The following is a 57,260-nucleotide window of genomic DNA, read 5'->3' on the forward strand; positions in this document are numbered from 1 at the left end:
ATCGCCGAGCCGTTCATGTCCAGGTTCAGCGCTTCGAGGTTCCAGCCTTGAGTGTTCGGCTTGCGACCAACCGCCACCAGCACCTGATCGGTTTCCAGATTCAGGGTGTCGCCGTTCGGCTCACGCACCTGCAAGGTGCCGTCGAAACCCAGCACGCTGTGCTTGAGATAGAGCTTCACGCCCAGTTGCTTCAGTGCTTCGTGTACTGGCTGGGTCAGTTCGGCGTCGTAGGCCGGCAGGATACGATCCTGCGCCTCGACCACACTGACCTCGGCGCCGAGCTTGCGGTAAGCAATGCCCAGCTCCAGACCGATATAACCGCCGCCCACCACCACCAGGCGTTTCGGCACGGACTTCGGCGCCAGTGCTTCGGTGGAGGAGATGATCGGCCCGCCGATCGGCAGGATCGGCAGGTTGACGCTGGTCGAACCGGTGGCCAGCACCAGATGCTCGCACTGGATGCGCGTGTCGCCGACCTCGACGGTTTTGCCGTCAACCACCTTGGCCCAGCCATGGATCACCTGAACCTTGTTCTTTTTCAGCAACGCGGCGACGCCGGTGGTCAGGCGATCAACGATGCCGTCCTTCCACTCGACGCTCTTGCTGATGTCGAGGGTTGGTGCCGAGACGCTGATGCCCAGCGCCGAATGCTCGCTGTGATGGCGGGTCTGGTGGAACTGCTCGGCCACGTGAATCAACGCTTTCGATGGAATGCAGCCGATGTTCAGGCAAGTGCCGCCCAGCGATTGGCCTTCGACCAGAATCGTCGAAATGCCCAGTTGTCCGGCGCGGATCGCCGTGACGTAACCGCCGGGGCCGCCGCCGATGATCAGCAGCGTGATGTTCAAGGTTTGCATGGCATCACTCCACAAACAGGGTCGCGGGTTGTTCGAGCAGACCACGGATGGCCTGGATGAAGAGCGCCGCGTCCATGCCGTCGACCACGCGGTGATCGAAGGAACTGGAGAGGTTCATCATCTTGCGGATCACCACCTGGCCTTTGACGACCATCGGGCGTTCAACGATTTTGTTCACGCCGACAATGGCCACTTCCGGCAGGTTCAGCACCGGGGTGCTGACGATGCCGCCCAGCGCACCGAGGCTGGTCAGGGTTATGGTCGAGCCGGACAGTTCGTCGCGGCTGGCCTTGCCATTGCGTGCGGCGTTAGCCAGACGCGAGATCTCGGCGGCGCTGTCCCACAGGCTGCGCGCCTCGGCGTGACGTACCACCGGTACCATCAGGCCCACATCGCTTTGTGTGGCGACGCCGACATGCACTGCGCCGAGACGGGTGATGACCTGGGCTTCGTCGTCATAGCGGGCGTTCATCTGCGGGAAGTCGCGCAGGGCCACGACCAGTGCGCGGACAAGGAACGGCAGCAGGGTCAACTTGCCACGGCTGGCGCCGTGTTTTTCATTGAGGTGCGCGCGCAGTTCTTCAATCGCGGTGACGTCGATTTCCTCGACGTAGCTGAAATGCGCGGCACGCTGCGTGGCGTCCTGCATGCGCTGGGCGATCTTGCGGCGCATGCCGATTACCGGAATCTGCTCCTCATCGTGACGCTGGGCGTACGCGGCAGTTGCCGGCGCCGAAGCGTTCGTTTGACCCTGGGCCAGATAAGCGTCGAGGTCTTCGTGCAGCACGCGACCGGCCGGGCCGGTGCCGCGTACCAGACGCAATTGAATGCCCAGATCCAGCGCATGTTTGCGCACGGCCGGCGAGGCCAGCGGACGTTCATCGGCTTCACGGGCAACCATCGGGCCCTGGCAAACCGGTGCGGAACGCGGTGCAGCAGCGGCAGCAGGTTTGCTCTCGACTACCGCTTCAACTTTCGCTGCAACAGGGGGCTCTTTCGCGGCAACAGGTGCTGGCGCGGCGGACTCTTTCAAGTTGCCGGCACCTTCTACTTCGATGCTGATCAGCACACTGCCGACCGCCATCACTTCACCCGGCTGACCGCCGAGCGCAATCACCTTGCCGTGTACCGGCGATGGAATATCGACCATCGCCTTGTCGGTCATCACATCCGCCAGCACCTGATCTTCAACCACCAGGTCGCCGACCTTGACGTGCCACTGCGACAGTTCAACTTCTGCGATGCCTTCGCCGATGTCCGGCATCTTGATAACGTGCGTGCCCATTCAGACCTCCATGACCCGTTTCAACGCCGCGCCCACTCGGGACGGCCCTGGGAAATACGCCCACTCTTGCGCGTGCGGGTAGGGGGTGTCCCAACCGGTGACGCGTTCGATTGGCGCTTCCAGGTGATGGAAGCAATGCTCTTGCACCAGCGAAACCAGTTCGGCGCCGAAACCGCAGGTGCGGGTGGCTTCATGGACCACCACGCAGCGACCGGTTTTCTTCACCGACTTGACGATGGTTTCCAGGTCCAGTGGCCACAGGCTGCGCAGGTCGATGACTTCGGCATCCACCCCGGATTCTTCGGCCGCGACTTGCGAGACGTATACGGTGGTGCCATAGGTCAGCACGGTCACGTCCTTGCCCGGACGGGTGATCGCGGCAACGTCCAGCGGCACGGTGTAGTAACCGTCCGGCACCTGGGCTTGCGGGTGTTTCGACCACGGGGTTACCGGGCGGTCGTGGTGGCCGTCGAACGGGCCGTTGTACAGGCGTTTCGGCTCGAGGAAGATCACCGGGTCATCGTTTTCGATGGAGGCGATCAGCAGGCCCTTGGCGTCGTACGGGTTGGAAGGCATCACGGTGCGCAGGCCACAGACCTGAGTGAACATCGCCTCGATGCTCTGGCTGTGGGTCTGGCCGCCGTAGATCCCGCCGCCGCAGGGCATGCGCAGGGTCATCGGCGCGGTGAACTCGCCGGCCGAGCGATAACGCAGACGCGCCGCTTCGGAAATGATCTGGTCGGAAGCCGGGTAGACGTAGTCGGCGAACTGAATCTCGGCCACCGGACGCAGGCCGTAAGCGCCCATGCCCACGGCCACGCCGACGATGCCGCTTTCGGAGATTGGCGCGTCGAACACCCGCGAGGTGCCGTACTTGGTCTGCAGGCCTTCGGTGCAACGGAACACGCCGCCGAAGTAGCCGACGTCCTGACCGAACACCACCACATTGTCGTCACGCTCAAGCATCACATCCATGGCCGAGCGCAGGGCCTGGATCATGGTCATGGTGGTCGTGGTCATGGCGGTTTCCAACTGAATATTGTTGTTGTGATCGTTCATGTCAGATCCCCAACTGCTGACGCTGGCGCTTCAAGTGCTCCGGCATCTCTTTGTAGACGTCTTCGAACATGGTCGCGGCGCTTGGAATCTGCCCGCCGGCGAGGGTGCCGTACTGTTCGGCCTGTTTCTGCGCGGCAATCACTTCGGCTTCGAGTTCGGCGCTGACGGCGGCGTGCTCTTCTTCCGACCAGTGGCCGACCTTGATCAGGTGCTGCTTCAGGCGGGCAATCGGGTCGCCCAGCGGGAAGTGGCTCCAGTCATCGGCAGGACGGTATTTCGACGGATCGTCGGAGGTCGAGTGCGGGCCGGCGCGGTAGGTGACCCATTCGATCATGGTCGGGCCGAGGTTGCGCCGGGCGCGTTCGGCAGCCCAGGCGGAAGCGGCGTAGACCGCGTAGAAGTCGTTGCCATCGACCCGCAGCGAGGCGATGCCGCAACCGACGCCGCGTCCGGCGAAAGTGGTGGCTTCACCCCCGGCGATGGCCTGGAAGGTCGAGATCGCCCACTGGTTGTTGACCACGTTGAGGATCACCGGCGCGCGGTAAACGTGGGCGAAGGTGAGGGCAGTGTGGAAGTCCGATTCGGCGGTGGCGCCGTCACCGATCCACGCCGAGGCGATTTTGGTGTCGCCTTTGATCGCCGAGGCCATGCCCCAGCCGACGGCCTGAATGAATTGGGTCGCGAGGTTGCCGGAGATGGTGAAGAAACCGGCGTCCTTGACCGAATACATGATCGGCAACTGCCGGCCCTTGAGCGGATCACGCTCGTTGGACAGCAGTTGGCAGATCAGGTCGACCAGCGGCACTTCGCGGGCCATCAGAATGCTTTGCTGACGGTAGGTCGGGAAGCACATGTCGTCGATGTTCAAGGCCAGGGCCTGGGCGCTGCCGATGGCTTCTTCGCCAAGGCTCTGCATGTAGAACGACATTTTTTTCTGCCGCTGGGCGACCACCATGCGGTTGTCGTAAATCCGCGTCTTGAGCATGGCGCGCATGCCCTTGCGCAGGATCTCGACCGGCACGTTTTCAGCCCAGGGGCCGAGGGCGTTGCCCTGATCGTCGAGCACACGAATAAGCCCACGCGCCAGGTCGGCGGTGTCGGCGGGTTCGACGTCAATGGAAGGTTTGCGCACCGTGCCGGCATCGGTCAGATGCAGGTAGGAGAAGTCGGTTTTGCAGCCTGGGCGGCCCGAGGGTTCAGGGACGTGCAGACGCAGCGGTTCATACGCTTGGGTCATGGCTTCTACGCTCGATCTTGTGAATTTCTTGTAGTGAGCTGGCAATCATTCTTGGGTGAAAGAAATCTTGTCCTACAACAATCATAGGCCCGGCCAAGAAGAATATTTCTCTCTGTTTCGTTGCGCTGGAGACGATTTGCAGATAGAAAATCTGCATAAACATAAAAAACAGGTGGTTTTGTCTCATGCGCAAACTGGACCGTACCGACATCGGCATTCTCAACAGCCTTCAGGAGAACGCGCGCATCACCAACGCCGACCTCGCGCGCTCGGTGAACCTGTCGCCGACACCGTGTTTCAACCGGGTCAAGGCGATGGAAGAATTAGGCCTGATTCGTGAGCAGGTGACGCTGCTGGATGCCGATCTGCTGGGCCTGCACGTGAACGTGTTCATTCATGTGAGCCTGGAGAAACAGGTCGAGGAAGCGTTGCAACATTTCGAAGAGGCGATCTCCGACCGCCCCGAGGTCATGGAGTGTTACCTGATGGCCGGCGACCCGGACTATCTGATCCGGGTGCTGGTGCCGACCATTCAGTCGCTGGAGCGGTTCATGATGGACTTTCTGACCAAGGTGCCGGGGGTGGCGAACATCCGCTCAAGCTTTGCGCTCAAGCAGGTGCGCTACAAGACGGCACTGCCGTTGCCGGCGAATGGGTTGACCTTGGGGTCTTGAAGATCAAAAGATCGCAGCCTGCGGCAGCTCCTACAGGTGAACCCATTCCAGTTTTGACGGGAAACGCGTTCTCCCTGTAGGAGCTGCCGAAGGCTGCGATCTTTTGCTTTAAAGCTTGTTGATCGGCACCTTCAGATAAACCACACCGTTATCCTCGGCCGCCGGAAAATTCCCCGCCCGCACATTCACCTGAATCGCCGGCAGCAACAGTGTCGGCATGCCTAGCCCAGCATCGCGCTTGGTACGCATCTCGACAAACGCCGCCTCATCGATTCCGTCATGCACATGAATATTGCTCCTGCGCTGCTCACCGACGGTGGTCTGGCATTGCGCGGCGCGGCCTTCGGGCGGGTAGTCGTGGCAGACGTAGAGTTTGACGCTGGCGGGGAAGGCCAGCAGTTTGTGGATCGAGTTGAACAGTTGATGCGCGTTGCCGCCGGGGAAGTCGCAGCGGGCGGTGCCGACGTCAGGCATGAACAGCGTGTCGCCGACCAGAATCTGTTCGCCATCGATCAGGTAGGCCATGTCCGCCGGGGTGTGGCCGGGGACGTGCAGGGCGGTGGCCTTGAGGTTGCCGATCATGAACGACTCGTTCGGCGCGAACAGGTGATCGAACTGCGAGCCGTCGACGCAGAATTCCGGTTCCAGATTGAATAGCGCCTTGAACACGTTCTGCACTTTGCTGATCGACTGGCCGATCGCGATCCTGCCGCCGAGTTCGCGGCGCAGGTACGGCGCGGCGGACAGGTGATCGGCGTGGGCGTGGGTTTCCAGTAGCCATTGCACCTGCAAGCGGTGTTCACGGACGAAAGCGATGATTTTGTCGGCCTGCACCGTGCAGGTGCGCCCGGCGGCGCCGTCGTAATCGAGTACCGGATCGACGATTGCACACTGCCCGCCATCGGCTTCATAGACCACATAGCTGTAGGTCGAGGAGGCGGGGTCGAGGAAAGCTTCAATCTGCGCGGGCATGGACACGAACCTGAACAAGGGAAATGGGTTGCAACACTTTATCTAAAAACATAATGTTCGCAGCTTAAGTGACGTTGAAGGCATCGTGCAAATGCAATCCAGTCTGACCGAATGTGAAGTCGCCCAATTGCGGGCGTCCGCCTCCAAGGCCTGTACGCTGCTCAAGGCGCTGGCCAATGAGGATCGCCTGTTGATCCTCTGCCAGTTGACTCAGGGCGAGCGCAACGTCGGCGAGCTGGAAAAAATGACCGGCGTGCGCCAGCCGACGCTGTCCCAGCAACTGGGCATCCTGCGCGATGAAGGCCTGGTGGCGACTCGTCGCGAAGGCAAGTACATCTTTTACGGTCTGGCCAGTCCTGAAGTGATTCAGGTGATGAAGACCCTCTCCGGGCTGTATTGCGGGGCGGTGCTCAAGAGCTGGGGTCATCCATAAATGTCAGCTAACACCTCCATCCCCTGTGGGAGCGGGCTTGCTCGCGAAGGCGTCGTATCAGTCGACATTAATGTTGAATGATCTACCGTTTTCGCGAGCAAGCCCGCTCCCACATTGGTTTTATGTGAAGGCCAAGAAATCCTTGCGTGCAGCAATAAGGAACAAGCAATGAACGATCAACACTGGGGCCCATCCATCAGTGCAGATATCGTGGTCATCGGCGGCGGCACCGCCGGCATCGGCTTCGTCGCCAGTCTGCTCAAGCGTGATCCCACTCTGAAAATCACTGTGATCGAGCCAAGCGCCCAGCATTACTATCAACCGGCGTGGACGCTGGTCGGCGGTGGCGCCTATGACGTCAAGGACACCGCACGACCGATGAGCCAGGTGATGCCGCGTCAGGCTACCTGGATTCAAGCGGCGGTGACTGCGGTTGATCCCGACACACGTCAACTCACCCTCAACGATCAACGCCGCGTCAGCTACCAGAACCTGATCGTCTGTCCCGGCTTGCGTCTGGCCTGGGAGAAGATCGAAGGCTTGCAGGAAAGCCTCGGCCAGCACGGCGTGACGTCCAACTACAGCTATCAGCACTCGCAGTACACCTGGGATCAGGTGCAGAAACTCCGCGGCGGTAAAGCACTGTTCACCCAGCCGGCGATGCCGATCAAATGCGCCGGGGCACCGCAGAAGGCGTTGTACCTGTCGTGCGATCACTGGCGCAAAACCGGCGTGCTGAACAACATTGACGTCGAATTCAACCTGGCCGGCGCGGCGCTGTTCGGTGTCGCGACCTTCGTGCCGCCACTGATGAAGTACATCGAAAAGTACAACGCGCAACTGGCCTTCAACGCCAACCTGGTCAAGGTCGACGGCCCGGCGAAAACCGCGTGGTTCGAGATCAAGGACGCTGACGGCAACGTCACCACACAGGCGAAAAGCTTCGATCTGCTGCATGTCGTGCCGCCGCAGGTCTCGCCGGATTTCATCGCTCAGAGCTTGTTGGCCGACGCTGGCGGCTGGTGCGAAGTGAACCCGCACAGCCTGCAGCATCTGCGCTACCCGGAAGTGTTCGCCATTGGCGACATCTGCGGCACCAGCAACGCGAAAACCGCGGCGGCCGTGCGCAAGCAGGTTGTGGTGGTCGCGGAAAACCTTTTGGCGCTGCGCAAGCAAAAGCCTATGCCGCTGAAGTACGACGGCTACGGTTCCTGCCCGCTGACGGTGGAGAAGGGCAAGGTGATCCTCGCCGAGTTCGGCTACGGCGGGAAGTTGCTGCCGACCTTCGCGCTCGATGCGACCGTACCGCGCCGCTCGGCGTGGTTTCTCAAGGCGACGCTGCTGCCGTGGTTCTACTGGAACGGCATGCTCAAGGGCCGCGAGTGGCTGACCGGTCTGTCCAAGGTTGACTGAGTAAATCCTATGTTGCTGGCAAGTCTGTTTGGCGTGTTGATGGGGTTGATTCTCGGGCTCACCGGGGCGGGCGGCGGGATTCTCGCGGTGCCGGCGCTGGTGCTGGGCCTTGGCTGGACGATGACGCAAGCGGCGCCGGTCGCGTTGTTCGCGGTCGGCAGTGCGGCGGCGGTCGGGGCGATTGATGGCTTGCGCCATGGGCTGGTGCGCTATCGCGCAGCGCTGCTGATTGCGGCGCTCGGTGCGGTTTTTTCGCCGGTGGGGATTTATTTCGCGCACCAGTTGCCTGAGAAGATTCTGATGATCCTCTTCAGCCTGCTGATGGTCATGGTCGCTTGGCGCATGCTGCGCCGTGAGCGTCAGCACGAAGGGCTGAGCGATCACGGCCACGCGAGCTGGGGCCAGAAAAACTGCATGCTGAATGAAGAGACCGGGCGTTTCGACTGGACCGCCAAATGCACCGCGACACTGGCGGCATTGGGCGCGGTCACGGGCGTGGTGTCGGGACTGCTCGGCGTTGGCGGTGGCTTCCTGATCGTCCCGGCGTTCAAGCAACTGACCGACGTGCAGATGCGCGGCATCGTTGCGACGTCGTTGATGGTGATCAGCCTGATTTCCGCGATTGGCGTGATCGGCTCCTTCCATGCCGGAGTGCGCATCGACAGCCTTGGCGTGGCGTTCATCATCGCCAGCATTGTCGGCATGATCATCGGCCGCAAACTCTGCGCCCGGGTTCCGGCGCGGACGTTGCAGGTGGGCTTTGCCAGTGTGTGCCTGGTGGTCGCGGCTTACATGATGCTGCGCGCCTGATACAAAACTCCCGGCCCGACATTTGACCCTGTGGGAGCGAGCCTGCTCGCGATAGCGGTTTAGTATTCAACATTGATGCTGACTGACGCTGCGCTATCGCGAGCAGGCTCACTCCTACAGGGGATGTGTGTTTTGTCGTTGATTGCGGCAAACTCAGACATCCCCAAACAAGGCCTTTCAATGGATCGATACGCCCCGCGCAACTGGCAGCCACACGAGAAGCCCAGTCTGCCCGGTTCCCCCTCGACGCCGCTGCACTCCAACCCCAAGCGCCTGGCCTATGCGCTGGTCGGGTTGCTGGTGGCGGTGACCGGTGGTCTGGGCAACTCGCTGGTGGTCGCCAACCTGCCTTACCTGCAAGGCGCGCTGGGCGCGACTACGGCGGAGATGGCCTGGCTGCCGGCCGCCTACGTGATGACCAACGTGTCGATGAACCTGCTGCTGGTGAAGTTTCGTCAGCAGTTCGGCCTGCGTGCATTCACCGAAGTGTTTCTGGTGCTGTATGCGCTGGTGACCTTCGGCCACCTGTTCGTCAACGACCTGAGCTCGGCCATCGCGGTGCGTGCGGCGCACGGCATGGTCGGTGCGGCACTGAGTTCGCTGGGTCTGTATTACATGGTCCAGGCGTTTCCGGCCAAGTGGCGGCTGAAGGCGTTGGTGCTCGGGCTCGGCGCCTCGCAACTGGCTTTGCCGCTGGCGCGCTTGTTCTCCGAGGACTTGCTGCAGATTGCCGAATGGCGCGGCTTGTATCTGTTCGAATTGGGCATGGCCTTGCTGTCGCTGGGCTGCGTGCTGTTGCTCAAGTTGCCGCCCGGTGACCGCTTCAAGACCTTCGAACCGCTGGATTTTCTCACCTTCGCGATTCTCGCCAGCGGCGTGGCACTGCTTTGCGCGGTGTTGTCGCTGGGGCGGATCGATTGGTGGCTGGAGGCCAACTGGATCGGTTATGCGCTGGCGGCCTCGATTGCCCTGATCCTCGCGGGCCTGGCGATCGAGCACAATCGCAGCAACCCGATGCTGATGACCCGTTGGCTCGGCAGTGGCACGATGATCCGCCTGGCGCTGGCGGTGACCCTGATTCGCATGGTGACCTCGGAGCAGTCCACCGGCGCCGTCGGTTTCATGCAGAACCTCAACATGGGTTATGAGCAGTTGCACAGCCTGTACGTGGTGATGCTGATCGGCAGCGTTGCCGGGCTGGCGACCAGCGCGCTGACCATCGATCCCAAGCATCTGCTGATGCCGCTGATCATCTCGCTGGCGCTGATGGCGACCGGTTCGGTGATGGACAGTTTTTCCAATAACCTGACCCGCCCGGCGAACCTGTATTTCAGTCAGTTCCTGCTGGCCTTCGGCAGCACGTTTTTCCTCGGCCCGACCATGGTTTTCGGCACGCGCAACGTGCTGACCAACCCGCGCAACCTGGTGAGTTTTTCGGTGTTGTTCGGGATCTGCAACAACCTCGGCGGCTTGCTCGGCGCGGCGTTGTTGGGCACGTTCCAGATCGTGCGCGAGAAATTCCACTCCAATCATCTGGTCGAGCACCTGACGCTGTCCGATCCGCTGGTGGCTGCCCGCGTGCAGAGCGGCGGTTCGGCCTATGGCTCCTTGCTGGCCGACCCGAGCCTGCGCAATCTGGCCGGGATTCGCAGTCTGTCCAACGCGGCGACCCGCGAAGCCAACGTACTGGCCTATAACGATGTGTTCATGCTGATCGCCGTGATTGCGGTGCTGACCATGATCTGGCTGTCCATTCGTGCGCTGTGGCTGATGAGCACCACCAAAGCCGTCGACCCAGCGCCTTCCGTACCTCCTAGCGGTGCCTCCAATTCATGACCGAACCGACCACCACAACCACCAATGCCATCGCCGCCACCCCGGAAGGCGTGGCGCCGCCGTCCTCGCCGAACACCGAGCCACGCTCGTTGCGGGTGCGGGTCATCTCGTCGCTGGGCTTTGCCGCGATTGCCATCGTCGGCGTACTGATCGTGCTGTACGCCTGGCAGTTGCCGCCGTTCAGCAGCGCGGTCGAGACTACTGAAAACGCGTTGGTGCGCGGCCAGGTGACGATCATCGGCCCGCAACTCAGCGGTTACGTGTTTGAAGTGCCGGTGCAGGACTTCCAGTACGTGAAGGCCGGCGATTTGCTGGTGCGCCTGGACGACCGGATTTATCAGCAGCACCTCGACCAGGCACTGGCGCAACTGGCAGTGCAGAAGGCCTCGCTGGCCAATGTGGTGCAGCAACGCAACAGCGCCGAAGCGACGATCAAGCTGCGTCAGGCGGTGGTGGCCGACAGTGAAGCGCAGTTGCGCAAAAGCGAGGCGGATCTGCGCCGTAACAAGGAGCTGGTGAGCGACGGTTCGGTGTCCAAGCGCGAAATGGACGTGGCCCTGGCGGCCAACGCGCAGGGCATTGCGGCGGTGGCGCAGGCCAAGGCCAACCTGGAAATCGCCCGTCAGGACCTGCAAACGGTGATCGTCAATCGCGGCTCGCTGGAAGCGGCAGTTGCCAGCGCTGAAGCGGCGGTGCAACTGGCGCGAATCGATTTGTCGAACACCCGCATCGTCGCCCCGCGTGACGGCCAACTCGGGCAGATCGGTGTGCGCCTGGGCGCTTACGTCAACTCCGGGGCGCAGTTGATGGCGCTGGTGCCGAACCAGAAATGGGTGATCGCCAACATGAAGGAAACCCAGATGGACAACGTACGGGTCGGGCAGCCGGTGCGCTTCACCGTCGATGCACTGAACCACCGCAGATTCACTGGTCATGTGCAGCACATCTCACCGGCCACAGGTTCGGAATTCGCCCTGTTGCAGGCAGACAATGCCACCGGCAACTTCGTGAAAATCGCCCAGCGAGTGCCGGTGCGGATCACCATTGATGAGGGCCAGCAGGAAGAGGAACGCCTGCGACCGGGGATGTCGGTGGTGGTCAGCATCGATACTGCAGCGGGCGACACACAACCGCATTGACCTCCATAGATCAAAATGTGGGAGCGGGCTTGCTCGCGAAGGCGGTGTGTCAGTTGATATTTCCGTATCTGACACGCCGCCTTCGCGAGCAAGCCCGCTCCCACAAGAGGATCAGGTTTATCCAGCAATCATCGGCGGCAGGGTACCGAGTAGCGACACGGCTGCAACCGCACCGATCCCCAACAACCACTCCAGCACCACACTGCGCTTGAGCGCGCCCATCCGCTGTTCGCAATCATCAATCCGCAAGCGGTTGAACAGCGCCAGGGCGAGCATGCCTGCCACCAGCAACGCCTTGATCAGCAGAATCAAGGCAAACCCGGCGAACAAGGGCGTCGGCCACCATTGGCCGGTCAGCACGCGCACGTTGATCAGCCCGGTGATCAGCAGCCCCCCAACGATCGCGTAACCGACACCGCTGAAGCGTTGCAGGATCCGGCTCATCGCTTCGCCAGGCTGACGCAGGATCAACACCAGCAACAACAATCCGCCGAGCCATGCGGCCACGCACGTCAGATGAACGATCTGGTTGAGGATCAGCAGTTGCCCGCTCAGACCATCGAGCATCGCACCGTGACCGACCGGTGCCAGCGTCGCCAGCAACAATCCGCTCAAGCCCAGGCGCAACGGCACGTTCGATCGCCAAGGCGTAAATAACAACGCCAGCAACAGCGCGTTGATCAGCAGATGCCAGCGCCATACCTGCCCGAAAAAGGTATTGCCGAGCACCACTTCAATGGTGTCCGGGTCGAACGCGGCCGCCGCCGAGCCGGCCATGCTTGCGGTGATCAACAGCGCCCAGGTGACACCGCTGAACAGCGCAACCGCCGTCAGCCAGCGCGCCAGTTGCGCCAGATGCCGATCCAGTGTCGGCACGGGCGCCTTGAGCAGCAGCGGCCGGAACAGCCAGGCGCCGAACACCATCAATACCGCGCTGAAATGCACAAAGCGACACAGCACCAGCGCTTCACTCATGAATTACTGGCCGACCTTGAACTGATAGGCGCCTTCGCTCTTGTGTGTATCGACCGACACCGCGTGCCATTCGACTTTGTATTCACCGGCGTCGAGTGGTGCGGCGGGAGTGACGATCAGGGTTTTCTTGTCGTTCTCGGTGGTCAGCGCTTTGATCGCGACCGGGGTGCCATCGTGGGTCAGGTTGACCTTGGTGAAACTGGCTTCGACACCTTCGGAGAAAGTCAGGCGCAGATCGGCCGGTGCGGCGACGGTGCTGTCGGCGGCCGGCGTTGCACTTTTCAGGTGGGCGTGGGCGAAAACCGAAGATGCGGCGAACAGCGAAGCGAGCAGGGCAGTGGTGGTCAGGACATTCTTGAACAGCATCGCGGATACCTCTGAGGCAGGACAAAGAAGCCTCAGTTTAGCCATCCGCAGACTTGCGCACGAAGTTTTATTTACAGCGGTCGCCCCCAGACCAGAGCGGATGCTAGTCTTCAACAACGTCGTTGTCAGGGAGCCCTCATGGGCAATCACAAGATCGAGATTCGTCGCAGTAACGTCGAGAAAATCCTGCTCGCGGCGGAAAAAGTCTTCGCCGAAAAAGGCTTCGGCGGCACCGCCATGGCCGACATCGCCGCCGAAGTGCAGCTGCCGCGTTCCAACCTGCATTACTACTTCTCGACCAAAAGCGAACTGTACAGCGCGGTGCTGTTCGACCTGCTGGAGGTGTGGAAACAGGACGCGCTGTGCTTCGAGATGTTCGATGACCCGCGGGTGGTGCTCAGCAGCTACATCCGCGCGAAGATGAACCACTCGCGCAGCCGGCCCTATGGTTCGAAAGTCTGGGCCAACGAGATCATCCACGGCGCCCCGACCCTCGGTGAGGCGCTGGATCTGAGCCTGTATGAGTGGGCGAAAATGAAGGAAGCGAAGATCCGCCAGTGGGTCGAGGACAAGCGGATTCTGCCGGTGGAACCGTCGAGCCTGCTGTACATGATCTGGGCCTCGACCCAGCATTACGCCGACTTCGATCATCAGGTGAATATTCTCAACGAACATCAGCCGCTGTCGGACATGCAGTTCGAGCGGGCGGTGCAGACGGTGACCAGTGTGATTTTGCGCGGGATCGGGTTGGAACCCTGAAGCAAGAGCTGACCCTCACCCCAACCCTCTCCCGGAGGGAGAGGGGGCCGACCGAGGTGTCTTGCGAGTTACATCGACCTGAAAAATCCAGTCGAATATGGACTCAAAAAGCCGTCCGTGCCTGTGCATGTATCGATTTTGGATTCAAAGTAAATCGCTCAAGTCGGTGGATTTCTGAAATATCCCCCAATCAGTCCCCTCTCCCTTTGGGAGAGGGTTAGGGTGAGGGGGCTGTTGGATCAGCCGGCGATCTAGACGGCAACGTGGTAAGGATTCCTCGGATCATGATTCCAGTCCAGAAACGGCTTCCCGGTTTCCATCGGCACCATCTCGATGCAGTCCGCCACCGGGCAGGTGATCTGGCACAGATTGCAGCCCACGCACTCATCATCGATCACTTCATATTTATGCGTGCCGTCAGCCTGTTTCAGGCTGCTGATCGCCTGGTGTGAAGTGTCTTCGCAAGCAATGTGGCAGCGCCCGCAACCGATGCACGCGTCCTGGTCGATCTTCGCGATCACCTGGTAGTTGATGTCGAGGTACTTCCAGTCCGTGGTATTGCCCACCGCGCGCCCGGAGAACTCGGCGATGTTGGCGTAGCCTTGGCTGTCCATCCAGCGCGACAGCCCGTCCTTCATCTCCTCGACAATGCGGAAACCATGCAGCATCGCCGCCGTGCACACCTGCACCGCGCCGCTGCCCAGCGCCATGAATTCCGCCGCGTCACGCCAACTGCCGATGCCGCCAATGCCGCAGATCGGCAGGCCTTGGGTCTGCGGATCACGAGCGATCTCGGCGACCATGTTCAGTGCAATCGGCTTGACCGCCGAACCGCAATAACCGCCGTGGGTGCTTTTGCTGCCGACGGTGGGCAGGGCGACCATGTGTTCCAGATCGACGCTGGTGATCGAGTTGATGGTGTTGATCAGCGACACCGCATCGGCGCCACCGCGATGCGCAGCGCGGGCGGCGACGCGGATGTCGGTGATGTTCGGCGTCAGCTTGACGATCACCGGCAGCGAGCAATAGGTCTTGCACCAGCGGGTGACCTGCTCGACGTATTCCGGCACCTGACCGACCGCCGCGCCCATGCCGCGCTCGGGCATGCCGTGCGGGCAACCGAAATTCAGCTCGATACCGTCGGCGCCCGTGGCTTCCACCAGCGGCAGGATGTGTTTCCACGATTCCTCGACACACGGCACCATCAGCGAGACGATCAGCGCGCGATCCGGCCAGTCTTTCTTGACCTGAGTTATCTCGCGCAGGTTGATTTCCAGCGAGCGGTCGGTGATCAGTTCGATGTTGTTGATCCCCAGCACTTCGCGGTTGTTGCCGTAGTGTGCCGAGTAGCGCGACGAGACATTGACCGCTGCCGGGTCCTCGCCGAGGGTTTTCCAGACCACGCCACCCCAACCGGCCTCGAAGGCGCGCACCACGTTGTAGGCCTTGTCGGTCGGCGGCGCGGAAGCCAGCCAGAACGGGTTGGGGGCTTTGATGCCGGCGAAGACTATCGAGAGATCGGCCATTTACGCAGCCTCCACGTTGAGCATCAGTTGCGCGTTGATCGCCTCGGCGGCGAGTTTGCCATGCTGTACGGCTTGCACGGTGAGGTCCTGATCGAGGCTGGTGCAGTCGCCGCCGGCATACACGCCGGGAATGCTGGTGCGCAGGTGGTCATCGACCTGAATCCGCTCGCCTTGACGCTTGAGTTCGCGGGCCAGCGGGTCGGCGAGGGCGCTGCTGTCGAAGGCCTGGCCGATGGCTTTGAAAATCGCATCGGCGGCCAGCTCAAAAGTTTCGCCAGTGCTTTGCAGACGACCGTCGACCAGTTCGGTACGGGCGAAACGCATACCGCGCACTTGGCCCTGATCGTCGAGCAAGACTTCCTCCGGTTGCGCCCAGGTCAGCAGGCGCACCTGATTGGCCTTGGCAATGTCCTGTTCGTGGCCGGTGGCACCCATGTCCGCCGCACCGCGGCGATACACCAGATTCACGTCACGGGCACCGAGGCGGGCCATCTGCACGGCCATGTCGATCGCGGTGTTGCCGGCGCCGAGGACGATGCAGCGCTCGGCCAGTGGCAGTTGCGTCAGGTCATCGGCCTGGCGCAGTTCGCGGATGTAGTCGGTGGCGGCGAGCAGGCCGGGCGCGTCCTCGTGGGGCAGGCCGAGCTGTTTGCTGGCATTGAGGCCGAGGCCGAGGAACACCGCATCGAACTGCTGATGCAGCTCGCTGAGGGTCAGATTCTCGCCGAGTTTCTGCCCGTGACGGATTTCGATGCCGCCGATCTGCAGGAGGAAATCCAGTTCCTTCTGCGCATAGTCGTCGACCAGTTTGTACTTGGCGATCCCGTATTCATTAAGGCCGCCAGCCTTCTCCCGTGCTTCGAAAATCACCACGTCATGCCCGTGCATCGCGCTGCGGTGGGCGCAGGACAACCCCGCTGGCCCGGCGCCGACCACGGCGATGCGTTTGCCGGTAGCGGCGCTGCGCTGAAACGGGTGCTCGGTGAAGTGCGCGTTGTCCACGGCGTAGCGCTGCAGCAGGCCGATCAGCACCGGCGCGCATTCCTGCGCATTGTTGCGTACGCAGGCTTGCTGACAGAGGATTTCCGTTGGGCAGACCCGCGCGCAACTGCCGCCGAGGATGTTCGCCGAAAGGATTTTCTGCGCCGCACCGGGCACGTTGTCCTGATGGATATTGCGGATGAACGACGGAATGTCGATTTCGCTGGGGCACGCGTTGACGCACGGCGCGTCGTAGCAATACAGGCAGCGCGAGGCTTCCAGATGCGCCTGCCGGGCGTTGAGCGGTGGCGCCAGATCAGTGAAATGGCCGGCGAGGGCGGCCGCGCTTTCGTGCGGATGCGGGAGATGGTTCAGGGTCTCGATCACGGTTTTTTGCCTCACGGTTATTGAGGTTCTCTGCCTCTGATGGGCAGTGGTTTTTGTGTCGTTAGGGACGGCCTCTTCGCGAGCAGGCTCGCTCCCACAGGGGAATGCATTTCAAATGTGGGAGCGAGCCTGCTCGCGAAGGCCGAAGGCCTCGATTTCAGCGTTTAACCGCTGTGGGCTTGTGTAATTCAGCCCGCTTGCTCAGCAAATCAAACACCGCCGGATACGCCGGCCGTTCGATATACCGTCCGGCACCGCGCTCGGCACGCAGGTCGCCGTCGGCCCAGACCACTTTGCCCTGGCTGACGGTATGGGTCGGCACGCCGCGCACGGTCTTGCCTTCGAAGATATTGAAGTCCACCTGCTGATGGTGGGTCTTGGCGGAGATGGTGCGGGTGCCTTGCGGATCCCACAGCACCAGGTCGGCATCGGCGCCGACGCGGATCGCGCCTTTGCGCGGGTAGAGGTTGAAGATTTTCGCGGTGTTGGTGGAGGTGAGGGCGACGAAGTCCTGCATCGACAAACGTCCGCTGTTGACCCCTTCATCCCACAGCACCGCCATGCGGTCTTCGATGCCGGCGGTGCCGTTGGGGATCTTGCTGAAGTCGTCGCGACCGGCGGCTTTTTGCTCGGCGCAGAAGCAGCAGTGGTCAGTGGCGGTGGTGTGCAGATTGCCGCTTTGCAGGCCATGCCACAGCGCTTCCTGATGCCCGCGCGGGCGGAACGGCGGGCTCATTACGTAACCGGCGGCGGTCTGCCAGTCCGGGTGTTGGTAGACGCTGTCGTCGAGCAGCAGATGCCCGGCGAGCACTTCGCCGTACACCGGTTGACCCTTGCTGCGGGCGTAAGTGATTTCGTCCAGCGCTTCCTTGGTCGAGACGTGCACCAGATACAACGGCGTGCCGATGGTTTCAGCGATGCGAATCGCCCGGCTCGCCGCTTCGCCTTCCACCTGCGATGGCCGCGACAATGGATGCGCCTCCGGCCCGGTGATGCCCTGGGCCATCAACTTGCGTTGCAGGTGATAGACCAGCTCGCCGTTTTCCGCGTGCACGGTCGGCACCGCGCCGAGTTCCAGACAGCGCTCGAAACTCGCCACCAGCGTGTCGTCGGCGGCCATGATCGCGTTCTTGTAGGCCATGAAATGCTTGAAGCTGTTGATCCCGTGATGGCTGACCAGCTCGGCCATTTCCTCACGCACCTGTTCGCTCCACCAGGTGATCGCGACATGGAAGCCATAGTCGGACGCAGACTTCTCGGCCCAGCCGCGCCACTGGTGAAACGCTTCCATCAGTGACTGCTGCGGATTGGGAATCACGAAGTCGATGATCGACGTGGTGCCCCCGGCCAGACCCGCCGCAGTGCCGCTGTAAAAGTCTTCGCTGGCCACGGTGCCCATGAAGGGCAGTTGCATGTGGGTGTGTGGATCGATGCCGCCGGGCATCAGGTATTGGCCGCTGCCGTCGAGCACTTCGGCGCCGGCGGGAATATCCAGGTTTTGACCAATGGCTTTGATCACGCCGTCAGCGCAATAGACGTCGGCGCGATAACTTTCATCATGGGTAACAACGGTGGCGCCACGGATCAACAGAGACATTCCGAGTTCCTCGCAGGCATGACCGACTTGTGCCGGTTCTAAATGTTTTATTGATGTACAACGCTGATCGGCGTATTCCTGTCAGCGCTGTCAGGAATAGAAGCTAGTCGCAGTTTTGCAATTGATCAAGATTATTTTTTATAAGCTTATTGCTATTTTAAGTGCATGAAAAATAACGATAAAAAACGCAAATCACCAAAATGGTGAGGCTGTTCACCATTTTGACGCACTTGACAGGATGGAAATATGAGCAAGATTTCCTATGTGAAATCAGCCGCTTGAAGTTGAGCTGCGGCTGAGCGCCCGTGATGAAAAAAAGTGCAGTGCACCAGATTGAGTCCTGACCGTTCGAACAACTTGGCAAACGTTTAGCCTGAGCGTGCAGACAAGTTTTCGAGGACGCTTCCGGTGAATAATTAAAACCGTGACATATCAGAAAGTTGCAATGCGTTTGAACCACGGCCCGATGCGTAAGCGGGGCATCCGGCACGTTTATTGATGCCGCCGCTGACACCCTGGCCGGTGCAAGAAAGTTGTCAGTTCCTCCGGCCATCGTCCGGTTCGCACCTTGGTGTGCAGCCGTCTGATGAGCAAAAAAAATAATCAGAAGAACAGTGGAGCGGCCATGCAACAGAACAGATCGCAAGTGACCGAGCGCGACGGCTTGTTCGAACTCGAAGCCGGCAGCGACGTCCTCGACAGTCCCCGTTACAACCACGACATGGCACCGACCAAGGTGCGCGAACGAACCTGGAACAAATGGCACATCACCGCGCTGTGGATCGGCATGTCGGTGTGCGTGCCGACCTACACCCTCGGCGGGGTGCTCACCGCCTATTTCGGCCTTACCGTTGGTGAAGCGCTGATGGCGATTCTGCTGGCCAACGTCATCGTGCTGATCCCGTTGACGCTCAATGCCTTTCCCGGCACCAAGTACGGCATTCCATTCCCGGTGCTGCTGCGCTCGTCGTTCGGCGTGCTTGGCTCCAACGTGCCGTGTCTGATTCGCGCGCTGGTGGCGTGCGGCTGGTTCGGGATTCAGACGATGTTTGGCGGATTGGCGATTCACCTGTTTCTCGGCTCGATCTTCGACGGCTGGAAATCCCTCGGCGGAACCGGCGAGGTGATCGGTTTCATGATTTTCTGGTCGCTGAACCTGTGGGTGGTGATCCGCGGCGCCGAGTCGATCAAGTGGCTGGAAACCCTGTCTGCGCCGTTGTTGGTGGCAGTCGGCATCGGTCTGCTGGTGTGGGCCATGCCCAATGTGTCGATGACCGAGTTGCTGGCGATTCCACCGAAACGTCCGGAAGGCGCCAGTGTGGTCAGTTACTTCGCTGCCGGGCTGACCGCGATGGTTGGTTTCTGGGCCACGCTGTCGCTGAACATTCCCGACTTCAGCCGTTACGCCAAGAGCCAGAAAGACCAGATCCTCGGGCAGATTTTCGGCCTGCCGCTGACCATGTTTCTGTTCGCTTCGCTGGGGGTGGTGATGACCGCCGCTTCGGTGAAACTGGTCGGCATTACGGTGTCGGATCCGGTCAGTCTGATCGGCCATATCCAGAGCCCGATGTGGGTCGCGTTAGCCATGGCGCTGATCATCATCGCCACGCTGTCGACCAACACCGCCGCGAACATCGTTTCGCCGACCAATGATTTCCAGAACATCGCGCCCAAGGTGATCAATCGCACCAAAGCGGTGTTGCTTACAGGCTTCGTCGGGTTGGCGCTGATGGCTCACGAGTTGCTGAAAAAGTTGGGCCTGATCGTTTCCGATGTCAGCCTGGAAACCGTGTATTCCAACTGGCTGCTGGGTTATTCGAGCCTGCTCGGGCCGATTGCCGGGATCATGGTGGTGGACTATTTCCTGATCAAGAAACAGCAACTGGACCTGGCCGGGTTGTATCGCGACGACGTGTATCCGGCGTGGAACTGGGCCGGTTTTACCGCGTTTGGCGTGCCGGTGGTGCTGACCTTGCTGTCGTTGGGCAGCGATGCGTTCAGCTGGTTCTACAGCTATGGCTGGTTTACCGGCTCGGCGCTGGGTGGGGTCATTTATTACGGGTTGTGTTCGATGCGAAGCAGCCCGTCTGTTGTGAAATCTTCGGTGTGAGGGATGGCCCCTTCGCGAGCAAGCCCGCTCCCACAAGGGAGCGCATTCCAAATGTGGGAGCGGGCTTGCTCGCGAAGACGGCCTCAAATACACACAAGAACTGCCTGAAGAAACTCATAAAAACTGCCTGAGGAGATCAACATGAACGCAGCCGTAGACGTTCTGCAATCCACCCATCAGCACATCAACCGCGACCGCCTCTGGGCCTCGCTCATGGAACTGGCCAAGCTCGGCGCCACGGTCAAGGGCGGGGTCTGTCGCCTGGCCCTGACCGACCTCGACCGCCAGGCCCGCGACCTGTTTGTGCAATGGTGCAAGGACGCCGGGTGCAGCGTCACGGTGGATGAAGTCGGCAATATCTTCGCCCGTCGCCCGGGACGCAATCCGAACCTGCCGCCAGTGATGACCGGCAGCCACATCGACACCCAGCCCACCGGCGGCAAGTTCGACGGCTGCTTCGGCGTGCTCGCCGGGGTCGAAGTGCTGCGCACCCTCAATGACCTCGGCGTGGAGACCGAAGCACCGCTGGAAGTGGTGGTCTGGACCAACGAAGAAGGCTCGCGCTTTGCTCCGTGCATGATGGGCTCCGGGGTGTTCGCGGAAAAATTCACCCTCGAAGAAACCCTGGCCAAGGTCGATGCCGAAGGCGTCACCGTCGGCGAAGCCCTGAATGCCATCGGCTATGCCGGACCACGCAAAGTCAGCGGGCACAAGGTGGGTGCCTATTTCGAGGCACACATCGAGCAAGGCCCGATCCTCGAAGACGAGCAGAAAACCATCGGCGTGGTACTCGGCGCTCTCGGGCAAAAATGGTTCGACCTGAAACTGCGCGGCGTCGAAGCCCACGCCGGGCCAACCCCGATGCACCTGCGCAAGGACGCCCTGGTCGGCGCCTCGGTGATCGTCGGTGCGGTCAACCGCGCGGCCCTCGGCCACCAACCCCATGCCTGCGGCACCGTCGGTTGCCTGCAAGCCTATCCCGGCTCGCGCAACGTCATCCCCGGCGAAGTGCGCATGACCCTCGACTTCCGGCATCTGCAACCGGAACGACTCGATTCGATGATCGCCGAGGTGAAGCAAGTCATCGACGCCACTTGCGAAGAGCACGGATTGACCTATGAACTAACGCCGACTGCCGACTTCCCGCCGCTGTACTTCGAAAAAGGCTGCGTCGAAGCCGTGCGCGGCGCGGCGCAAGGCCTGGGCCTGTCGCACATGGACATCGTCAGCGGCGCGGGACACGACGCAATCTTCCTCGCCGAACTCGGCCCGGCGGGAATGATCTTCGTACCGTGCGAGGGCGGGATCAGCCACAACGAAATCGAAAACGCCGCGCCGGACGATCTGGCGGCCGGCTGTGCGGTGTTGTTGCGGGCGATGCTCGCGGCTTCGGCGATGGTGGCCGCTGGTAAAGCCGCGGCCTGAAGATCAAAAGATCGCAGCCTGCGGCAGCTCCTACAGTTGGATTGCATTCAACCTGTAGGAGCTGCCGAAGGCTGCGATCTTTTTATGTCACCCCAATGTCATGGAAATGTGCGACGTTTGTGCCCCATGAAAATCATCACCTCCGGCGCCTCCTATCTGGACATCGACGCCTACGCCTGCTGCATCGCCTACGCAGAATTGCTCAACCTGCAAGGCAGTCCCGCCCGCGCGGTCAGCAGCGCAACGCCCAACAGCAGCGTGTCGCCGACCGTTCTGAGTTGGGGCGCTGCTTTTCAGCGTTACACGCCGCAAGCAAACGACGAATTCGTGTTGGTCGATGTGTCCGACTATCACCACTTCGACCCGCTGGTGGTGCTCGACCAAGTGGTCGAGGTCATCGATCATCATCCCGGTTACGAGCCGTACTGGGCAGAGCGACTGGGTTCCGCCGCCGACATCCGCCCGATTGGTGCAGCGGCGACGCTGGTTTTTCAGCGTTGGCAAGCTGCGGGTCTGCTCTCGCGAATCAGCGAGCAAAGCGCGAAATTGCTGGCCACGGCAATCCTCGATAACACGCTTAACCTCACCGGGCAGATGACCTCTGAGGCGGATATTGAAGCTTATGAGGCATTAATGCAGCGGGCGAATCTGCCGGCAAACTGGCCCGAGCAGTATTTCCTCGAATGTCAGGCCGCCATCGAAGCAGACCTGCAGACCGCGTTGGCGGCGGATCTGAAACGCTTCAAACCGGACAGCAACCTGCCGCAGGTCTTCGCACAGATGACGGTGTGGGACGCCGATGCGTTGCTTCACAAACATCGCAACGAGATCGGCGGCTGGATGGTCGGGCAGGGCGATGACTGGTTGCTGAACGTCATCAGCATCCGTGACGGCAAGAGTTGTTTGCTGGCTGAGCCGCTGCTCAGCCAGCAGAAGCTGGATCGGTTGTTGCCACTGCAATGGCAGGCAGGGATGGCAGTTGTGAAACCGTCGATGCTGCGCAAGGAACTGCTGAAACTGGGGCTGAACCTCAAGCCGCTCTGATGCGCTGATCAACCGGGCCGGTCATTCTTGCCCGCTGTGCCCTGGCGTCTGTCGGGGCCGTTGGGGTTGCCGACATCCAGCAACCTTCGTTCGACCAAAACATTCTCCAGTGCCTGACGCTCGACCGGCGCCATTTGGTGTTCGCGCTTTTTCAACTCCAGCAGGATGGGGCTGGACCAGGTGCGATAAGTCTGTTCGATGTTGCGACGCGACGTCATCAGTCTCTCCTTGATCAAGAGCCCGGTGGAGCTGGCAGGGGCTCAATCCGATGAGGGAGTAACCTTAGTCGACAAACCCCGAGTCCGCGAATGTGGTGTTGTTCCCTGTAGGAGTGAGCCTGCTCGCGATAGCGGTGCGTCAGTAGCGCAAATGACAGCTGACACATCGCTATCGCGAGCAGGCTCACTCCTACAGGTTTTGCATCGCCTGCGGGTCAATCGTCGATATTCATCATCGCCTGCACACCTTCCCACGCCTCGGCGCGCATCCGTTCGATATCCAGCCCCGGAATCACGCCGTTATCGACCACGATCCGGCCACCCACCAGGCTGTACTTCACGCTGATCGGCTCACCCGCCACCACCGGTGCGACCGCACTGTCGTGGAAGCCGAAGAAGCGTGGGTGATCAAGGCTGTAGATCACCAGATCCGCCGCTTGCCCGACCTCCAGCGTACCGACCGCGCCCAATCCCAATACCTGCGCACCGCCCGCCGTGCCCCAGTGGATCACGTCTTCGACGGTGGTCGCTGAGGCGCCCTGTTCGGCGCGGTGGATCAGCCACGCGGTGTTGGTTTCGCCGACCATGCTTCCGGATTCGTTGGACGCCACGCCGTCGACGCCGAGGGAGATCGGCACGCCGGCCTCGTACATTTGCGGCACCGGCGCGACGCCGCTGCCGAGGCGAGCATTACTCACCGGGCAGTGCGAGACGCCGGTGCCGGTCTGGGCGAGCATGCGGATTTCGCCGGGTTGCAGGTGCACGGCATGGGCAAACCAGACGTCGGGGCCGAGCCATTCGTGTTCGGCGACGAATTCCACCGGCAGGCAGTTGTACTTGTCGCGGCAGAAATTCACATAGTTCTGCGTTTCCGACAGGTGCGTGTGCAGACGCAAGCCGAGGCCGCGGGCGGTGTGCGCCAATTCGCGCAGCAGGGTCGGCGGCAGCGAAAAGGTTGGCGTGGTGGGGGCGACGACCACCCGGCGCCGGGCGTCCGGGGTGTCCTGGTGATACAGCGATTTCAGCCGTTCGATGTCGCCGACCATTTGTTCGAGGCTTTCCGGTTGCAGCGCGGTTTTCGAGAAGCCCGGGTGGGCGCTGGCGGACTCCAGTGCGCCACCGCGACACAACACAAAGCGCAGGCCGAACTCGTCGGCCAGATCGAACAGCAAATCCCCAGTCTCGGTGCTGCCGTGGGCGTGGTAGAGATAGTGGTGATCGGCGCACGTCGTCACCCCAGACAGGAGCAACTCGACCATGCCCAGACGGGCGGCGATCCGCGCGAGTTGCGGGGTGAAGCGGTTCAGGCGCGGGTAGGGCACGCTCGCCAGCCAGCCTTGCAGGTCCTGATTCAAGCCTTCGGGCACGGCTTTGAGCAGGTTCTGGAACAGGTGGTGGTGGGTGTTGATCCAGCCCGGATAGACCACGCCGTTGCGCGCATCGATCACCCGCTCGCCGGGTTGCGCTTGGAGGTCGGCGGCCATCTCGGCGATGCGTCCGTTGACCACACGAATGTCCACTGCGCCGGCCCGGGCACGCGGGCCGCGCAGCCCGGTCATCACTGCGACCGGGTTTTTGATCAGGATGTTTTGAAGTCGAGTCATGGGCAGGCTCCAGTCAGAGAATGTGCGAGGCGGATTTGCCGGGTGTGGTTTCTGGCACGCTGACGCCGTTGAGCGCCGCGTTGAGCAGCACCGACACCAGGCAGGCGATGACCACGCTGCTGTGCAGGAACGGCTGTGACCACTCGGGCATTTGTTTGAACAGGGTGGGTGCGAGCACCGGTACCAGCGCGGCGGCGATGGTGAAACCGACGATCAGTACGTTGAAGCGATTGCGCTCGTAATCGACCTTGGCCAGGGTCTGAATCCCCGCCGCCGCGACCACGCCGAACATCGCAATGCCGGCGCCGCCCAACGCCGCGGTCGGCATCGAAGCGATGATCGCCCCGGCCTTGGGCACCAGCGCAATCGAACACATCAGCAGGCCACTGACGGCGACCACCCAGCGGCTGCGCACGCCGGTCAGGATCACCAGACCGACGTTTTCCATGAAGGCGATGAACGGGAATGCGGCGAACATCCCGGCGATGGTGCTGGCCAGGCCATTGGCGCGCAGGCCGTTGATTACCTGCTTGTCTTCCACCGGTTTGTCGACGATGTCGCCGATGGCCACGAACAGCCCCATCGACTCGACCATCTGCACGATCATCACCACCACCATGGTCGCGATGGGGATCAGGCTGAAAGTCGGCAAACCGAAGTAAAACGGGTAGGGCACGGTCAGCCACGGCGCCTCTTCGACGCTGTGAAAGTTGCCCATGCCCAGACCGTAAGCCAGACCGGCGCCGACCAGCATGCCCACCAGCACCGCCATGTTGCGCAGCAGCGGACTGCCATAGCGATTGACCAGCAGAATGGTCAGCAGCACCACCACCGCCACCGCGAGAAATGCCGGGGCGCCGAAGTTGCTCGCGTTGCGTCCGCCACCGACCCATTCATAGGCGATCGGGAACAGCTGCAAACCAATCACCGTGACGATGCAGCCGGTGACCACCGGCGGGAAAAACCGCCGCAATCGGCCCACGAACGGCGCCATCAGCATGGTGAAGATCCCGGCACCGATCACCGCCCCGCAAACCCCGGCAAATCCCACGTCGGGGTTGCTGCCGATGGCAATCACCGGGCCGACGCTGCTGAACGCCACGCCTTGCAGAATCGGCAGACGCACGCCGAATTTCCATAAGCCGACGGTTTGCAAAAGGGTGGCGATGCCGGAGCAGAACAGCGTGGTGCTGATCAGCACTACGGTGTCGGCGTGGGACATTTTCAGGGCACTGGCGACAATCAACGGCACGGCGATGGCGCCGATGTACGAGACGGCCATGTGTTGCAGGCCGAGGGTGAGCATCTGTCGCACCGGCAGAACGCGGTCGACGGGGTGCACGGTGGAGGAAGGAGTGGCTGACGACATGGGGAATCACCTCTAGCTGTTGTTATTCGGTACAGAGGGGTATTCGTCTGATGCTGTCTTAGAGGCACCGCAATCCTTGTGGGAGCGGGCTTGCTCGCGAAAGCGGTGTGTCAGTTGACATCATTGTTCAATGACCCACCGCTTTCGCGAGCAAGCCCGCTCCCACAGGTGTTGTGTTGTTCAAAAAACGGCATCAGTCATTCGTGCTGCGAAGCCGCCATCCACCGGCTCCGATGCCTTGTTCAGCCTGCCAGGCAGGCGGCAAAGCCCTGGTTCAGCGCCGCGCGATCCAGGTCGCGGCCGATGAACACGATCTTGCTCGAGCGAGGCTCCGTGCCCCACGCGGTCGAGGCGCGAAACTCCACCAGGCTGTGCACGCCTTGCAGCACGTAGCGTTGGTCTTCGTTGGCCACGGCGAGCACGCCTTTCATCCGATAGAGGTTGTCGGCCTGCGAGGAGCGCAGCTCGCTGATCCAGCGATGGAACGCCATCAGGTCGACCGCGCCGTCGACGGCGATGCCCACCGATGACACGCTGGGGTCGTGTTCATGGTCGGCTTGTTCATGGTGGTGTTCATGGTCGTGATGCTCAGGTTCAGCGCCGATTTCCATGAGCTTCTGCGTGCACTCGAACGCGCCGATGCCGAGGATTTTCGTCAGGTCGATCTGTGCATGAGTGGAGGTCACCAGATCCGCCGTGGCGTTCAAGCCACGGATCTTGCTGCGCAGGATTTCCACCTCGTCGCTGCTGACCAGATCGACCTTGTTGATGACGATGCGGTCGGCGCAGACGATCTGATCCACCGCCTGATTATCGACGCCATCCAGTTGCAGATCTTCCAGGTGCTGGGCGATGTGCTTGGCGTCGACCATGGTCACGATCGCATCGAGTTCGACTTCCTCGGCAATCGGGTCATTGATGAAAAAGCTCTGCGCCACCGGGTACGGATCGGCCAGACCGCTGGTCTCGATCAGGATGTGATCGAGGCGCACCGGACGCGCCACCAGCTCGCGGACGATGCGCACCAGATCCTCGCGAACTTCGGCGGTACAGCACACGCAGCCGTTGACCATCTCGTAGATTTCTTCGGTCTCGGAGCTGAGCACCAGATCGCCGTCGATCCCGACCTCGCCGAACTCGTTTTCGATCACGGCAATCTTGCGCCCGTGGTTTTCCTTGAGGATGTAGTTGAGCAGGGTGGTTTTGCCGGCACCGAGGAAGCCGGTGAGGATGGTCACGGGGATTTTGGTGTTGGGGGTTGGGGCGTTGAAGGGGGTGTTCATCTGGAGCTCCTTTGATTGGCGTTTGTGGCGAGGGGATTTATCCCCGATGGGTCGCGAAGCGGCCCCAAAATCTGCAATTGCGCTGTGTCAGGAAAACCTCATTCACAGGTTTTGCGACTGCTGCGCAGTCGGTCGGGGATAAATCCCCTCACCACAGGTATTCATTTCCACATTGGGTTCTCGGTGTTCTTTCCAGCGGGTGGCAACCCCGGCATCGAGGCCGAACAGGTCGAGCACTCTGCCGAGGCTGTGATCGACCATCTGTGCAAGGCTTTCGGGCCGGGCATAAAACGCCGGCACTGGCGGGGCGATGATCCCGCCCATCTCGGTGACGGCGGTCATGTTGCGCAGGTGGGCGAGGGTCAGCGGCGTTTCGCGGGCCATCAGCACCAGCGTGCGGCGTTCCTTGAGTGTGACGTCGGCGGCGCGGCCGATCAGCCCGGACGAAGTGCCGGTGGCGATCTCCGCCAGCGTGCGCATCGAACATGGCGCGACCACCATGCCCAGGCAGCGAAACGAACCGCTGGCGATCCCGGCGGCGACGTCATCGGCGCGGTGGTACTGGCTGGCGAGCGCGGTGACCTCGGCCAGTTTGTAGTCGGTTTCATGGGCCATGGTCAGCAGCGCGGCACGGCTGATGATCAGGTGGCTTTCGATGTCCAGTTCGGCGAGCAATTGCAGCAGGCGCACGCCGTAGATGAAGCCGGACGCGCCGCTGATGCCAACCACCAGCCGCTGGCGGTTCACGATGCCAGCCCTTTGAGCAATTGCCGCGCACGTTTGAGCACGTCCTGATCGAGCTGCGCCTTGATCCCGTCGAAGCCCGAGCCACGGGTGGCGTCCAGGCCCATGCGCGAAGTGGTGCCGTTGACCGAGGACGACGGATCCAGTGGGCTGCCGGGCAAACCGTCGATCACGAAAATATCCAGATGCGGCTGGAAATGCGTGGCCAGCGCCCACAACACCTGGCTGTCGTCGGTGATGTCGATATCGCTGTCCACCGCGATCACGCTTTTCAGGTACGGGTCCCAGCCGAGCAGGGCGAGCATGATCTGCCGCGCTTCGCCGTCGCGGCTCTGATCCAGCGCCACATAGCAATGAAAGTGCGTGCCGGAATTCGGGTAATGCACGGCGGTGACGGCAGGGAAGCGCGCCTTGAGTTTTTCGCTCATTTCCGCTTCGCGCGGTAGCCGCGCGAGGGTCAGGTGTTCGGCGTAGCGGCCGCCCATGACGTCCACCAGCCAGGCGTCCTTGCGCCGTAACAGGGTGTCGACGCGCAGCACGTTGTTGGTCGAGCGATCCGAGGAGTAACCGCTGAATTCGCCGAACGGGCCTTCCTCGGCGTAGGCCGTCGGATCGATGGCACCTTCGAGGACGAACTCCGCGTATGCCGGTACGCCAATGCCGTAGCGCGGGGTCTTGACCAGTTCCAGCGGCGCGCCGAACAAGCCGCCGGCGACGGCGCGTTCATCGCTGCCATAAGGCAAGCGAGCCGCCGCCGCGAGCATGAACAGCGGATGTGCGCCGACCACCATCGCCACGCGCAGTTCTTCACCGCGTTCACGGGCGGTCTGCAGCATCCGCCACAGGTGTCCGCGCGAGTGCAGGCTGGTCGCCAGGGACTGCCGGGCGTGGCGCATCGAGCGGTGGTAACTCATGTTGGCGATGCCGGTCAGCGGGTCCTCGGCGATGATGATCGCGTTGGTGATGTACGGCCCGCGATCGCTGTCGAAGTGCTTGAGCATCGGCAGCAGCGCCAGATCCACGGCTTCGCCTTCGAACACTTCATCAAGCACCGGGCCGGTTGCCACGTAGCGCGGGGCGACGGGCTGGTTGGCGCGGCTCTGGAAAGTTTCGTGCAATTGCGCCGGGGTGACGTCGAACAACCGGGCAATACGGGTGCGGGAGGCGAACAGATTGGTCGCCACCGGCACCTTGAGGCCGCCGACGTTTTCGCAGATCAGCAACGGATCGCGGCCCTGTGCGGCGAGGGCATCGACCAGGGCAGTGACGTCCTGATCGGCAGAAAGCGCTTGGGTGATGGTCAGCACATCGTCCGGGTACTCACGGCGATAGGCGTCGATGAAAACGTGAAAATCCTGCGTGTCGCCGAGCGTCGAACGGGTCATGGTTTCACCTCGTAAAAAGCAGGCACGCAGGGGTGAGAGGGCGTTCGATCGAGCAGCCGTTGGCCTGCCGGTCGAGGGAACGACGGGTCATCTTCGTGCCTGTAAAGTCGCTGTGTTGTTGCAGTGTTGCCTTGTGGGTGACATTTGTGGCGAGGGGATTCATCCCCGATCGGCTGCGAAGCAGTCGTAAACCAGTCAGCGCGGTCTGCCTGATACAACGCGGTTGCAGGTTTTGGGGCCGCTGCGCAGCCCATCGGGGATGAATCCCCTCACCACAGGGTTACCTTGTGTCCCAGGGATCAGCGTTGCCTAGAGGTACGTCGTGGTCAGACGAATATCCGCCTCAACCAGATCCTTCGGCGGTGGTGTCGGTTCGATCCCGCACAACCGGGCGATGTTGTTGCCCAGGTAGTCCTCCAGATGATCCTCATCGATGCCCAGCCCTTGCGGTGCCGGTGAGCACAGCACCTCAAGCTCCCTTAGCCACATGCCCGGTTCGTTCGGCGGCGAGTCGGTGCCGAACACGATCTTGTTGCGCGGCAGTTCCTTGGCGAATTCGACGATCCGCGACTGGAAGCACCAGCCGGATTCGCAGTACACGTTCGGCGTGTCCATCGCCATCCAGAACGCCTCGAACGAGTAGTTGCCGCCGGTCTGGATGCCGAAGTGGCCAATGATGAAATTGACCATCGGGAACTCGCGGATGATCGGGTAAAACATCGTCGGAATGGTGTACGGGCCATCGCCCGTATGGATCAGCACCACGATGTTGTACTTGGCACAGACTTTCATTGCCGGGCGCAACCAGTCCAGTGCCCGGTCCGGGCGATAGCCGTGCATGTTGGCGTGCAGCTTGAGCATCTTGAAGCCGTATTCCTTGATGTGGAATTCCAGCTCCGCCGCACCGTTTTCCGGTCCCCAGCGTGGGTTGAAGTTGAAGTTGCCGATGAAGCGATCCGGGTACTTCACGCACAGCTCGGCGACGTACGACATGTAGTCACGCACGCCCTCGCGGCCACGGCGGTTGCCGTCGCGATAGCCGGTGTTGCCCGGTGGCGGCTGGATGAAGCCCATGTCGATGCGGCGCGGTTTGCCGTTGATCATGTACGGGCCGTCCATCAGCTTGAGCATGCGCTCGCCGGTGAACGGTTCGCCGGTGTGGCGCCAGGCCTCGTCGACCAGGTTGGTGGGGTGCAGATGGGTGTCGATGATCATCGGTTCAGCTCCTGGCCAGTTGCGTGGTGACGGGGCGCTTGAGCTGCGCCTCTGCTTCGGAAACGGAACGCGGCGGTGCGGTTGGCTCGAGGCCGATCATCCGCGCGGTGTTGTTGCCCAGGTACTCCTCGAGGGTGTCTTCGTCGAGGTTGAGGCCCTGCGGCGGCTCGTGGCACAACACTTCGAGCAGGCGCAGCCACATGCCCGGTTCGTTCGGCGGAGTGTCGGTGCCGAAGAGAATCTTGTGCGTTGGCAGGACCTTGGCGAACTCGACGATCCGCGATTGCAGGCACCAGCCGGATTCGCAGTAAACGTTGGGCAGTTCCATCGCCCATTGCATCGGTTCGAACACGTAGACCCCGCCGGTCTGCACGCCGAAGTGGGCCATGATGAAATTCACGTTGGGGAATTCCTTGATCATCGGCACCCATTCCGACGGGATGCTGTACGGCCCGTCACCGGTATGCAGCTTGACCGGAATACCCAGCTCGGCGCATTTCTCGAAGCACGGGCGCACCCAGTCCAGTGCACGATCAGGGCGGTAGGCGTGCATGTTGGCCTGCATCTGCACCATCTTGAAACCGTGTTGCTTGACGTAGCGCTCGATCGCCTCGACGCCGTTTTCCACACCGCAGCGCGGGTTGTAGACGAAGCAGCCGATGAAACGATCAGGGTAGGTCTGCACCATTTTCAGGGTGTAGGCCATGTAGGCGTCGATGGATTCACGGCCCGAGAGTTCGCCGTCGGTCCAGGTGTAAATGGTGTTGCCCTGCGGCGGCTGGATGAAGGCTTTGTCGATACGGCGAGGTTTGCCGTTGACCATGTACGGGCCATCCATCATCTCCAGCAGACGCTCGCCGGTGAACGGGTCACCGTCATGCCTCCAGGCGAGGTCCACGAGATCCGTGGGATAGCAGCTGATATCGATGATCATTGAAGTCGATCTCCTGATAGCGGGGAAGGGAGCCTTGCGGCTCTCGGCATCCACGCCCCGGGCTATCGGCCATTTCTATGCGCAGCACTCGCGCATTCCCTCGCCTGTTCGCATCCGGCCCGGGTGGGTGGTTGCTGAGGGCGAGTATTGGAAAGGGCGGAGGGGTTCGTACAATATTAATTGGGCGCGGTGGTGATACTTGGGCGATATGGTTTGGTTTTTGCGGTGGTTGTGCCGACCCCTTCGCTGGCAAGCCAGCTCCCACAGGTTTTGTGTCGTTACAAAGATTGGATTAACAACTCGATCACTGTGGGAGCGGGCTTGCTCGCGAAGGCGTCAGGACTGTGTACGCGCAGCCAACTGCCTGATCACCTCAACCACCGGCGCCACGCGCTCGGCCTGCCCATGCGGCCACACCGCGTAGAGGTTGTAATGCGCAGCAATCTGCGCCTCGTTCAACGCCACCAGCCGTCCACTGCGCAACGCATCGGCAGCCAGCAATCCGCGCACCAGCCCGGCGCCCACCCCGGCTTCGGCAGCCGCAATCAGGTTCGCCGCATTATCGAAAATCACCCGCGCCGCTGGCTCTACCGGCGGCATCCCGGCCGCATCCAGCCACGGAATCCACGACCTTCGCGTATACCCCAACAGTGGCAACTGCAGAATCTGCTCCGGGCTCAGCGGTAACTGCAGACCATAGCGCTCAAGCAGCGCCGGCGAAGCCACGGCCAACACCCGATCGCCGCAGATCTGCGTCATCTCGCAGTCATCCCAATCGCCATAGCCGTAACGCAACGCCAGATCGACCCGCTCGAAGCTGCCGCGATCACTGCGCGGCATCGACAGCAGCGTCACCTCGTAATCCGGCAGTCCGTCGAGCAATTCCGGCAGGCGCGGATTGAGCCAGCTCTGTGCCAGTTCGCTGTCGACGTCCAATGTCAGGCGTTGCGCCACGCTGCGGTTTTTCACCGAGGACAGCGCTCGATCGATTTGCGCCAGACCATCCGCCAGCACGCTGGCAAACAACTGCCCGGCATCGGTCAGGTTGCTGCCGCCGCCTTCACGCACGAACAGTGGCTGGCCGATGAATTCTTCGAGCGCGCGGATTTGCTGGCTGATCGCGCTGTGCGTCAAGTCGAGCTTGCGCGCCGCGCTGGAGAAACTGCCACTGCGCGCTGCGTGGATGAACGCGCTCATGGACTGCACCGACGGGTATCGCTTGTACATGTTGTTAGTCCTGCTTACACCGGTTGGCAGAAATCGTCGCTGGCCGCGTGTTGCGTGGGCTTCCAATAATCGGTCACCAGGCCCGCACAAAGACGGGCCGCTCTTTTGGAGCCTGACAATGATCGCATTCACGGTAAACGGCGAACGACGCGAGCTGGATGAAGCGTCCCCCTCCATGCCCTTGTTATGGGTACTGCGTGATCAACTGAAACTCACCGGCACCAAATTCGGCTGCGGCATGGGCCTGTGCGGTGCCTGCACCGTGCACCTGGACGGCGTCGCGGTGCGTTCCTGCCAGTTGCCGCTGGCCGCCGTTGCGGGCCACAGCATCACCACCATCGAAGGTCTGTCACCGAGCGAAAGTCATCCGCTGCAACTGGCCTGGGTCGCCGAAGATGTGCCGCAATGCGGCTACTGTCAATCCGGGCAGATCATGTCGGCGGCAGCCTTGCTCAACACGGGAGCGGCGGTGACCGACGATTCGATCCGCAATGCGATGTCGGGGAATATCTGCCGTTGCGGCACTTACGGGCGGATCAACAAAGCGATCAAACGTGCGGCGAACGCGCCGAAGGAGGCGTGATGAGCCTGCGCGACGACACCTTGATCGAACCGTCACGCCGGGTGTTTCTCAAGCAGGCAGCGACGGTCGCTTCGGGCCTGGCGATTGCCTTGTACCTGCCATCCGGCAGCGCCGCCAGCGACCCGAAAAACCTGGCGCCGGCCACCGAATTCGAGCCCAACGCCTGGGTGCGGATCTTCCCCGACGGCACGGTAAAACTGGTGGTGCACAAGCACGATTCCGGCACCGGCACGCAAACCGCACTGGCTGCGTGTGTGGCCGAGGAGCTGGATGTGAACCCGATGACCGTGCAGGTGATCACCCCGGAAGATCCGTTCTTCGAGACCTACATTCACCCGATCTGGAAAGTCTTCTCCACCGGCGGCAGCACCAGTGTTTCGCTGGAATACGAGCGCTTGCGCATGGCCGGGGCCACAGCGCGGGCGTTGTTGATCGCCGCTGCGGCGAAGCACTGGACAGTCAGCCCCGACAGCTGCAGCACCGAAGAAGGTCGGGTGGTTCATCTGTCCAGCAAACGCAGCCTCGGCTACGGCGACCTGGTCGGGGTGGCAGCGCGTCTGCCGGCACCGGCCCACGTCAGGCTGAAGGATCCGGCGCAGTTCAAATACATCGGCAAACTGCGGCACAAGCGTGATGCCGCGGCCAAGGTTTGCGGACGGTTCAAGTACAGCATCGACGTGCAGTTGCCGGGGATGCTGGTGGCGGTGATTCAGCGCGCGCCGGTGGTCGGGGCGAAAGTCGTCAGCGTGGATTCGGCGGCGGCATTGCAGGTGCCGGGCGTGCGCAAGGTGATTGCAGTCCCCGGGCGCCCGGACGTGCTCGGCGGCAATCTGGAAGGCGTTGCGGTGCTGGCCGAGACGTTCTGGGCGGCGCAGCAGGGTCGTAAAGTGTTGGAGGTCAAGTGGAGTGATTCGCCACTGGCCGGGTTCGACAGCGCGGAACTGGCCAAGGCTCAAGCGGCTGCTATTACCGATCCGAAAAGCCAGACCATCACGGCCATGACGCATGGCGATGTCGGCGCGCAATGGCCGCACGCGGCGAAGCTGATCGAAGCCGATTACCGCATGCCGTACAAGGTGCAGAACCCGCTGGAACCGATCTGCATCACCGCGCAAGTGCAGGACAACGCAATCACCTATTGGGGCGGCGTGCAGGTGCCGTCGTCAGCGCTGGAAGCCGCGCAAACCGTGTGTGGCATCGCCAAGGACAAAGTCACCATCAATGAACTGGTATCCGGCGGCAGTTTCGGTGCGCGGGAAGCCAAATACTGGTTGTTCGAGGTGGCGTATCTGGCGCAGCAAACCGGGGTACCGGTGAAGTTGCTCAACAGTCGTGAAGACGAGATGCACGCACTGTTCAATCACCCAGCCACACTGCACCGGGTCAAAGGCGCGTTGGATGCCCAGGGCAACCTCGCTGCGCTGCAACTGCACGCGGTATCACCCGCCTCGCCGGAGCAGTGGGAGCCGGGCTACTTCGAACGCCCGGATCACATGGATTACAGCACCACCGAAGCGATCACCGCGTGGGACTTCGCCTATCGTCCGCCGCATCTGGAGCTGAACTGGGTCAAGCACGAAAGCCATGTGCCCAGCGGCTGGTATCGCTCGGTGAGCTTCATCCCCAACGTGTTCGCCGTCGAGAGCTTCATGGACGAGTTGGCGCATGCGGCAGGCGCGGATCCGCTGGCGTTCCGCCTGGCCAACATGCAGGAGCGGCCACGGCATGTGGCGGTGCTCAAACAGGTTGCCGAACGCGCCGGATGGGGCCAGCCGTTACCGCCCGGCACTGCGTTGGGCATTGCGACCCATCAGGGTTACACCAGTTTTATCGCGGTGGTGGCGCGGGTCGCGACGGTCGATGGTAAGTCGAAAGTCGAGAAGCTGACCTGTGTGGTCGATTGCGGTCTGGCGGTGTCGCCGGGCGGGGTCGAGGAGCAGATCTACGGAGGACTGATGTGGGGCCTGGGCCATGCACTGTTTGACCGGCTCGATATCCAGCAGGGCAGGGTGGTGCAGAGCAATTTCCACGACTACCGCGTAACCCGCATGTCGGACATGCCGGCCACCGACATCGTGGTGATGGATGGTGAGCCAGGCAAACCCGGTGGCGTTGGCGAGCTGGGCAGTCCGTCAGTGGCGCCAGCGATTGCCAACGCGTTGTTTGCGCTGACCGGCGTGCGCCAGCGTTCGACACCGCTGAGTCTGGGGTAGGCGCCATGGACCTGCGCCTGCTGCGGTATTTCATGGCCCTGGCCGATGAGCTGCATTTCGGTCGGGCGGCGGAGCGTTTGCACATCTGCCAGCCGCCGCTGAGCCAGCAGATTCGCCTGCTGGAGGAGGAGCTGGGCACGCCGTTGTTCGAGCGCAGCCATCACCGGGTCGAGCTGACAGCGGCGGGGCAGATGCTCAAGGAGCAGGCGCCGCTGGTGTTCGAACAGCTGGAACGGGCGCTGGACCTGACCCGCCAGACCGGGCGCGGGCAGCTCGGCGAGTTGGAAATCGGCATGATCAGTTCGGTGATGGTCGGCGTGCTGCCCACGGCGTTGCATCTGTTTCGTGAGCGCTATCCGCAGGTGAACTGGCGGCTGCATGAAATGACTCCGGCGGCACAGGTCAAGGCGTTGAAGGAAAAGCGTATCGACGCCTGCGTGTTTCGCGTCGGTTATGACGATCCGTTGCTGCGCAATGAGTTGCTGATCTACGAGCCGATCCATGTGGTGATGCCGGCCGATCATCCGCTGGCCGGTCGCGAGGTGCTGGCCCCCGCGGATCTGGCGCAGGAGCCGTTTGTCGCGCTGGAGCTGAAGCAGTCGCGGTTTGCCAATTTCCTTTATCAGTGCTGCATCCAGGCCGGGTTCACCCCGCAGATCCGCCAGCAGGTGATCGAGGTGCAGACGCTGCTCAGCCTGGTGCGCGCGGGTTTCGGGGTGGCGCTGCTGCCGGCCTCGATCGAGCAGTTGGCCCCGGCGGGGCTGGTGTTTCGCAAGCTGACGCCGGCGCTGCCGGAGGTGCCTTTGTATGCGACTTATCGCGCTGACGATGCTTCGCCGGTGCTCAGGTTGTTTCTCGATACGTTGCGCGAGTTGGTGGAAACCTCCGGCCAACGCTAATCCCCCCCGTGGGAGCGGGCTTGCTCGCGAAGGCGGAGTGTCAGTTAAAAATCAGTTGAATGACACACCGCCTTCGCGAGCAAGCCCGCTCCCACAGGGGGGTAGTGGTGGTGCGGGAATTTATGTTCGGCACGATCACGAACGCCTGCGGTCGTAATCTTCACACGCGCATTCCCTGTGGAGATCCAATGAGCCAGGAAGTCCTGACCCGCGAAACCAATCGTCGCCAGTTGCAGCAGATCATTGCCGGGCTGTCCGACGGGGTGATTCTGTTGGAGCTCGATCAGAGCATCCTCTGGGCCAACGAGGCGGCGCTGGCCATGCACGGTGTCAGCCGGATCGGTGAGCTGGGCACTAATGCCGATGAGTACGCCAAGCGCTTCAGCCTGCGCTATCGCAACAATCATACGGTGCCCCCGGAAAATTACCCGATCAGCCGCGCGGCGCGCTGCGAAGCCTTCAACGACGTGCTGATCGAGGTGTCTGCCGTGGACGATCCCGAGCACGTATGGGTGCACAACGTGCGCAGCATGATCCTGACCGACCGCGAAGGGCAGCCGGAGTCGCTGGTGCTGATCATGAGCGACGTCACCGATTGGGCCAATGCCGAGCAGCGCTTTGAAAAAACTTTCAACGCCAACCCGGCGCCGGCGGTGATCTGCCGCCTCAGCGATTTGCGCTACATCAAGGTCAATCCGGGTTTCCTGGAGATGACCGGTTATACCCGCGACCAGGTGATCGGCACCTCGGCCTATGAAATCGATATTTTCGAGCAGGCCGAGCAAAGGGATCTGGCGATTCAGCGCCTGCGCGATGTGGCGACCATTCCGCAAATGCAGGCGCAACTGCGCCTGCCCGATGGCGGCAGCAAGCAAGTGATCGTTGCTGGGCAGCCGTTGGTGCTCAATGATGAGGATTGCATGCTGTTTTCCTTTGTCGATATGGAGCTGCGCCACAAGGCGGAAGTCGCGCTGCGTCAGAGTGAGGAACGCTTCGCCAAGGCGTTCCGCCTGACCCCGGTGCCGATTCTGATCTGCACGGCCGAGGAGCAGAAGGTGATCGATGTCAATCAGGCGTTCCTCGACACCCTCGCCTATGACAGCGATGAGGTGGTGGGCAAAACCGTGACCCAACTGCATTTCATCGACGACGATGGCGCGCGGGCCCGGCTGCTGACTGCCTTGTCGAAAAGCGGTCGGATCGATCGGGTCGACGTCCGGGTGCGCAAGAAGGATGCAGAGCTGCTGGAGTGCGCGGTGTCCGCCGACACCGTGAATATTCAGGACACTCCGTGCTATCTGCTGGTGCTGATGGACATCACCGAGCGCAAGCGCACGGAATTGGAGTTGGTGGCGGCGATTGAAGAGGTGATGAAAGATGCTTCGTGGTTCAGCCGGACGCTGATCGAAAAACTGGCCAACGTGAAGAAGGTCAACTCGCCGCAACTGCCGAGCGTGTCGTTCACTGACCTGACGGCGCGCGAGCGTGACGTGCTGGGGCTGATCTGCGAAGGGTTGGCCGACAAGGAGATTGCCGCACGCCTGAAACTGGCGCCGAATACCGTGCGCAATCATGTGGCGACCGTGTATTCCAAGCTCGATGTGCACAGTCGCAGCGAGGCGATTGTCTGGGCACGGGAGCGTGGTCTGTTTTCTGGCGAGCGCGGCACGAAGGGCCAGCGGTAGGTGCAAATGCACTAGCCGATACGGTGCAAATGCAGGTTCTGGTGCGGTGGGGCAGTTCTTAGTCTGGTGGCGTGCGATACGAGCCTGTTGGCTTGGGATCGTCTCCCTTCGAAACAGCTTAAGGAACAGGCTCCATGATGAATCTTGCGCAGTTGCGCGCCAGCCTCGAACAGAGTTTTTCGCCATTGGCGTGCGAGTGTTCAGTGGATGGGGATCATTCGCTGACGGTGAAGTTGTATCACCCGGGTTCGGGGCAGGTGGATCTGGTGATCAGCGGGTTGAAGCTCAATGCGTTGCGTACGCCGGAGGCTGTGGCGGCGTTGATTGATGAGTTGCGGTATGAGTTGGAGAGTAATTCTTTGCGGGCGGCTCGGGATCCGGATATGGCCTAGGGTTTTGGTGTTGGTTTGTTTTGGGTGTATATCCGTTGCTGCGGTTATGGCTGCTTAGGGTTCCGCCCTTACGGCGGGTCACTTTTGGCAAACGCCCCAAAAGTAACCAAAAGGTCTATGCCCTGACGTTCGGCCCTCGCCTAGGCTCGGGTTCCTTCGCTGCGGGATTCATCCGGGGGGCAGCGCCTACGGTTTGCTTCGCTGCACCTCCTCTCGCTGTGTTTGGCTGCGCCAAACGGTCGCTGCGCTCCCACCCCCGGATAAATCCCTCCACTCAGCCTGCCGACGGGCCCTTAGATCAAAATCAAAAGCGGTACTCGAGCTAACGCTCATTGTGTTGAGTGGGGCGGCTGCGCCGCATGGGGTGCACGCTCTCTGAATTGTAGGAGCCAGCCTGCTGGCGATGGCGGCCTGACAGCCGACCAATCTCTTGCGGATGCACCCGGCGCAACTGTGGGAGCTGGCCTGCCAGCGATGGCGGCCTGACAGCCGGCCAATCTCAAACTGAATGCACTCAGTCCAAATGTGGGAGCGGGCTTGCTCGCGAAGGCGGCCTGACAGCTGACCCATTTCAGTCAGGAGTACTCAACCCCTGTGGGAGCTGGCTTGCCAGCGATGGCGGCCTTCCAGTCAAAAAAAATCTTGTTGATGTACCCCTCCCACACAGATTTTCCTCCCCGCAAAATCGACAGCCAATTCCCTTATCCCCCTCCATTTCACTGGCGCTTACAGGGTGGTCGGCTATAAAGAATGAGTGGTCAGGTCTTCCGTCATGCGTGGTATTCGTGCGCGATTGCGGAAGTGGCTCTTCCATTCATCGCGGGTCGTCCTATGAATAATCCTGGGAAACGCGTGTATCTGCCGTTGTCGCTGGCTTTCTCTGTCGCGCTGTTAAGCGGCTGTGCCAGTCCTCCGCCACCTCCTCCTGCTGCACCGCCGCCACCGCCGGTGCGTACCTGTCAGACTCTGGAAAACACTCAGGTGTCTGGCGATATGTACGTTGACGAGCAGGTTACTCGCCATATCACCACCACTCGTTGTGTCACGCAGTAGTGCTGTGGGGGGCTTGCCGGTGCACTTTGTCAGGCAATTACCCAACGTCACTGTCTTACAGATAACCCCTGTGGGAGCGGGCTTGCTCGCGAAGGCGGTGTGTCATTCAAGGCAATGCTGCCTGACACTCCGCCTTCGCGAGCAAGCCCGCTCCCACAGGGTTAATCATTTGTCAGAGAGATCAGGACAGGAACCCGCCATCCACATTCAGCGAAACCCCGGTGGTGTAGCTTGATGCGTCGCTCGCCAGGTACAGCACCGCACCAGCCATTTCACTCGGGTCGGCCACGCGCTTGAGCGGGATCTGCGTCAGCGCCTGCTTGAGGATTGCGTCGTTCTTCACCAGCGCCGAAGCGAACTTGGTGTCGGTCAGGCCCGGCAGCAGGGCGTTGCAGCGGATGCCGAACTGCGCGCATTCCTTGGCGAAGACCTTGGTCATGTTGATCACCGCTGCTTTGGTCACCGAATAGATGCCCTGGAACACGCCCGGTGAAATCCCGTTGATCGACGCGACGTTGATGATGCTGCCGCCACCGTTTTCGCGCATCAGCTTGCCGGCTTCCACCGACATGAAGAAGTAGCCGCGAATGTTCACATCGACGGTCTTCTGGAATGCGCCCAGATCGGTGTCCAGCACGTTGCAGAACTGCGGGTTGGTCGCAGCGTTGTTCACCAGAATGTCGAGGCGGCCGAACTGTTCCTTGATCCCGGCGAACACCTGGCTGATCTGTTCCATTTCACCGATATGGCAAGCCACGGCGGTGGCTTTGCCGCCGGCGGCGATGATCGCGTCGGCGACGTGCTGGCAGCCTTCGAGCTTGCGGCTCGAGACGATCACGTGGGCGCCTTGCTGGGCCAACAGTTTGGCGATGGCTTCACCGATGCCACGGCTGGCGCCGGAGACGAATGCGATTTTGCCGTCGAGGTCGAACAACTGAGTCTTGGACATAAGGGTTCCTTGGTGTGGGCCGTCAGAGGCTCGATTTCGCAATGACCTGCAGGCTCATCTGCTCCAGCAGTTTGTTCATGTGAATGAACTGCGCGAAGCGTTTGTCCTGGGTCTGGCCGTGGTAGAAGCGGTAGTAGATCTGCTGCACGATGCCGGCCAGGCGGAACAGGCCGTAGGTGTAGTAGAAGTCGAAATTGTCGATCTGGATGCCCGAGCGTTCGGCGTAGTAATCGACGAACTCGCGGCGGGTCAGCATGCCCGGGGCGTGGCTCGGCTGGCGGCGCATCAGTTGCACGGGCGCCGGATCATCAGCCTGAATCCAGTAGGCGAGGGTGTTGCCCAGGTCCATCAGCGGATCGCCGAGGGTGGTCAGTTCCCAGTCGAGCACGCCGATGATCTGCATCGGGTTGTTCGGGTCGAGGATCACGTTGTCGAAGCGATAGTCGTTGTGGACGATGCTCGACGTCGGATGGTCGGCCGGCATCTTGTCGTTGAGCCAGGCTTTGACTTTCTCCCAGTGCGGCGCGTCCGGGGTCAGGGCTTTTTCGTAGCGCTCGCTCCAGCCCTTGATCTGGCGGGCGACGTAGCCTTCCGGCTTGCCCAGATCGCCGAGGCCGCAGGCGTTGTAGTCAACCCGATGCAGCTCAACAAAGCGGTCGATGAAGCTCTTGCACAGCGCTTCGGTTTTCGCCGCATCGAGGCCCAGTTCCGGCGGCAGGTCGGAGCGCAGGATGATGCCCTTGACTCGCTCCATCACATAGAACTCGGCACCGATCACCGACTCGTCGGTGCAGTGCACGTAGGCTTTCGGGCAGTACGGAAAACCGTCGCGCAGTTGATTGAGGATGCGGAATTCGCGGCCCATGTCGTGGGCGGATTTGGCCTTGTGGCCGAACGGCGGCCGGCGCAGGACGAATTCCTGCTGCGGGTATTCCAGAAGGTAGGTCAGGTTCGACGCACCGCCAGGAAACTGGCTGATCTGCGGTGTGCCGGTCAGGCCCGGAATGTGCGCCTTGAGATACGGATCGATCAGGCTGGCATCGAGTTCTTCGCCATCGCGGATCCGGGTGGACTGGTCAGTAAGCGCCATGCTTATCCCTTCTGCTTATTTTGGAGGCCAGACATCATTGGCTAATCTAATGGTGCGCTCGGGTGCTCACAAGCGCGGGTCGGTCTTATAGGTTAGCGTGTTGCAGGATAATCACCTTTGGGAATGTGCGCGGCGGGCTGTGGGCGACTAAGGTTGAGCGGGTATGCCGTGTCCAGCAAGGAGCTTTGAAATGGGCTGCCCGCAAGTCTGTGCCAGTGCCACCCTGCAATGCAGTTTCGGCGCCGCGCCGGCGGTGCTTAACGTGCTGCCGGTCAACCGCACGCTGACCGGCGGGATGCCGGCGGCGAACATCATGGATCACATCCCGCTGGTCAATATCATGCCGTTCGGTGTGTGCATGAGCATGGCCAATCCGATGGTGGCGGCCGCGACCGCCGCCGCACTGGGCGTTTTGACGCCGATGCCGTGCATTCCGGCAACGGCCACACCGTGGATTCCCGGCGGCGCACCGACCCTGTTGCTCGGCGGGATGCCGGCGATCGATGCCAACAGCACCCTGATGTGCAATTGGGCGGGGGTGATCAAGATTGCGATGCCGGGGCAGATGCAGATGCTCATTCCTTGAGTTTTGTGCTGGATGTGCCGGCCTCTTCGCGAGCAAGCCCGCTCCCACAGTGGCCGGTGGTGTTCACACGATTCTATTCACAACACAAAACCCTGTGGGAGCGGGCTTGCTCGCGAAGAGGCCAGTCCTGGCAAAAGAACACCTTCAAGCCTGCTGCGGATCCATCCACCGCTGATACCACCAGCGCACCCGCGAAATCGGCTTGCCATCCGCCCCCAGCGGCCGGCCATCCTCGGCGAACGCGGTTTCCGGCTCCATCAGTTGACCATTCAGATACCGCGCCTCCGCCGCCGGTTTGCCGTTCGGATGAAAGCGCTGATAACGCCCCTCACGCACGCCATCGCGGTAAAACTCGGCCTCGGCCACCTGCCCATCGGGAAAGTAGTTGAACGCCTCGCCATGCAATAACCCGCGCCGATACGTCGCCTTGCGCTGCAACCAACCCTCGGCCGAATAAAAACTCGCCACGCCTTGCAGTTTGTCGCGCACAAACGGCATCTGCGCCGAGACCTTGCCGTTGGGGTGATAGAGCAGTGACATGCCCTGCAGCTCTCCCTGGTGGTAATTCAGATCGGCCTGCTTACGTCCGTCATCCTTGAGCTGCAGCGCGCCGTCGAGCTGACCGTCCTGCAAGCGGCCCTTGAGCTGTTTGTCATCCTCCTGCAAATCCAGCGGTGTGATCGCCATGACGGCTCCTTGTCAGTTGACCTGCACCAGACCGCCCTTGATGGTCAGCATGCCGCCACCGTCCACGGTCTGTGAGGCGGCGCCCTTGTTGGTCAAGCTGATCCCGGCGTCGTTGGTCAGCGTGGTTCCGGCCTTGTTGTCCAGCGACGTACCGGCCTGATTGGTCATGGCCGTGCCGGCCTTTTGCGTGATCGAAGTGCTGGCCGAGGTCGCGAGGTCAGCGCCGCTCTTGATGGTGAAACTGCCACCGCTTTGCAGGGTAAGGGTGCCGCTGACCTTGATCGTCAGGTTGCCGTCCACGGTCAGGCTGTAGTCGCCGGTGACCTTGTCGGTGTAGTTGCCGCCGGTGCTGTGGTTTTGATCGGCACCGACTTTCACCGTACGGCTGTCCTTCACATCGAGGCTGTCGCTGCCGGTCTGAATCGTGACGCTGCGCTTGCCTTTTTCCAGGGTCACGGTTTCGTCGCCGTCCTTGACCGTGCGGGTGCGGGCGTTTTGTACGGTGAGGGTTTCGTCATGGCCGACGGTGGCGGTGGTGTCGTTGAGCACATTGATCTTCAAGTCTTTCTGCGCCTGCAGAAACACTTCTTCGGCATCCTTCTTGTCCTCAAAGCGCAGCTCGTTGAAACCGCCACCACCCTTGGACGATTGAGTCTTGATCCCCGACTGCGTCTGATTGGCCGGCAGCGCATAGGGCAGTGCGTTGTCGCCGTTGTACACGCAACCGGTGACCAGTGGCCGATCCGGGTCGCCGTCGATAAAGGTCACGATGACTTCCTGGCCGATACGCGGCACGAACTGCATGCCGAAGCCTTTGCCGCTCCACGGCAACACCACGCGTACCCAGCAGGAACTGGTTTCGTCATTCTTGCCGTCGCGATCCCACGGGAACTGCAACTTGATCCGGCCGTATTCGTCCGTCCAGATTTCTTCGCCGGACTTGCCGACGACGATGGCAGTCTGCGGATGCATGCGCGGTTTCGGTGTGCTGCGTTGTGGGCGAAACGGCGTGGTTTTGGGAATGGCTTCGAAACGGTTGCGATAGTGCTCGTGGCTGACGTCATGGGTGACTCGCGTCACCACCCAATCGATGTTCAGGCTGGCATCGTCATGGCCCTCGAGGGTGAACCAGTGCCCCGGCACCAGCCAGCGGCAGTCGCTCTCGCCGATAAAGCGTTTCTCCTCGCTGCGCAAGCCATCGACCCGCTGCTTGGTCAGCGTATCGCCACGCGCCTTGGCGTTGTAGCCGCCCGGATGCTCATAGATCGAACGCGGCCCGGCCACGGCTTCGGCCTGGCCGTACAGCGAAGTGGTTGGCGTGGTGAACTCATAATCCGTTGCCTTGTAAACGCCCGCCACGGCTTGTAGGCAGACCTGGCCTGAGCGGATGCCATGCAACTCACGCTCACCCATTTGCTGGCCCAGATACTTGACTTTCGGGCCGTTGGGGATCTGTACGAAGGCGTCATTGCTGTCGCCCAGCACCAGCGTGTGCTTGCCCTCGTCGTGGGTGAAAAACCAGAAGATGCCTTCCTCTTCCAGCAGGCGAGAGACGAAGGCGAAATCGGTTTCGCCGTACTGCACGCAGTATTCGCGGGGGGTGTAGCTGCCGGTCAGAGAGAGTTTGAAATCGGTGAAGCCGTGGGCCTTGAACATCGTGGTGACGATGTCCGAGGTGGTGAGGTTCTGGAATACCCGGTTGTTGCTGGCCAGGGTCAGCCACCAGAGCCACGGACGCAATAAGAGTTGATAGCGCTCGGCGGTGGCGTCAGCAGGGAGTTGGCGGATTTCGGCGACCAAGGCATCGAACGGGCGCAACTTAGCGTCGTTGTGCAATGTGGTGGTGACGTGAGTGGCGACGGCGCTGGTCAGGGTGAGGGGGGGGCCGTCGTTGAGGCCGTTGAGGGTTTGCGAACAGAGCGAGTTGAGGGCTTCTTCACCGGACAACCACTCAGGGTAAAGCGCCGACAGTGCGGCGGCGGTCAACGAAAGCGTTGCGTTACTGTCGGTGGCACGAGGCATTGGGCGGCCTTGATGAGGTGGTTGCAGCGTTCATGAAGCGGATTCGGTTCTAAAGAGAATTAAAGTTCAAATTGGGCATCATCGACATCACTGCCTCCATGTCACTTTGTTTTCGGAACTGCTTCCATAACCCAGGGAAATGGTCGTTGGCAGGCTGTAGCCAATTAAACAGAGGGCTTTTATAAAAGCAGGTGCCGTCACTGACGGCTTGTTGCGGCAGATCCCGAGTCGTGCCCCATACAATGGCGTTGGGCCTTAGGTTCGCCAAGCCTTGAGCAATAGGTTGAAGTTCACCAATACTAATATGTGTTTCTCCAACTTCGCAGGCTGCGAGCACAATAAAGCAACTACCGCAATTGCCGATCATGTTGTGCAAGCCGGTATGTCTGTCCATTTTTACCATGGTGCTGCCGTGGCCAATAATAATTAGCATTCCTCCAAAGGCATCTCTCCAGCCGAGACTCGTCGGGGCAATCAGATCGCAAATGCCAGAGTATTTTGCCCACAGCTTTTTTGCTGCTTTCTTTCCGTCCTCATCGATGTAAGTCAGTAGTGTGTCTTTCATGTTTGCTGGCTCATTGAATTTAATCGCGGGCTGCCATGCTGTTTTAATAGATGGCGTTTTTATGGTCGCTCATACGGTGGTTCTTTTTTTAGTTCGATAAAAGCCAGATTGGCTCGGTCACCCGAGAGTGTTTTCAATGTTCTCTGTGGGGTGTCATTGCCATCCAGTGTTCCGAATTTTTTAAGAAAAACGATGGAGAAAAAGTACTCCGGATGGTTGGCTGCCAGCGTTGCGAATTTGGCAGTGCAACTCAAAGGCCAGCCATGTAGCGAATGACTTGGCTTTCTGTCAGTCGGCGTACATGGGCTGTGTGTGAGGTAAACGGTTACATACTTGACGTCTTCGGCGATGGCGACGGCTGTATCAAAATAATCGATAAGAAACTCTTCCGCGTGTCCTTCGGGCACAACGCCAAGTTCTGCGGGGTCTCCCTCTGCGAGTTCCGCGTTGATAGCGACTTGCCGAGCATCAATGGCTGCCTGCATTTCGTTTCGGGGCACATTGCTGATTTGAAGTTGGACGTAAGCCTTTATCAGTTGCGCGCCAGCGTCCTCCTTTGACTCAAACAGAAAACACGTTTTGCACATTTTGTGGTTGTTGTGCTGGAACGTCAGGAGCGCGTGGACTTTTTTATTTCCAGTGTTGCGTTTGTGCAGCTCTGCAATACCTTCTTGAACGGAATTAAACTGTTCCATGGTCTTCAATCCTCGAAAAGGGGGGCGAAAAAGGGCACGAATCTATTTTTTTCATAAATAAATCTGTCCCCTTTGATTTCGTTCCCTTTGATTCATTGATGTGCCCTCTGTTGGAAAATGCGGGTGAGATTATTTGTGGTAGTTGGTTATAAAGTTGAAAGGTGCAGAAAGTTGTTTTGAGCGATCGATGGGCAGTCCGTGTGGGTACGTGTCAATGTTGCACAGGTAAGCCTTGAATTGACCCTCCACATCTCGAGACCATGAGTCCCCGCGATTCAAGGCGAGATCAAGCAGTTCGCAATTTTTTTGGCTGGTGGCTATGACCACGACCCATCTGTGATCAGCAACAAAACCGCCTAATTTGTAAACGTCACGGGTGATCGATTCCTGTAAGTTTGCGCCGCCGAATAAGCCGTTCGTGCTTTCTACTTTTATTTCAATGGCGTAGGTCTCATCTTGCAGTTCGAAATAGAAATCGACCTTTTCGCTGGAGTAAGGCTCTGGGTAACTGATTTCGCGAATTTTCGTTGTGATGCCGTAACCACGTCGTAGATGGTGAGCTATCTCAACTTGCGCAGCGCTCTCCCAAGGACCTTCAGAAACCCAGCTCTTCGTAAATTGACTTGGTTCATCGGTATCTTGCAGCTTTGGGTGTACACCTGCTGCCTGCAGCACCGCATTCAAAAAATCCGCTTCTGTCATTACTCCGTCTCCTGCGCGGGTGCCATTTTTGTGTTTCGTCAATTCTCGTTGGCGGCGGTCATTCCAACACCCACTCCGCCAACTTCCCCGTCACCTGCGTCATCAACACATTCTCGACATCCCGCGCACCCGCCGCGCTGCACTTGGCGAGCACCGCTTTCACAATTCCCGAATCAAACTCGAACTGTTTGCCCGTCGCCGCCTTGTAGCGGCCACGCAATTTTTCCAGCTTCGCCAACACAATCCCTTCAAGCGTCTGCTCATCCAGCGGCCGATACGCGACCACCGTCATGCGCGCCAGAAACGCCGGGCGGAAGGCTTGCAAAAGGACTTTGTGCAGCGCTTCGTTGAAAGCTTCAGAGCCGATCTGTGACGCGGGAGTGTCGAGCAACAGTTCAGCGCCGACATTGCTGGTGGCGAGCATCACGGTGTTTTTGAAGTCCACCACCAAACCGGTGCCGTCCTCCATCAAGCCTTTGTCGAACACGTTGTAAAACGCTTCCAGCACATCCCGATGCGCCTTCTCGATTTCATCCAACAACACCACCGAATACGGTTTGCGCCGCACGGCTTCGGTGAGCACGCCGCCGCTGCCGTAACCGACGTAGCCAGGCGGTGCGCCCTTGAGCTGGCTGACGGTGTGGGCTTCCTGGTATTCCGAGAGATTGATGCTGATCAGATTGCGTTCACCGCCATACAGTGCGTCGGCCAACGCATACGCGGTTTCGGTTTTGCCCACGCCGGTGGGGCCGACCAGCAGGAACACACCCACCGGTTTTTGCGGATCAGTGAGCCCGGCGCGATAAGCCTGCAAGCGTTGGGCGATGGTGTTGAGCGCGGTGCTTTGCCCCATCACCCGTTGGCCCATGCGCTGGCCGAGGGTGCGTACGGCATGGGCTTCGTCGGCGAGCATTTTGCCGACGGGGATGCCGGTCCATCCGGCTATGACGGCAGCGACGGTTTTGCTGTCGACCTGTTCGGGCACCAGCGGATCGTCCTGGCGGATCGCATCCAGTCCCGCCTCAAGGCGCAGCAGCTCGGCGGCCAGATGATCGATGCGACTGTCGGTGGCTTCGTCGGGCTTGTCGCTGTCGGCGCTTTCGCTCAACGCCAGCAATTCGCGGCGTGTTTCGAGCAGTTCACGCACGGCCACACGCTCTTCACTCCAACGTGTTTCCAGTTCGCGGATCGCTTGCACATTGGTTTTCGATTCATTTTCCAGCAGCGTGATGCGCTCACGATGATCCAGCCCCGTGGCCTGCTCCCGGCGCAGGCGCTCGACTTCATCCTTCAAACTGTTCTGCCGGTGACGCAGGCTTTCCAGCGGTGGCGGCACGTCATGCTGGCCCAGGGCAACCCGGGCGCACGCAGTGTCGAGCACGCTGATGGCCTTGTCCGGCAACTGACGGCCAGAGATATAGCGATGGGAGAGTTTCACCGCTTCGTGGATCGCCGCGTCCAGCACTTGCACGCCGTGGTGCTGTTCGAGTTTGGCGGCCACGCCGCGAAGCATTTCCACAGCGGTGATTTCGTCGGGTTCCTCGACCTGCACCAATTGGAAGCGGCGGGCGAGAGCCGGATCCTTCTCGAAGTATTTCTTGTATTCCATCCAGGTCGTTGCGGCGAGAGTGCGCAATTCACCTCGGGCCAACGCAGGTTTCAGCAGGTTGGCCGCATCGCTGCCGCCCTCGGCTCCGCCTGCGCCGATCAAGGTATGAGCCTCGTCGATGAACAGGATGATCGGTTTGTCGGCACTGCGCACCGCGTCGATCACGCCTTTGAGCCGCTGTTCGAATTCACCTTTGACCCCGGCCCCGGCCTGCAACAGACCGAGGTCGAGCACGCGCAAACTGACTTCCTGCAATGACGGCGGCACGTCGCCGGCAGCGATGCGCAGAGCCAGACCTTCGACCACGGCGGTTTTGCCCACGCCCGGCGCACCGACCAGAATCGGATTGTTCTGCCGGCGCCGCAGCAGAATGTCGATGCACTGACGGATCTCGCCGTCTCGGCCAACGATCGGGTCGATGCGTCCGGCATGTGCATCGGCGGTCAGATCCTGGGTGTATTGATCGAGCACCGAGTCCTGCCGTGGCGCGGCACTTCCCGTTGAAGTGGTTCGCGGACCGACATGCTCACGAGAGTTCTCCGTCCACTCTAATAGATTGGCCCGCAGCGCTTCCTTGGGAATCCGCAGCAACGATGAGGCGCTGTTGAGCAACAGACTGCGGCGCTCGTCGCGATCAATCAACGCCAGCAACAACAGCCCGGATCGAATACTCTCGAGGCCCAGCACACTGGCCTGCACCACCGCGTCTTCCAGCAACCCCAAAGTGTGTGAAGACAACGCCGGCGTGCGCGTGCTCCCCGCCTTGAATAGGTCCAGCGCCTTGTTGATTTCAGCGGTCAGCGCATCCCGTTCCAGGCCGAAACGTGGCAGCAGAAACGCAAAATCGCCGCCCTCGATGTCGAGCAGTTCCAGCAACAGATGCTCGATCTCGACAAAGTGATGCCCGCGCTGCAGACAGCGCTGGGCGGCGCGTTCGAGGGCGCGGCGGTTGTCCGGGTTGAGGCGTCCGATCAGGCTGGCGAGCTCCATGTCAGGCGATCTCCAGCTGACGAAGACGGGTTTCGATGCGCTGCACCGCGAGGCTGGCCTGACGCTGCAAACCACCGTTCCAGCTGAGCAGGGCCGGTGCCTGGCGCCCGAGCTTCAGCGGCCCGGCACCGCGCACCAGCAGCACCAGGGTCACGTCCAGATCCGGGCCGAAGTACAACGCCGCAAGGCTGGCCAATGCCGGGTGCGCTTCGCCGTCCGGCAGAAATCGGCTCGCCTGCGTTGAGGGCAGTGGCCCGAGGGTCAGGCGAATACCGGCGTGTTCATCCCAGACTCGAGTGCCTGCTACCGCCGTACGCCCCAATTGCAGATTGCGCCCACCTGGCTTGATGACGCTGCGGCTGGCAGGCGGAATTTCGCGCCAGGCGCCTTCATAGGCACTGAGTTCCACCGGCATGGCGAACTGCTCGCGGACAATCGCTGCGAACCCGGCCAGCGAGCGCCGGCCATCGGCGAATAACGCGGTGCAGGCCAGCACTGCACAATCGGGAACCGCCTGCCGCTCCTGCAAGGCCTTGGGCAACAGACCGGTAAGGGCGCGCAATTGTGCCTGTACCGGCGAGGCGCCCGGCGTGACAAAGCCAAGCGCGATGCGGTGCTTGCGCATCACCTTGTAGAGCAGGCTGAGCAGCCGATGCTGGAACAGATCGAGGAATTCGGCCGGGGCGTGATCCTTGGCCCGCGCCCGTTGTTGCAGCCACTCCTGATAGGCATAGGGCAGCGGGCCGTCGGGGCCGCCGAGGCCGAACATCGGGGTGTCGAGGATTAACGGCTGGCCCGGTTCTTCGCGCAGGTTTTCGATCTGGCTGGTGGGAAACAGCGGTGTCAGCGGTCCGCGCAATTTCAGCGCTTCGGCCTGGGGCGAGGTGCCGCTGCCCAGGGATTCGGCTTGCGGTTGTTCGCGCTCGAGCAGTAACAATGCCTGCAACAATTCGAACGCCTGCGGATCGCGGCGCAGTCGTTGGCTCAGGGTCAGAGCGACAGGGGCATGCCGGCTTGGGGTTGCCATGCCTTGATCTCCTTGTCGGACTGCATCAACACCGTGCGCACAAAGCGATTGGCTGTGGCGTACACCGAAAAGAACTGCGCCAGCACGGCAGAAAACAACACCGCGCTGCTACCGACGAAGTGCTGCGGATCGAGCTGCAACTGCACCTCCAGTCCATTGCGCCAGCCGCGCCAGGCATCGACGCCGACATGGCCGATCACCCGTTCGCAACGCAGGCTCAGCAGGCCCTCGATCTGGCGCAGTGCACTGGCTTCATCGCGCAGGTTGTGCAGGTGCAGAATTTCTTTCAAGGCGTCGAGTGCCTGCGGGCCTTCGACCAGCGACAAGTGATTGAGGGTCAGTTGCGACACCAGTCGCCAGCGTGAATCACCGTCCAGACGCGGCAGGCTTTGCGGGCTCGGCGGGTTGCGCAGGCGTGCCCAGGCGATTGGCCCGGGACGTTCGAAACCCAGCGGTGTGCCGGCGGGCAGGCTCTGCGCCAGATGCCGGTTGGTACACAGCAGTTCGGCGGTGAGGCTGTAATCCGGCAGTTCGCTCAACGGGTCGAAACGGGTGTCGACCAAACTCACCAACAGGTCGCTGCCGAGCCGGTTCGGGGTCATGCTGCTGACCCGTCGCGCATGCCAGTAGCGTTGCTGATCGCCACCGCTATGCTGGCTGCCGTAATACGCTGGCAGCCGTTGCACGCCGTTGCCGGAGCTGGCGCGCATGCTGCGAATGCTGTGGATCTCGACGCTGTTCTCGCGGTGACTGTCAGCAATCAAACGGTACTCGCTGCGGGTGCCGTCCGGGCGCAGTGGCTCGGAGGTCCGCGGGAACAGGTTGATCGCCGGAGCGCAGCCCAGGGCGATATCACTGGCCTGCAAATGCAGGCGGCTGGCCGGAGCGCGGTCGAAAACGATGTACAGGTACAGCGCCTGGCTGTCACTGCCGACGCCGCTCAACGGCAGATCGAAGAACTGAAATTTGTCCGGGAAAGCAAAGTACTCCGCCAGCAGGCGCATGCCCGGGTGCACGCCGTCCTCGTCCGGCAGCAGGACCTCGTCATCGCTGAAACCGACGATCGTCGGCAAACCGTTCACCGGGGTCGGAATACTTCCTGGCGAACCGGCCAGCACCTGTACCGCGTGAGCACCGAGCAGGTCATACAGACAGGCATTGATCACTGGCGAAGCGGTGAGATGAATGCGCAGTTGGCCGATGCCCAGTTCCGTCCATTGACTCTCGCCCAGGCAACGCAAGCTCAGGCGCAGTGCCGAACGCGCCTGCACGACACCGGTCAGCGCCTGGGCTTCATCGCCGCCGAGCAATAACGCTTCGCTGACCTCTATCGGCCACAAATGCACGGCGGCCGAGGTGCGAAAGTGGATGCTCTCACCCTTGCTGGTGGTGACGAACAATGGGGTGTCACGGGGCAGGGGATAGCCCTCGTCGAGGTTGCCTTTGCTCGGGTCCGGCTCGAACTGCACGATGGCGCAGGAGGGCAATGGCCGCACAGCCAATGGATAAAGCTGTTCAAGCAAGGCATCACTGAACTCTGCATAGTCGTCGTCGAGTCTGCGTTGCAGACGTGCGGCGAGCAGGGCAAAGCCTTCGAGCAAGCGTTCGACATGCGGGTCGGGACACTCGCCCGGTGACAGCTCAAGGCGCCGCGCGACTTTCGGATAACGCTCGGCAAACTGGCTGCCGGCATGGCGCAGCCAGGTCAGCTCGCGCTGGTAGTAGTCGAGCAGTTGCGGGTCAATCGAGTCGCTCATGGCGCACCTCCAACCCTTGGCTGCCAGGTTCGATGACAAACGCCACCGGCCAATATTGCAGGCCGCTGCGCAGCTCGCCGAGCAGACGGATGCTTAAACGTTGCGGCTGGTCGGGCAGGGGATTGACCTGGACCTCGCCCAGTTTCAGGCGCGGCTCGAAATGGTTGATGGCTTCGCGGATCTCCCGCGCCAGTCGACGACGGTCATCGCTGCGCTGTTGTTGCAGGGCGCTCCAATCCGCAATGCCGTAGTCGATAACGCTCGGTGGCTGGGTGAGGGCGCGCGGGCCACGACGGGTGTTGAACAGGCGCGCCAACTCGGCATGCACCGAGTCGAGCAAACCCTGGCGATCGAACGCCTGCACGCTGTCGGCCTCGCCGGATGCGAGGCGTTCGAACAGCGGCGGGAGCATGCCGGTGCCTGCCATGACCAAGGCGCCGGGTTAGCTGACGAGCTTGTTGGCGGCCATGTCCCACGTCGACGCGGCAGTGCCTTCCTTGGTGCCATCGTCTTTCTGTGCGGTGAGTTCCCATTTGATTTTGGTGAAGTTCAGCGACAGGGTTTCTACCGGTTTGCCCCCGGTACCGCCGCTGACACTGACGTTGGAAATCACTACGTTGGTCAGGGTGTAGATGATGAACGGCAACAGTTGCCCGCTGCCTTCGGCGGCGTTGCGGCCGATGGTGATCTTGGCTTCCGGAATCGGTTTGCCGGCACAGCAGTATTCGTTAAGGGACGGCGTCGAGGTATCGACGAATTTGGTCAGGGTGAACTCACCGACGTGGGGTTTGCCCGAGGTTCGCTCCGAGTTGCTGACGTCGTTGGTCACTTGCATGGCCACGTTGTGGCTGTAGGACATGACTTCGATTTTGTCCGTGTAACCTTCGAGCAGGCTGTCACCTTTGATGTCGCCGCCAAGGTCGAGAATGATTGCATCCATCGCTTGAAACTCCTGAAGAAATTCACAAATAGACTGAGCTCAGAACCTGTGGCGAGGGAGCTTGCTCCCGCTGGCTTGCGTAGCAGGCCTCGCTTCCCAAAAAGAGCGGGCCGCTTCGCAGCCCAGCGGGAGCAAGCTCCCTCGCCACAGAGGTTTCATCAACTTCAAGCCGCTACCGGTGGCGGCAGGGTCGCCACCAGACGGATCGATGCAGTCAACTCCTCCAGCTGGAAGTGCGGCCGCAGGAACACCGTCGCCCGGTAGGCGCCCGGCTTGCCGGCCACTTCGGTAACGTCCACCCGCGCTTCACGCAGCGGGTACTGCGCCTTGATTTCCTGCGGCGCGTTGTCGTTGATCAGCACGTAGTCGGCGATCCAGTTGTTGAGATAGGTCTGCACGTTGTCGCGGGTCATGAAGCTGCCGACCTTGTCGCGCATGATGACCTTCAGGTAGTGAGCGAAACGCGAGGCCGCCAGCACGTACGGCAACATCGCCGAGATCCGTGCGTTGGCGTTGGCCTCGTTGGTGTTGTAGACCTTGGATTTGTTGGTGGTCTGACCGCCGAAGAACACGGCGACGTCGCTGTTCTTCTTGTGGCACAGCGCGATGAAACCGAGGTCGTTGAGTTCTTTTTCGCGGCGGTCGGTGATTGCCACTTCGGTCGGGCACTTCAGTGACAGATCGCCGGAACTGGTGCGGAAAGTGTGCGCCGGCAGGCCCTCGACCGCGCCGCCGCCTTCAGCACCACGGATCGCCGCGCACCAGCCGTACTTGGCAAAGGCTTCGGTGATGCGTTGCGACAGCGCCCACGCCGCGTTACCCCACAGGTATTTGCTGTGGTCGGTGCCGTTGACGTCTTCAACGTAGGTGATGCCTTCCACGGGGGAGGTGTCCGGGCCGTAAGGCAGGCGCAGCAGGAAGTGCGGCAGCACCAGCGACACGTAGCGCGAGTCTTCACTTTCGCGGAACGAGCGCCACTTGATCAGCTCCTGGCTCTCGAAGACTTTCGACAGGTCACGTGGCACCGCCAGTTCGGTGAAGCTGTTCATGTCGAACAGGCGAGGGCTGGCGGCGGCAATGAACGGTGCGTGCGCGGCAGCGGCGACGTTCGAGAGTTTTTCCAGCAGACCGATGTCCTGCGGGTGTCGACCGAAGGTGTAGTCGCCCACCAGCAGGCTGAACGGATGCCCACCGAAGGTGCCGTATTCCTCTTCGTAGATCTTTTTGAACAGCGCGCTCTGGTCGAATTCGACGGCTTTTTCCAGGTCGTTCTGCAGTTCTTTCTGTGTGACGTTGAGCAGGCGCAATTTCAGCCGGGTGCTGGTTTCAGTGTTCTGCACCAGCATGTGCAGGCCGCGCCACGAGGCTTCGAGTTTCTGAAAGTCGGTGTGGTGCAGCACCTCGTTGAGCTGGGCGCTGATCAGTTGGTCGATCTGGCTGATGCGATCATTGATCATCGCCACAGTGTCCTTGTCGATGGCCATGCCTTCGTCAAGCACCTGGGTGGCAAACTCCGCGAGCATGTCGCGGGCGTAATCCTGCTGACTGTCATCGTGAGCCATGCGGCCCTCGGCGATGATCCGGTCGAGCAGGGATAAGGTTTCGGCTGCAGCATTCTCGCTGGCTTGATTCTGGGCGGCGGCGGGCATGACGGATGCTCCCTCGGTTAAATGGATGATCAGGCTTGCGGTTCGGCCGGGGCCTCGGCGTCAGCGGCCGGGGTAGCGGTGTCTGGGCGAGCCGATTTGATCTCTTGCAAGCCTTCGGTGTTGGCGATGACGTCGCGCAACAGCTTGTCCAGATCATCATTGCCATCGAGTTTGGTCAGCAGGTCGCGCAGACGCTGGCGAGCCTCGAACAGGCGGCGCAGGGGAGTGATTTGTTCCACCACCTTGACCGGATCGAAGTCGTCGATGTGTTTGAAGTTCAGCTCGATATTGAGCTTGCTGTCGTCGCCGGTGATGGTGTTGTTGACCTGCAGGGTGGCGCGGGGAGCGATCGAGGCGAGCACTTCGTTGAAGTTGTCGCGGTCGATTTCGGTAAAACGCCGTTCAGTCAGTTTTGCCAATGGTTTAAGTGGCTTGCCGGAGAGGTCAGCCAGAATTCCGACCACCAGAGGCAATTCCTTTTTTTCGATGGCGTTGCCGATTTCGACGTCGTAGGTAATTTGCACTCGGGGCGGGCGGACCCGGTCGAGCTTGTGCTGAGTACTTTCTGCCATGGTGGCTGACTCCGATGCGAAGGCGGGCGCAATGCATCGGGGAGGCCCGTTCATCGCTTTCCCTTACTGGACCGTAGGTTAGAAAGGGTGGCAGATGACCTGTCGTTCCTTTGACAAACCTTCCTCATTCGGCTCTGGGAACCGAACTACCCAAGACGCTAGAACAGGTCTATAAAAATGCAAGCGAAAAGCTTTTTTGGACTGTCTCGGGAAAAGGAAAATTCATTTTGTGCAGACGATTTTTGAGTGTTGTTTTGTTTGCGCTGCTCGCCGGTTGTTCTTTTTTCGGGCCGAAAGTCGATCTGGACAGCCTGACCCTCGACGTCGCGCCCAAGGCCAATGACGACACGCCCATTGCCGTGGATTTCGTTGCAGTCAACGATCCGGATCTGCTCAAGCAGCTGTCGGGCATCAGTGCCAGCCAGTGGTTTGCAGGGCGCGACCAGTACCAACGCGACTATCGTCAACTGATGAGCGTGTGGGGGCTGGAGCTGGTGCCGGGGCAATTCATCGACCGCCAGACCTTCCCGCTGGGGGGCAAGAAGGCGGCTGGACTTTTGGTCTTCGCCAGCTATAACACACCCGGAGCGCACCGCTTGCGGCTCGACGATCAGCGCGAAGCCTGGCTCAAGTTCGACAGCCGCGAGATGAGCCTGGTCAGCAAGGAAAACTGAAACACACCGCTCGCCGCCGGGTTGCGGCATGGTCGAAGGGAGTCGTATGAGTCTGCTACCTGACGCGGTCTGCTGGCATGAAGGCATGCAATTGCTGCCGCAGCATTTTCAGTTGCAGGGCCTGCGTGCCGAAGCCCTCGGTGCGCATATGGCGCAAGCGTGCAACCCGTGGTTCTGGGGCGTCAGTCGCATGGAGTTCGATCCCTCGGCGTTGAGCGCCGGGGTGGTTCGCGTACTGGCGTTGCAAGGCACCATGCCTGACGGTCTGCCGGTGGATCTGCAAGCCGGTATCGGCCCGATTCTGGAACTCGATATTGGCCCGGCCATCAACGCCACCGACGATGCCACCGTCACCGTTTACCTGGCGATCAGTCCGTTGTGGCGCGCCGGGCAACTGCTGCCGCTGAAGGGACGCCTGCAATCCGTGGTCGGTGAAGCGCTGCCGGATCTGACCAGTGGCGAGTTCCCTGAATCGATCACCGTGTGGCGACCCAACCCACGCCTGTGCACGCAATTGAACAAGGCCGACTCGATCTGCCTGCCGCTGCTGAAAATCCGCAAGGAAGGCGGAGGGTTTCTGCCGCTGGCCTATACGCCGCCGACTCCGATCCTGTTGCCCGATTCGCCGCTGGGCCGGCGCGTCGCCGGCTTGTGTGCACGGGCGCGGGAAAAGTGCATGTTCCTCGGCGGTCGATTGCGTCAGGCGCAACAGGCGGGCAATCAGGACGATGCGCTGGAGATTCGCCGGCAATTGACCGCGTTGTGGGCACGGCTGCCGGAAGTCGAAGGCACACTCAACAGTCGCATCGCCCATCCGCAGAGTTTGTATGTGCAGCTACTCGGACTGGCCGGCGCCTGGTCGGCACTCGATCCGCTGGCCGGGGTGCCGGCGTTCGCGCCGCTGGATTTTCTTGAGTTGCAGCGCGGTTACGACGCGGTGCTGCAATGGCTGGAAATCACCCTCGAACTGATCCGCGCCGGCTATCGCAGCCTGCCGTTCGAGCGCGGCGAACAGAGCTTTTCAATTCAGTTGCCCGATGAGCAACCGAGCCAGCGG

At 61.1% G+C, this 57,260-nt stretch carries 51 protein-coding genes (2 of these 51 cut by a window edge); 18 read left to right on the forward strand and 33 right to left on the reverse strand.

All coding sequences use genetic code 11. The features are described from left to right. The 4 genes in view from lpdA to M0814_RS06750 are tightly spaced (at most 4 nt apart) and all read right to left on the reverse strand, a layout consistent with a single transcriptional unit that may run on beyond the window. On the reverse strand, positions 1-857 hold the 5' portion of the coding sequence (gene lpdA, locus M0814_RS06735) for a dihydrolipoyl dehydrogenase (protein WP_103484673.1). Its footprint begins 517 nt before the window's first position; 857 of the gene's 1,374 nt are visible here — the first part of the coding sequence; the start codon lies at positions 855-857; the stop codon falls past the left edge of the window. Positions 858-861: 4 nt separating this feature from the next. Continuing rightward, positions 862-2,142, reverse strand: a complete 1,281-nt coding sequence (locus tag M0814_RS06740) for a dihydrolipoamide acetyltransferase family protein (protein ID WP_103484672.1) — start codon at positions 2,140-2,142, stop codon at positions 862-864. Next, positions 2,143-3,201: an alpha-ketoacid dehydrogenase subunit beta gene (locus tag M0814_RS06745; protein WP_003224000.1), complete on the reverse strand. Its 1,059-nt coding sequence runs from the start codon at positions 3,199-3,201 to the stop codon at positions 2,143-2,145. It lies immediately after the preceding gene. 1 nt (position 3,202) lies between these two features. Then, a complete protein-coding gene (locus tag M0814_RS06750; RefSeq protein WP_003224001.1) occupies positions 3,203-4,438 on the reverse strand; it encodes a 3-methyl-2-oxobutanoate dehydrogenase (2-methylpropanoyl-transferring) subunit alpha in 1,236 nt (411 codons plus the stop codon). Between the two features lie 185 nt (positions 4,439-4,623). Between M0814_RS06750 and bkdR the strand changes: the two genes are divergently transcribed. Next, positions 4,624-5,112: a Bkd operon transcriptional regulator BkdR gene (gene bkdR, locus M0814_RS06755; RefSeq protein ID WP_016985245.1), complete on the forward strand. Its 489-nt coding sequence runs from the start codon at positions 4,624-4,626 to the stop codon at positions 5,110-5,112. Positions 5,113-5,220: 108 nt separating this feature from the next. Here the strand turns inward: bkdR and M0814_RS06760 are convergent, their stop codons facing one another. After that, complete coding sequence (locus tag M0814_RS06760) at positions 5,221-6,084, reverse strand: MBL fold metallo-hydrolase (protein WP_103484671.1); 864 nt, start codon at positions 6,082-6,084, stop codon at positions 5,221-5,223. A 91-nt stretch (positions 6,085-6,175) separates the two neighbouring features. Between M0814_RS06760 and M0814_RS06765 the strand changes: the two genes are divergently transcribed. The 5 genes from M0814_RS06765 (at position 6,176) to M0814_RS06785 (ending at position 11,715) form a co-directional block, all read left to right on the forward strand. After that, positions 6,176-6,517 (forward strand): metalloregulator ArsR/SmtB family transcription factor, encoded by a 342-nt coding sequence (locus M0814_RS06765; RefSeq protein WP_103484670.1) that lies wholly within the window; start codon positions 6,176-6,178, stop codon positions 6,515-6,517. A 168-nt stretch (positions 6,518-6,685) separates the two neighbouring features. Further along, on the forward strand, positions 6,686-7,930 hold the full coding sequence (locus M0814_RS06770; RefSeq protein ID WP_103484669.1) for an FAD/NAD(P)-binding oxidoreductase: 1,245 nt from the start codon (positions 6,686-6,688) through the stop codon (positions 7,928-7,930). Positions 7,931-7,939: 9 nt separating this feature from the next. Beyond that, positions 7,940-8,740: a sulfite exporter TauE/SafE family protein gene (locus tag M0814_RS06775; RefSeq protein WP_103484668.1), complete on the forward strand. Its 801-nt coding sequence runs from the start codon at positions 7,940-7,942 to the stop codon at positions 8,738-8,740. 180 nt (positions 8,741-8,920) lie between these two features. After that, on the forward strand, positions 8,921-10,576 hold the full coding sequence (locus tag M0814_RS06780; protein ID WP_103484666.1) for an MFS transporter: 1,656 nt from the start codon (positions 8,921-8,923) through the stop codon (positions 10,574-10,576). After that, the gene (locus M0814_RS06785; RefSeq protein WP_103484665.1) at positions 10,573-11,715 is read left to right on the forward strand and encodes an HlyD family secretion protein; all 1,143 of its coding nucleotides are present in this window, start codon (positions 10,573-10,575) and stop codon (positions 11,713-11,715) included. The genes M0814_RS06780 and M0814_RS06785 overlap by 4 nt, the downstream gene beginning before the upstream one ends. Before the next feature lie 117 nt (positions 11,716-11,832). On the opposite strand, the gene copD is transcribed toward M0814_RS06785, so the two are convergent. Continuing rightward, positions 11,833-12,690 (reverse strand): copper homeostasis membrane protein CopD, encoded by an 858-nt coding sequence (gene copD, locus M0814_RS06790; protein WP_103484664.1) that lies wholly within the window; start codon positions 12,688-12,690, stop codon positions 11,833-11,835. A 3-nt stretch (positions 12,691-12,693) separates the two neighbouring features. Beyond that, a complete protein-coding gene (gene copC, locus M0814_RS06795; protein WP_103484663.1) occupies positions 12,694-13,056 on the reverse strand; it encodes a copper homeostasis periplasmic binding protein CopC in 363 nt (120 codons plus the stop codon). Positions 13,057-13,194: 138 nt separating this feature from the next. On the opposite strand from copC, the gene M0814_RS06800 reads away from it, so the two are divergent. Continuing rightward, positions 13,195-13,815 (forward strand): TetR/AcrR family transcriptional regulator, encoded by a 621-nt coding sequence (locus M0814_RS06800; protein WP_045122396.1) that lies wholly within the window; start codon positions 13,195-13,197, stop codon positions 13,813-13,815. A gap of 251 nt (positions 13,816-14,066) precedes the next feature. Here M0814_RS06800 and preA read toward each other — a convergent pair whose 3' ends face one another. From preA to hydA, 3 genes are all read right to left on the reverse strand, one after another. Then, the gene (gene preA / locus M0814_RS06805) at positions 14,067-15,341 is read right to left on the reverse strand and encodes an NAD-dependent dihydropyrimidine dehydrogenase subunit PreA (protein WP_003224016.1); all 1,275 of its coding nucleotides are present in this window, start codon (positions 15,339-15,341) and stop codon (positions 14,067-14,069) included. Further along, the gene (locus M0814_RS06810) at positions 15,342-16,709 is read right to left on the reverse strand and encodes an NAD(P)-dependent oxidoreductase (RefSeq protein ID WP_103484662.1); all 1,368 of its coding nucleotides are present in this window, start codon (positions 16,707-16,709) and stop codon (positions 15,342-15,344) included. A gap of 157 nt (positions 16,710-16,866) precedes the next feature. Further along, on the reverse strand, positions 16,867-18,306 hold the full coding sequence (gene hydA / locus M0814_RS06815) for a dihydropyrimidinase (RefSeq protein WP_103484661.1): 1,440 nt from the start codon (positions 18,304-18,306) through the stop codon (positions 16,867-16,869). A gap of 625 nt (positions 18,307-18,931) precedes the next feature. Here hydA and M0814_RS06820 point away from each other — a divergent pair. From M0814_RS06820 to M0814_RS06830, 3 genes are all read left to right on the forward strand, one after another. Further along, positions 18,932-20,416, forward strand: coding sequence for an NCS1 family nucleobase:cation symporter-1 (locus tag M0814_RS06820; RefSeq protein ID WP_103484660.1), 1,485 nt, complete (start codon positions 18,932-18,934; stop codon positions 20,414-20,416). Positions 20,417-20,557: 141 nt separating this feature from the next. Further along, the gene (locus M0814_RS06825) at positions 20,558-21,841 is read left to right on the forward strand and encodes a Zn-dependent hydrolase (protein WP_103484658.1); all 1,284 of its coding nucleotides are present in this window, start codon (positions 20,558-20,560) and stop codon (positions 21,839-21,841) included. A 126-nt stretch (positions 21,842-21,967) separates the two neighbouring features. Next, positions 21,968-22,885 (forward strand): DHH family phosphoesterase, encoded by a 918-nt coding sequence (locus tag M0814_RS06830; protein ID WP_103484657.1) that lies wholly within the window; start codon positions 21,968-21,970, stop codon positions 22,883-22,885. Between the two features lie 8 nt (positions 22,886-22,893). On the opposite strand, the gene M0814_RS06835 is transcribed toward M0814_RS06830, so the two are convergent. From M0814_RS06835 to M0814_RS06875, 9 genes are all read right to left on the reverse strand, one after another. Then, entirely contained in the window at positions 22,894-23,103 is a 210-nt protein-coding gene (locus tag M0814_RS06835; protein ID WP_003224027.1) for a hypothetical protein, read from the reverse strand. A 215-nt stretch (positions 23,104-23,318) separates the two neighbouring features. Further along, positions 23,319-24,707, reverse strand: coding sequence for an amidohydrolase family protein (locus tag M0814_RS06840; RefSeq protein WP_103484656.1), 1,389 nt, complete (start codon positions 24,705-24,707; stop codon positions 23,319-23,321). 13 nt (positions 24,708-24,720) lie between these two features. Next, positions 24,721-26,076, reverse strand: a complete 1,356-nt coding sequence (locus tag M0814_RS06845; RefSeq protein ID WP_103484655.1) for a nucleobase:cation symporter-2 family protein — start codon at positions 26,074-26,076, stop codon at positions 24,721-24,723. 242 nt (positions 26,077-26,318) lie between these two features. Then, entirely contained in the window at positions 26,319-27,359 is a 1,041-nt protein-coding gene (locus M0814_RS06850) for a GTP-binding protein (RefSeq protein WP_103484654.1), read from the reverse strand. Positions 27,360-27,461: 102 nt separating this feature from the next. Beyond that, on the reverse strand, positions 27,462-28,106 hold the full coding sequence (locus tag M0814_RS06855) for a UbiX family flavin prenyltransferase (protein WP_103484653.1): 645 nt from the start codon (positions 28,104-28,106) through the stop codon (positions 27,462-27,464). Then, entirely contained in the window at positions 28,103-29,488 is a 1,386-nt protein-coding gene (locus M0814_RS06860; protein WP_103484652.1) for a UbiD family decarboxylase, read from the reverse strand. The genes M0814_RS06855 and M0814_RS06860 overlap by 4 nt, the downstream gene beginning before the upstream one ends. A 309-nt stretch (positions 29,489-29,797) precedes the next feature. After that, a complete protein-coding gene (locus M0814_RS06865) occupies positions 29,798-30,703 on the reverse strand; it encodes an amidohydrolase family protein (RefSeq protein WP_003224037.1) in 906 nt (301 codons plus the stop codon). Positions 30,704-30,707: 4 nt separating this feature from the next. Further along, positions 30,708-31,637, reverse strand: a complete 930-nt coding sequence (locus M0814_RS06870) for an amidohydrolase family protein (protein WP_003224039.1) — start codon at positions 31,635-31,637, stop codon at positions 30,708-30,710. Positions 31,638-31,973: 336 nt separating this feature from the next. Then, on the reverse strand, positions 31,974-32,864 hold the full coding sequence (locus tag M0814_RS06875; protein WP_045122397.1) for a LysR substrate-binding domain-containing protein: 891 nt from the start codon (positions 32,862-32,864) through the stop codon (positions 31,974-31,976). A gap of 118 nt (positions 32,865-32,982) precedes the next feature. On the opposite strand from M0814_RS06875, the gene M0814_RS06880 reads away from it, so the two are divergent. The 5 genes from M0814_RS06880 (at position 32,983) to M0814_RS06900 (ending at position 38,636) form a co-directional block, all read left to right on the forward strand. Next, positions 32,983-33,447 (forward strand): (2Fe-2S)-binding protein, encoded by a 465-nt coding sequence (locus M0814_RS06880; RefSeq protein WP_041073291.1) that lies wholly within the window; start codon positions 32,983-32,985, stop codon positions 33,445-33,447. Next, complete coding sequence (locus M0814_RS06885; RefSeq protein ID WP_103484651.1) at positions 33,447-35,660, forward strand: molybdopterin cofactor-binding domain-containing protein; 2,214 nt, start codon at positions 33,447-33,449, stop codon at positions 35,658-35,660. The genes M0814_RS06880 and M0814_RS06885 overlap by 1 nt, the downstream gene beginning before the upstream one ends. 5 nt (positions 35,661-35,665) lie before the next feature. Next, positions 35,666-36,559: a LysR substrate-binding domain-containing protein gene (locus M0814_RS06890; RefSeq protein ID WP_103484650.1), complete on the forward strand. Its 894-nt coding sequence runs from the start codon at positions 35,666-35,668 to the stop codon at positions 36,557-36,559. 188 nt (positions 36,560-36,747) lie between these two features. After that, complete coding sequence (locus M0814_RS06895) at positions 36,748-38,244, forward strand: helix-turn-helix transcriptional regulator (protein ID WP_103486201.1); 1,497 nt, start codon at positions 36,748-36,750, stop codon at positions 38,242-38,244. Between the two features lie 134 nt (positions 38,245-38,378). After that, positions 38,379-38,636, forward strand: coding sequence for a DUF1652 domain-containing protein (locus M0814_RS06900; RefSeq protein ID WP_003224047.1), 258 nt, complete (start codon positions 38,379-38,381; stop codon positions 38,634-38,636). Between the two features lie 1,234 nt (positions 38,637-39,870). On the opposite strand, the gene M0814_RS06905 is transcribed toward M0814_RS06900, so the two are convergent. Both M0814_RS06905 and M0814_RS06910 read right to left on the reverse strand, forming a co-directional pair. Then, positions 39,871-40,638: an SDR family oxidoreductase gene (locus M0814_RS06905; RefSeq protein WP_007965755.1), complete on the reverse strand. Its 768-nt coding sequence runs from the start codon at positions 40,636-40,638 to the stop codon at positions 39,871-39,873. Between the two features lie 22 nt (positions 40,639-40,660). Next, positions 40,661-41,728 (reverse strand): phosphotransferase family protein, encoded by a 1,068-nt coding sequence (locus M0814_RS06910; protein ID WP_103484642.1) that lies wholly within the window; start codon positions 41,726-41,728, stop codon positions 40,661-40,663. Between the two features lie 190 nt (positions 41,729-41,918). On the opposite strand from M0814_RS06910, the gene M0814_RS06915 reads away from it, so the two are divergent. Then, the gene (locus tag M0814_RS06915; RefSeq protein ID WP_003224052.1) at positions 41,919-42,314 is read left to right on the forward strand and encodes a DUF4280 domain-containing protein; all 396 of its coding nucleotides are present in this window, start codon (positions 41,919-41,921) and stop codon (positions 42,312-42,314) included. Positions 42,315-42,458: 144 nt separating this feature from the next. On the opposite strand, the gene M0814_RS06920 is transcribed toward M0814_RS06915, so the two are convergent. The 12 genes from M0814_RS06920 to tssB all read right to left on the reverse strand — a co-directional run bounded on the left by M0814_RS06920 (position 42,459) and on the right by tssB (position 55,529). After that, positions 42,459-43,001, reverse strand: coding sequence for a toxin-antitoxin system YwqK family antitoxin (locus M0814_RS06920; RefSeq protein ID WP_103484643.1), 543 nt, complete (start codon positions 42,999-43,001; stop codon positions 42,459-42,461). Positions 43,002-43,013: 12 nt separating this feature from the next. Beyond that, on the reverse strand, positions 43,014-45,023 hold the full coding sequence (tssI, locus tag M0814_RS06925) for a type VI secretion system tip protein VgrG (protein ID WP_103484644.1): 2,010 nt from the start codon (positions 45,021-45,023) through the stop codon (positions 43,014-43,016). 49 nt (positions 45,024-45,072) lie between these two features. Beyond that, positions 45,073-45,588: a hypothetical protein gene (locus M0814_RS06930; RefSeq protein WP_003224057.1), complete on the reverse strand. Its 516-nt coding sequence runs from the start codon at positions 45,586-45,588 to the stop codon at positions 45,073-45,075. Positions 45,589-45,647: 59 nt separating this feature from the next. Continuing rightward, positions 45,648-46,283: a hypothetical protein gene (locus M0814_RS06935; RefSeq protein WP_103484645.1), complete on the reverse strand. Its 636-nt coding sequence runs from the start codon at positions 46,281-46,283 to the stop codon at positions 45,648-45,650. Positions 46,284-46,412: 129 nt separating this feature from the next. Continuing rightward, entirely contained in the window at positions 46,413-46,985 is a 573-nt protein-coding gene (locus tag M0814_RS06940) for a hypothetical protein (RefSeq protein WP_103484646.1), read from the reverse strand. Positions 46,986-47,043: 58 nt separating this feature from the next. Next, entirely contained in the window at positions 47,044-49,584 is a 2,541-nt protein-coding gene (gene tssH / locus M0814_RS06945) for a type VI secretion system ATPase TssH (RefSeq protein ID WP_103484647.1), read from the reverse strand. A gap of 1 nt (position 49,585) precedes the next feature. Beyond that, positions 49,586-50,611: a type VI secretion system baseplate subunit TssG gene (gene tssG / locus M0814_RS06950; RefSeq protein ID WP_103484648.1), complete on the reverse strand. Its 1,026-nt coding sequence runs from the start codon at positions 50,609-50,611 to the stop codon at positions 49,586-49,588. Next, complete coding sequence (gene tssF, locus M0814_RS06955; RefSeq protein WP_103484649.1) at positions 50,575-52,368, reverse strand: type VI secretion system baseplate subunit TssF; 1,794 nt, start codon at positions 52,366-52,368, stop codon at positions 50,575-50,577. The genes tssG and tssF overlap by 37 nt, the downstream gene beginning before the upstream one ends. Next, positions 52,352-52,795 (reverse strand): type VI secretion system baseplate subunit TssE, encoded by a 444-nt coding sequence (gene tssE, locus M0814_RS06960; RefSeq protein ID WP_045122401.1) that lies wholly within the window; start codon positions 52,793-52,795, stop codon positions 52,352-52,354. The genes tssF and tssE overlap by 17 nt, the downstream gene beginning before the upstream one ends. 15 nt (positions 52,796-52,810) lie before the next feature. Next, complete coding sequence (locus tag M0814_RS06965; protein ID WP_003224073.1) at positions 52,811-53,308, reverse strand: Hcp family type VI secretion system effector; 498 nt, start codon at positions 53,306-53,308, stop codon at positions 52,811-52,813. A 164-nt stretch (positions 53,309-53,472) separates the two neighbouring features. Continuing rightward, complete coding sequence (gene tssC / locus M0814_RS06970) at positions 53,473-54,957, reverse strand: type VI secretion system contractile sheath large subunit (RefSeq protein WP_003224074.1); 1,485 nt, start codon at positions 54,955-54,957, stop codon at positions 53,473-53,475. A gap of 29 nt (positions 54,958-54,986) precedes the next feature. Continuing rightward, positions 54,987-55,529: a type VI secretion system contractile sheath small subunit gene (gene tssB / locus M0814_RS06975; RefSeq protein ID WP_003224075.1), complete on the reverse strand. Its 543-nt coding sequence runs from the start codon at positions 55,527-55,529 to the stop codon at positions 54,987-54,989. Positions 55,530-55,756: 227 nt separating this feature from the next. Between tssB and M0814_RS06980 the strand changes: the two genes are divergently transcribed. Both M0814_RS06980 and tssK read left to right on the forward strand, forming a co-directional pair. Further along, positions 55,757-56,203, forward strand: coding sequence for a hypothetical protein (locus M0814_RS06980; RefSeq protein ID WP_003224076.1), 447 nt, complete (start codon positions 55,757-55,759; stop codon positions 56,201-56,203). Between the two features lie 46 nt (positions 56,204-56,249). Next, positions 56,250-57,260 carry the 5' portion of a type VI secretion system baseplate subunit TssK gene (gene tssK / locus M0814_RS06985; RefSeq protein WP_003224077.1) on the forward strand. The gene runs 321 nt beyond the window's last position, so the window shows 1,011 of its 1,332 coding nt (coding positions 1-1,011); its start codon is at positions 56,250-56,252; the stop codon falls past the right edge of the window.

The organism is Pseudomonas sp. MWU12-2020 (genome assembly GCF_023100605.1).
GTDB lineage: Bacteria > Pseudomonadota > Gammaproteobacteria > Pseudomonadales > Pseudomonadaceae > Aquipseudomonas > Aquipseudomonas fluorescens_H.

Excerpts from the sequence above, each read along its gene's own strand:
- M0814_RS06740 (WP_103484672.1), bottom strand. The coding sequence starts at position 2,142 with ATGGGCACGCACGTTATCAAGATGCCGGACATCGGCGAAGGCATCGCA.
- M0814_RS06745 (WP_003224000.1), bottom strand. The coding sequence starts at position 3,201 with ATGAACGATCACAACAACAATATTCAGTTGGAAACCGCCATGACCACG.
- M0814_RS06750 (WP_003224001.1), bottom strand. The coding sequence starts at position 4,438 with ATGACCCAAGCGTATGAACCGCTGCGTCTGCACGTCCCTGAACCCTCG.
- bkdR (WP_016985245.1), top strand. The coding sequence starts at position 4,624 with ATGCGCAAACTGGACCGTACCGACATCGGCATTCTCAACAGCCTTCAG.
- M0814_RS06760 (WP_103484671.1), bottom strand. The coding sequence starts at position 6,084 with ATGCCCGCGCAGATTGAAGCTTTCCTCGACCCCGCCTCCTCGACCTAC.
- M0814_RS06765 (WP_103484670.1), top strand. The coding sequence starts at position 6,176 with ATGCAATCCAGTCTGACCGAATGTGAAGTCGCCCAATTGCGGGCGTCC.
- M0814_RS06770 (WP_103484669.1), top strand. The coding sequence starts at position 6,686 with ATGAACGATCAACACTGGGGCCCATCCATCAGTGCAGATATCGTGGTC.
- M0814_RS06775 (WP_103484668.1), top strand. The coding sequence starts at position 7,940 with ATGTTGCTGGCAAGTCTGTTTGGCGTGTTGATGGGGTTGATTCTCGGG.
- M0814_RS06780 (WP_103484666.1), top strand. The coding sequence starts at position 8,921 with ATGGATCGATACGCCCCGCGCAACTGGCAGCCACACGAGAAGCCCAGT.
- M0814_RS06785 (WP_103484665.1), top strand. The coding sequence starts at position 10,573 with ATGACCGAACCGACCACCACAACCACCAATGCCATCGCCGCCACCCCG.
- copD (WP_103484664.1), bottom strand. The coding sequence starts at position 12,690 with ATGAGTGAAGCGCTGGTGCTGTGTCGCTTTGTGCATTTCAGCGCGGTA.
- copC (WP_103484663.1), bottom strand. The coding sequence starts at position 13,056 with ATGCTGTTCAAGAATGTCCTGACCACCACTGCCCTGCTCGCTTCGCTG.
- M0814_RS06800 (WP_045122396.1), top strand. The coding sequence starts at position 13,195 with ATGGGCAATCACAAGATCGAGATTCGTCGCAGTAACGTCGAGAAAATC.
- preA (WP_003224016.1), bottom strand. The coding sequence starts at position 15,341 with ATGGCCGATCTCTCGATAGTCTTCGCCGGCATCAAAGCCCCCAACCCG.
- hydA (WP_103484661.1), bottom strand. The coding sequence starts at position 18,306 with ATGTCTCTGTTGATCCGTGGCGCCACCGTTGTTACCCATGATGAAAGT.
- M0814_RS06820 (WP_103484660.1), top strand. The coding sequence starts at position 18,932 with ATGCAACAGAACAGATCGCAAGTGACCGAGCGCGACGGCTTGTTCGAA.
- M0814_RS06825 (WP_103484658.1), top strand. The coding sequence starts at position 20,558 with ATGAACGCAGCCGTAGACGTTCTGCAATCCACCCATCAGCACATCAAC.
- M0814_RS06830 (WP_103484657.1), top strand. The coding sequence starts at position 21,968 with ATGAAAATCATCACCTCCGGCGCCTCCTATCTGGACATCGACGCCTAC.
- M0814_RS06835 (WP_003224027.1), bottom strand. The coding sequence starts at position 23,103 with ATGACGTCGCGTCGCAACATCGAACAGACTTATCGCACCTGGTCCAGC.
- M0814_RS06840 (WP_103484656.1), bottom strand. The coding sequence starts at position 24,707 with ATGACTCGACTTCAAAACATCCTGATCAAAAACCCGGTCGCAGTGATG.
- M0814_RS06845 (WP_103484655.1), bottom strand. The coding sequence starts at position 26,076 with ATGTCGTCAGCCACTCCTTCCTCCACCGTGCACCCCGTCGACCGCGTT.
- M0814_RS06850 (WP_103484654.1), bottom strand. The coding sequence starts at position 27,359 with ATGAACACCCCCTTCAACGCCCCAACCCCCAACACCAAAATCCCCGTG.
- M0814_RS06860 (WP_103484652.1), bottom strand. The coding sequence starts at position 29,488 with ATGACCCGTTCGACGCTCGGCGACACGCAGGATTTTCACGTTTTCATC.
- M0814_RS06865 (WP_003224037.1), bottom strand. The coding sequence starts at position 30,703 with ATGATCATCGACACCCATCTGCACCCCACCAACCTGGTCGACGAGGCC.
- M0814_RS06870 (WP_003224039.1), bottom strand. The coding sequence starts at position 31,637 with ATGATCATCGATATCAGCTGCTATCCCACGGATCTCGTGGACCTCGCC.
- M0814_RS06875 (WP_045122397.1), bottom strand. The coding sequence starts at position 32,864 with ATGTACAAGCGATACCCGTCGGTGCAGTCCATGAGCGCGTTCATCCAC.
- M0814_RS06880 (WP_041073291.1), top strand. The coding sequence starts at position 32,983 with ATGATCGCATTCACGGTAAACGGCGAACGACGCGAGCTGGATGAAGCG.
- M0814_RS06885 (WP_103484651.1), top strand. The coding sequence starts at position 33,447 with ATGAGCCTGCGCGACGACACCTTGATCGAACCGTCACGCCGGGTGTTT.
- M0814_RS06890 (WP_103484650.1), top strand. The coding sequence starts at position 35,666 with ATGGACCTGCGCCTGCTGCGGTATTTCATGGCCCTGGCCGATGAGCTG.
- M0814_RS06895 (WP_103486201.1), top strand. The coding sequence starts at position 36,748 with ATGAGCCAGGAAGTCCTGACCCGCGAAACCAATCGTCGCCAGTTGCAG.
- M0814_RS06900 (WP_003224047.1), top strand. The coding sequence starts at position 38,379 with ATGATGAATCTTGCGCAGTTGCGCGCCAGCCTCGAACAGAGTTTTTCG.
- M0814_RS06905 (WP_007965755.1), bottom strand. The coding sequence starts at position 40,638 with ATGTCCAAGACTCAGTTGTTCGACCTCGACGGCAAAATCGCATTCGTC.
- M0814_RS06910 (WP_103484642.1), bottom strand. The coding sequence starts at position 41,728 with ATGGCGCTTACTGACCAGTCCACCCGGATCCGCGATGGCGAAGAACTC.
- M0814_RS06915 (WP_003224052.1), top strand. The coding sequence starts at position 41,919 with ATGGGCTGCCCGCAAGTCTGTGCCAGTGCCACCCTGCAATGCAGTTTC.
- M0814_RS06920 (WP_103484643.1), bottom strand. The coding sequence starts at position 43,001 with ATGGCGATCACACCGCTGGATTTGCAGGAGGATGACAAACAGCTCAAG.
- tssI (WP_103484644.1), bottom strand. The coding sequence starts at position 45,023 with ATGCCTCGTGCCACCGACAGTAACGCAACGCTTTCGTTGACCGCCGCC.
- M0814_RS06930 (WP_003224057.1), bottom strand. The coding sequence starts at position 45,588 with ATGAAAGACACACTACTGACTTACATCGATGAGGACGGAAAGAAAGCA.
- M0814_RS06935 (WP_103484645.1), bottom strand. The coding sequence starts at position 46,283 with ATGGAACAGTTTAATTCCGTTCAAGAAGGTATTGCAGAGCTGCACAAA.
- M0814_RS06940 (WP_103484646.1), bottom strand. The coding sequence starts at position 46,985 with ATGACAGAAGCGGATTTTTTGAATGCGGTGCTGCAGGCAGCAGGTGTA.
- tssH (WP_103484647.1), bottom strand. The coding sequence starts at position 49,584 with ATGGAGCTCGCCAGCCTGATCGGACGCCTCAACCCGGACAACCGCCGC.
- tssG (WP_103484648.1), bottom strand. The coding sequence starts at position 50,611 with ATGGCAACCCCAAGCCGGCATGCCCCTGTCGCTCTGACCCTGAGCCAA.
- tssF (WP_103484649.1), bottom strand. The coding sequence starts at position 52,368 with ATGAGCGACTCGATTGACCCGCAACTGCTCGACTACTACCAGCGCGAG.
- tssE (WP_045122401.1), bottom strand. The coding sequence starts at position 52,795 with ATGGCAGGCACCGGCATGCTCCCGCCGCTGTTCGAACGCCTCGCATCC.
- M0814_RS06965 (WP_003224073.1), bottom strand. The coding sequence starts at position 53,308 with ATGGATGCAATCATTCTCGACCTTGGCGGCGACATCAAAGGTGACAGC.
- tssC (WP_003224074.1), bottom strand. The coding sequence starts at position 54,957 with ATGCCCGCCGCCGCCCAGAATCAAGCCAGCGAGAATGCTGCAGCCGAA.
- tssB (WP_003224075.1), bottom strand. The coding sequence starts at position 55,529 with ATGGCAGAAAGTACTCAGCACAAGCTCGACCGGGTCCGCCCGCCCCGA.